General features: G+C 59.3%; 53 protein-coding genes (2 of these 53 running past the window's edge). 22 read left to right on the top strand and 31 right to left on the bottom strand.

All coding sequences use genetic code 11. The annotated features are described in order from the left end of the window. The 4 genes in view from lpdA to H8F23_RS02050 are tightly spaced (at most 7 nt apart) and all read right to left on the bottom strand, a layout consistent with a single transcriptional unit that may run on beyond the window. Positions 1-20 carry the 5' portion of a dihydrolipoyl dehydrogenase gene (gene lpdA, locus H8F23_RS02065; RefSeq protein ID WP_194933244.1) on the bottom strand. Its footprint begins 1354 nt before the window's first position, so 20 of the gene's 1374 nt are visible here — the first part of the coding sequence; its start codon is at positions 18-20; its stop codon lies off the left edge, out of view. Between the two features lie 7 nt (positions 21-27). After that, complete coding sequence (locus H8F23_RS02060) at positions 28-1296, bottom strand: dihydrolipoamide acetyltransferase family protein (RefSeq protein ID WP_194933243.1); 1269 nt, start codon at positions 1294-1296, stop codon at positions 28-30. After that, complete coding sequence (locus tag H8F23_RS02055) at positions 1297-2355, bottom strand: alpha-ketoacid dehydrogenase subunit beta (RefSeq protein WP_003224000.1); 1059 nt, start codon at positions 2353-2355, stop codon at positions 1297-1299. Position 2356: 1 nt separating this feature from the next. Further along, on the bottom strand, positions 2357-3592 hold the full coding sequence (locus H8F23_RS02050) for a 3-methyl-2-oxobutanoate dehydrogenase (2-methylpropanoyl-transferring) subunit alpha (RefSeq protein WP_077573470.1): 1236 nt from the start codon (positions 3590-3592) through the stop codon (positions 2357-2359). Positions 3593-3777: 185 nt separating this feature from the next. Between H8F23_RS02050 and bkdR the strand changes: the two genes are divergently transcribed. Further along, on the top strand, positions 3778-4266 hold the full coding sequence (bkdR, locus tag H8F23_RS02045) for a Bkd operon transcriptional regulator BkdR (RefSeq protein WP_008059350.1): 489 nt from the start codon (positions 3778-3780) through the stop codon (positions 4264-4266). An 87-nt stretch (positions 4267-4353) separates the two neighbouring features. Here the strand turns inward: bkdR and H8F23_RS02040 are convergent, their stop codons facing one another. After that, positions 4354-5217 carry an MBL fold metallo-hydrolase gene (locus H8F23_RS02040; RefSeq protein WP_194933242.1) on the bottom strand — a complete coding sequence of 288 codons (864 nt, stop codon included), beginning with the start codon at positions 5215-5217 and terminating at the stop codon, positions 4354-4356. A gap of 91 nt (positions 5218-5308) precedes the next feature. On the opposite strand from H8F23_RS02040, the gene H8F23_RS02035 reads away from it, so the two are divergent. From H8F23_RS02035 to H8F23_RS02025, 3 genes are all read left to right on the top strand, one after another. After that, positions 5309-5650: an ArsR/SmtB family transcription factor gene (locus H8F23_RS02035; RefSeq protein WP_007915092.1), complete on the top strand. Its 342-nt coding sequence runs from the start codon at positions 5309-5311 to the stop codon at positions 5648-5650. Positions 5651-5819: 169 nt separating this feature from the next. Next, positions 5820-7064, top strand: coding sequence for an NAD(P)/FAD-dependent oxidoreductase (locus H8F23_RS02030; protein WP_194933241.1), 1245 nt, complete (start codon positions 5820-5822; stop codon positions 7062-7064). A 9-nt stretch (positions 7065-7073) separates the two neighbouring features. Beyond that, positions 7074-7874 (top strand): sulfite exporter TauE/SafE family protein, encoded by an 801-nt coding sequence (locus tag H8F23_RS02025; RefSeq protein WP_194933240.1) that lies wholly within the window; start codon positions 7074-7076, stop codon positions 7872-7874. Between the two features lie 42 nt (positions 7875-7916). Here the strand turns inward: H8F23_RS02025 and H8F23_RS02020 are convergent, their stop codons facing one another. The 6 genes from H8F23_RS02020 to H8F23_RS01995 all read right to left on the bottom strand — a co-directional run bounded on the left by H8F23_RS02020 (position 7917) and on the right by H8F23_RS01995 (position 14153). Then, complete coding sequence (locus H8F23_RS02020) at positions 7917-9197, bottom strand: TRAP transporter large permease (protein ID WP_099756578.1); 1281 nt, start codon at positions 9195-9197, stop codon at positions 7917-7919. Then, a complete protein-coding gene (locus H8F23_RS02015; protein ID WP_038365548.1) occupies positions 9197-9724 on the bottom strand; it encodes a TRAP transporter small permease in 528 nt (175 codons plus the stop codon). Before H8F23_RS02015 ends, H8F23_RS02020 begins: the two co-directional genes overlap by 1 nt. A gap of 76 nt (positions 9725-9800) precedes the next feature. Continuing rightward, positions 9801-10772, bottom strand: a complete 972-nt coding sequence (locus H8F23_RS02010; protein ID WP_194933239.1) for a TRAP transporter substrate-binding protein — start codon at positions 10770-10772, stop codon at positions 9801-9803. Positions 10773-10832: 60 nt separating this feature from the next. After that, positions 10833-11726 carry an SMP-30/gluconolactonase/LRE family protein gene (locus H8F23_RS02005; RefSeq protein ID WP_194933238.1) on the bottom strand — a complete coding sequence of 298 codons (894 nt, stop codon included), beginning with the start codon at positions 11724-11726 and terminating at the stop codon, positions 10833-10835. A gap of 30 nt (positions 11727-11756) precedes the next feature. Continuing rightward, positions 11757-12581 (bottom strand): NAD-dependent epimerase/dehydratase family protein, encoded by an 825-nt coding sequence (locus tag H8F23_RS02000; RefSeq protein ID WP_194933237.1) that lies wholly within the window; start codon positions 12579-12581, stop codon positions 11757-11759. 276 nt (positions 12582-12857) lie between these two features. After that, on the bottom strand, positions 12858-14153 hold the full coding sequence (locus H8F23_RS01995) for an OprD family porin (protein ID WP_194933236.1): 1296 nt from the start codon (positions 14151-14153) through the stop codon (positions 12858-12860). Between the two features lie 308 nt (positions 14154-14461). On the opposite strand from H8F23_RS01995, the gene H8F23_RS01990 reads away from it, so the two are divergent. Then, the gene (locus H8F23_RS01990; RefSeq protein ID WP_194933235.1) at positions 14462-16117 is read left to right on the top strand and encodes an MFS transporter; all 1656 of its coding nucleotides are present in this window, start codon (positions 14462-14464) and stop codon (positions 16115-16117) included. Then, a complete protein-coding gene (locus tag H8F23_RS01985; protein ID WP_194933234.1) occupies positions 16114-17256 on the top strand; it encodes an HlyD family secretion protein in 1143 nt (380 codons plus the stop codon). Before H8F23_RS01990 ends, H8F23_RS01985 begins: the two co-directional genes overlap by 4 nt. 120 nt (positions 17257-17376) lie before the next feature. Here H8F23_RS01985 and copD read toward each other — a convergent pair whose 3' ends face one another. Together copD and copC are read right to left on the bottom strand one after the other, a co-directional pair. Next, positions 17377-18234, bottom strand: a complete 858-nt coding sequence (copD, locus tag H8F23_RS01980) for a copper homeostasis membrane protein CopD (RefSeq protein ID WP_194933233.1) — start codon at positions 18232-18234, stop codon at positions 17377-17379. A gap of 3 nt (positions 18235-18237) precedes the next feature. Beyond that, positions 18238-18600: a copper homeostasis periplasmic binding protein CopC gene (gene copC / locus H8F23_RS01975; RefSeq protein ID WP_194933232.1), complete on the bottom strand. Its 363-nt coding sequence runs from the start codon at positions 18598-18600 to the stop codon at positions 18238-18240. Between the two features lie 139 nt (positions 18601-18739). Between copC and H8F23_RS01970 the strand changes: the two genes are divergently transcribed. Then, on the top strand, positions 18740-19360 hold the full coding sequence (locus tag H8F23_RS01970; protein ID WP_007919317.1) for a TetR/AcrR family transcriptional regulator: 621 nt from the start codon (positions 18740-18742) through the stop codon (positions 19358-19360). 236 nt (positions 19361-19596) lie between these two features. Here H8F23_RS01970 and preA read toward each other — a convergent pair whose 3' ends face one another. The 3 genes from preA to hydA all read right to left on the bottom strand — a co-directional run bounded on the left by preA (position 19597) and on the right by hydA (position 23836). Beyond that, entirely contained in the window at positions 19597-20871 is a 1275-nt protein-coding gene (preA, locus tag H8F23_RS01965; protein ID WP_093440896.1) for an NAD-dependent dihydropyrimidine dehydrogenase subunit PreA, read from the bottom strand. Beyond that, a complete protein-coding gene (locus H8F23_RS01960; protein ID WP_194933231.1) occupies positions 20872-22239 on the bottom strand; it encodes an NAD(P)-dependent oxidoreductase in 1368 nt (455 codons plus the stop codon). Positions 22240-22396: 157 nt separating this feature from the next. Continuing rightward, the gene (hydA, locus tag H8F23_RS01955; protein ID WP_194933230.1) at positions 22397-23836 is read right to left on the bottom strand and encodes a dihydropyrimidinase; all 1440 of its coding nucleotides are present in this window, start codon (positions 23834-23836) and stop codon (positions 22397-22399) included. A 625-nt stretch (positions 23837-24461) separates the two neighbouring features. On the opposite strand from hydA, the gene H8F23_RS01950 reads away from it, so the two are divergent. Further along, complete coding sequence (locus H8F23_RS01950; protein ID WP_194933229.1) at positions 24462-25946, top strand: NCS1 family nucleobase:cation symporter-1; 1485 nt, start codon at positions 24462-24464, stop codon at positions 25944-25946. Positions 25947-26090: 144 nt separating this feature from the next. Continuing rightward, positions 26091-27374: a Zn-dependent hydrolase gene (locus H8F23_RS01945; protein WP_194933228.1), complete on the top strand. Its 1284-nt coding sequence runs from the start codon at positions 26091-26093 to the stop codon at positions 27372-27374. Positions 27375-27548: 174 nt separating this feature from the next. Here the strand turns inward: H8F23_RS01945 and H8F23_RS01940 are convergent, their stop codons facing one another. Both H8F23_RS01940 and H8F23_RS01935 read right to left on the bottom strand, forming a co-directional pair. Then, positions 27549-28415: a CAP domain-containing protein gene (locus tag H8F23_RS01940; RefSeq protein ID WP_194933227.1), complete on the bottom strand. Its 867-nt coding sequence runs from the start codon at positions 28413-28415 to the stop codon at positions 27549-27551. A 273-nt stretch (positions 28416-28688) separates the two neighbouring features. Beyond that, on the bottom strand, positions 28689-29459 hold the full coding sequence (locus tag H8F23_RS01935; RefSeq protein ID WP_194933226.1) for an alpha/beta hydrolase: 771 nt from the start codon (positions 29457-29459) through the stop codon (positions 28689-28691). A 116-nt stretch (positions 29460-29575) separates the two neighbouring features. Between H8F23_RS01935 and H8F23_RS01930 the strand changes: the two genes are divergently transcribed. Further along, positions 29576-30523, top strand: coding sequence for an aldo/keto reductase (locus tag H8F23_RS01930; protein WP_194933225.1), 948 nt, complete (start codon positions 29576-29578; stop codon positions 30521-30523). Between the two features lie 19 nt (positions 30524-30542). Here H8F23_RS01930 and H8F23_RS01925 read toward each other — a convergent pair whose 3' ends face one another. After that, the gene (locus H8F23_RS01925) at positions 30543-31436 is read right to left on the bottom strand and encodes a LysR family transcriptional regulator (protein ID WP_194933224.1); all 894 of its coding nucleotides are present in this window, start codon (positions 31434-31436) and stop codon (positions 30543-30545) included. A gap of 97 nt (positions 31437-31533) precedes the next feature. Between H8F23_RS01925 and H8F23_RS01920 the strand changes: the two genes are divergently transcribed. Next, a complete protein-coding gene (locus H8F23_RS01920; protein ID WP_194933223.1) occupies positions 31534-32010 on the top strand; it encodes a (R)-mandelonitrile lyase in 477 nt (158 codons plus the stop codon). 199 nt (positions 32011-32209) lie between these two features. Here the strand turns inward: H8F23_RS01920 and paoC are convergent, their stop codons facing one another. The 4 genes from paoC to H8F23_RS01900 form a co-directional block, all read right to left on the bottom strand. Then, positions 32210-34408: an aldehyde oxidoreductase molybdenum-binding subunit PaoC gene (gene paoC / locus H8F23_RS01915; RefSeq protein ID WP_194933222.1), complete on the bottom strand. Its 2199-nt coding sequence runs from the start codon at positions 34406-34408 to the stop codon at positions 32210-32212. After that, positions 34405-35361 carry an FAD binding domain-containing protein gene (locus H8F23_RS01910; protein ID WP_194933221.1) on the bottom strand — a complete coding sequence of 319 codons (957 nt, stop codon included), beginning with the start codon at positions 35359-35361 and terminating at the stop codon, positions 34405-34407. The genes paoC and H8F23_RS01910 overlap by 4 nt, the downstream gene beginning before the upstream one ends. Continuing rightward, the gene (paoA, locus tag H8F23_RS01905) at positions 35358-35981 is read right to left on the bottom strand and encodes an aldehyde dehydrogenase iron-sulfur subunit PaoA (RefSeq protein ID WP_194933220.1); all 624 of its coding nucleotides are present in this window, start codon (positions 35979-35981) and stop codon (positions 35358-35360) included. The genes H8F23_RS01910 and paoA overlap by 4 nt, the downstream gene beginning before the upstream one ends. A gap of 422 nt (positions 35982-36403) precedes the next feature. Then, positions 36404-38158, bottom strand: a complete 1755-nt coding sequence (locus H8F23_RS01900) for an L-lactate permease (RefSeq protein ID WP_194933219.1) — start codon at positions 38156-38158, stop codon at positions 36404-36406. Positions 38159-38401: 243 nt separating this feature from the next. Here H8F23_RS01900 and H8F23_RS01895 point away from each other — a divergent pair, with 243 nt between their 5' ends. Both H8F23_RS01895 and H8F23_RS01890 read left to right on the top strand, forming a co-directional pair. Beyond that, positions 38402-38605 (top strand): hypothetical protein, encoded by a 204-nt coding sequence (locus tag H8F23_RS01895; protein ID WP_007918829.1) that lies wholly within the window; start codon positions 38402-38404, stop codon positions 38603-38605. Between the two features lie 115 nt (positions 38606-38720). Further along, positions 38721-39785 (top strand): hypothetical protein, encoded by a 1065-nt coding sequence (locus tag H8F23_RS01890; protein ID WP_228759056.1) that lies wholly within the window; start codon positions 38721-38723, stop codon positions 39783-39785. A 71-nt stretch (positions 39786-39856) separates the two neighbouring features. Here H8F23_RS01890 and H8F23_RS01885 read toward each other — a convergent pair whose 3' ends face one another. Then, positions 39857-40132 carry a hypothetical protein gene (locus H8F23_RS01885; RefSeq protein WP_150750841.1) on the bottom strand — a complete coding sequence of 92 codons (276 nt, stop codon included), beginning with the start codon at positions 40130-40132 and terminating at the stop codon, positions 39857-39859. A gap of 288 nt (positions 40133-40420) precedes the next feature. Between H8F23_RS01885 and H8F23_RS01880 the strand changes: the two genes are divergently transcribed. Together H8F23_RS01880 and H8F23_RS01875 are read left to right on the top strand one after the other, a co-directional pair. After that, positions 40421-41503, top strand: a complete 1083-nt coding sequence (locus H8F23_RS01880) for a hypothetical protein (protein WP_194933217.1) — start codon at positions 40421-40423, stop codon at positions 41501-41503. Between the two features lie 2 nt (positions 41504-41505). Then, positions 41506-41859 (top strand): DUF1428 domain-containing protein, encoded by a 354-nt coding sequence (locus H8F23_RS01875; RefSeq protein WP_194933216.1) that lies wholly within the window; start codon positions 41506-41508, stop codon positions 41857-41859. Positions 41860-41975: 116 nt separating this feature from the next. Here H8F23_RS01875 and H8F23_RS01870 read toward each other — a convergent pair whose 3' ends face one another. Next, positions 41976-42167 carry a hypothetical protein gene (locus H8F23_RS01870; RefSeq protein ID WP_116254946.1) on the bottom strand — a complete coding sequence of 64 codons (192 nt, stop codon included), beginning with the start codon at positions 42165-42167 and terminating at the stop codon, positions 41976-41978. Between the two features lie 107 nt (positions 42168-42274). Here H8F23_RS01870 and thpR point away from each other — a divergent pair, with 107 nt between their 5' ends. After that, a complete protein-coding gene (gene thpR, locus H8F23_RS01865; RefSeq protein WP_186624601.1) occupies positions 42275-42796 on the top strand; it encodes an RNA 2',3'-cyclic phosphodiesterase in 522 nt (173 codons plus the stop codon). A 251-nt stretch (positions 42797-43047) separates the two neighbouring features. On the opposite strand, the gene H8F23_RS01860 is transcribed toward thpR, so the two are convergent. The 5 genes from H8F23_RS01860 to H8F23_RS01840 form a co-directional block, all read right to left on the bottom strand. Next, a complete protein-coding gene (locus H8F23_RS01860) occupies positions 43048-44145 on the bottom strand; it encodes a polyamine ABC transporter substrate-binding protein (RefSeq protein WP_093440814.1) in 1098 nt (365 codons plus the stop codon). 155 nt (positions 44146-44300) lie between these two features. After that, entirely contained in the window at positions 44301-45176 is an 876-nt protein-coding gene (locus H8F23_RS01855) for an ABC transporter permease subunit (RefSeq protein WP_034155531.1), read from the bottom strand. Continuing rightward, positions 45173-46054: an ABC transporter permease subunit gene (locus H8F23_RS01850; protein WP_194933255.1), complete on the bottom strand. Its 882-nt coding sequence runs from the start codon at positions 46052-46054 to the stop codon at positions 45173-45175. The genes H8F23_RS01855 and H8F23_RS01850 overlap by 4 nt, the downstream gene beginning before the upstream one ends. A 29-nt stretch (positions 46055-46083) precedes the next feature. Then, complete coding sequence (locus H8F23_RS01845) at positions 46084-47226, bottom strand: ABC transporter ATP-binding protein (RefSeq protein WP_064120849.1); 1143 nt, start codon at positions 47224-47226, stop codon at positions 46084-46086. Positions 47227-47591: 365 nt separating this feature from the next. Then, a complete protein-coding gene (locus tag H8F23_RS01840; RefSeq protein ID WP_194933215.1) occupies positions 47592-48353 on the bottom strand; it encodes a gamma-glutamyl-gamma-aminobutyrate hydrolase family protein in 762 nt (253 codons plus the stop codon). A 282-nt stretch (positions 48354-48635) separates the two neighbouring features. On the opposite strand from H8F23_RS01840, the gene H8F23_RS01835 reads away from it, so the two are divergent. The 6 genes from H8F23_RS01835 to H8F23_RS01810 all read left to right on the top strand — a co-directional run bounded on the left by H8F23_RS01835 (position 48636) and on the right by H8F23_RS01810 (position 56269). Further along, positions 48636-50012 (top strand): glutamine synthetase family protein, encoded by a 1377-nt coding sequence (locus H8F23_RS01835; RefSeq protein WP_064120847.1) that lies wholly within the window; start codon positions 48636-48638, stop codon positions 50010-50012. A gap of 268 nt (positions 50013-50280) precedes the next feature. Further along, on the top strand, positions 50281-51771 hold the full coding sequence (locus H8F23_RS01830; protein WP_194933214.1) for an aldehyde dehydrogenase: 1491 nt from the start codon (positions 50281-50283) through the stop codon (positions 51769-51771). 49 nt (positions 51772-51820) lie between these two features. Beyond that, on the top strand, positions 51821-53104 hold the full coding sequence (locus H8F23_RS01825; RefSeq protein ID WP_194933213.1) for an NAD(P)/FAD-dependent oxidoreductase: 1284 nt from the start codon (positions 51821-51823) through the stop codon (positions 53102-53104). A 492-nt stretch (positions 53105-53596) separates the two neighbouring features. Continuing rightward, positions 53597-54145 carry a cupin domain-containing protein gene (locus H8F23_RS01820; protein WP_194933212.1) on the top strand — a complete coding sequence of 183 codons (549 nt, stop codon included), beginning with the start codon at positions 53597-53599 and terminating at the stop codon, positions 54143-54145. 238 nt (positions 54146-54383) lie between these two features. Then, a complete protein-coding gene (locus tag H8F23_RS01815) occupies positions 54384-55388 on the top strand; it encodes a nucleoside triphosphate pyrophosphohydrolase family protein (protein ID WP_194933211.1) in 1005 nt (334 codons plus the stop codon). Between the two features lie 215 nt (positions 55389-55603). Next, complete coding sequence (locus H8F23_RS01810; protein ID WP_194933210.1) at positions 55604-56269, top strand: hypothetical protein; 666 nt, start codon at positions 55604-55606, stop codon at positions 56267-56269. A gap of 216 nt (positions 56270-56485) precedes the next feature. Here H8F23_RS01810 and H8F23_RS01805 read toward each other — a convergent pair whose 3' ends face one another. Then, positions 56486-56755 carry the 3' portion of a fructose-bisphosphate aldolase gene (locus tag H8F23_RS01805; RefSeq protein ID WP_228759054.1) on the bottom strand. The gene runs 12 nt beyond the window's last position, so 270 of the gene's 282 nt are visible here — the last part of the coding sequence; its start codon lies beyond the right edge, outside the window; it ends in the stop codon at positions 56486-56488.

The following is a 56755-nucleotide window of genomic DNA, read 5'->3' as shown; positions in this document are numbered from 1 at the left end:
GTAGTGTTCAGAGATTGCATGCGCGCCTTACTCCACAAACAAAGTGGCGGGTTGTTCGATCAAGCCACGAATGGCCTGGATGAAGAGTGCCGCATCCATGCCGTCGACCACGCGGTGATCGAAGGAGCTGGAGAGGTTCATCATCTTGCGGATCACCACCTGGCCTTTGACGACCATCGGCCGTTCGACGATTTTGTTCACGCCGACGATCGCCACTTCCGGCAGATTCAGCACCGGCGTGCTGACGATGCCGCCCAGCGCACCGAGGCTGGTCAGGGTGATGGTCGAGCCGGACAGTTCATCACGGCTGGCCTTGCCATTGCGCGCGGCGTTGGCCAAACGCGAGATTTCTGTAGCGCTGTCCCACAGGCTGCGCGCCTCGGCGTGACGCACCACCGGCACCATCAGGCCGACATCGCTTTGCGTGGCGACGCCGACATGCACCGCACCGAGGCGGGTGATGACCTGGGCTTCGTCGTCGTAACGGGCGTTCATCTGCGGGAAGTCGCGCAGGGCCACAACCAGAGCGCGGACGAGGAACGGCAGCAAGGTCAACTTGCCACGGCTGGCGCCGTGTTTTTCATTGAGATGCGCGCGCAGTTCTTCAATCGCGGTGACGTCGATTTCCTCGACATAACTGAAGTGCGCTGCACGCTGCGTGGCGTCCTGCATGCGCTGGGCGATCTTGCGGCGCATGCCGATGACTTGAATCTGTTCTTCGTCGTTGCGCTGGGCGTACGCGGCAGCAACCGGTGCTGAAGCGTTCGACTGACCTTGTGCGAGATAAGCCTCAAGGTCTTCGTGCAGCACACGACCGGCCGGGCCGGAACCGCGCACCAGGCGCAATTGAATGCCCAGATCCAGCGCATGTTTGCGCACGGCCGGCGAGGCCAGCGGACGCTCGTCTGCTTCGCGCGCAACCATCGGGCCCTGGCAAACTGCAGCAGGACGAGGTGCAGCAGCAGGTTTGCTTTCCACCATGGTTTCAACCTTCGGTGCAGCAGGCGCTTCTTTGACGGGAGCAGGCGCGGCCGATTCTTTCAGATTGCCGGCACCTTCAACCTCGATGCTGATCAGCACACTGCCAACTGCCATCACTTCACCCGGCTGACCGCCGAGCGCAATCACTTTCCCGTGTACCGGCGATGGAATATCGACCATCGCCTTATCAGTCATCACATCCGCCAGCACCTGATCTTCAACCACCAGATCGCCAACCTTGACGTGCCACTGCGACAGTTCTACTTCTGCGATGCCTTCGCCGATGTCCGGCATCTTGATAACGTGCGTGCCCATTCAGACCTCCATAACCCGTTTCAACGCCGCGCCCACTCGGGACGGCCCTGGGAAATACGCCCACTCCTGCGCGTGCGGGTAGGGGGTGTCCCAACCGGTGACGCGTTCGATCGGCGCTTCCAGGTGATGGAAGCAATGCTCTTGCACCAGCGACACCAGTTCGGCGCCGAAACCGCAGGTGCGGGTGGCTTCGTGAACCACCACGCAACGGCCGGTCTTCTTCACCGACTTGACGATGGTTTCCAGGTCCAGCGGCCACAGGCTGCGCAGGTCGATGACTTCTGCATCCACGCCGGATTCTTCGGCAGCGACTTGCGACACGTAAACGGTGGTGCCGTAAGTCAGCACGGTCACGTCCTTGCCCGGACGGGTGATCGCGGCGACGTCCAGCGGCACGGTGTAGTAACCGTCCGGCACCTGGGCTTGCGGGTGTTTCGACCACGGCGTTACCGGGCGATCGTGGTGGCCATCGAACGGGCCGTTGTACAGGCGTTTCGGCTCAAGGAAGATCACCGGGTCATCGTTTTCGATGGAGGCGATCAGCAAGCCCTTGGCGTCATACGGGTTGGATGGCATGACCGTGCGCAGACCGCAAACCTGAGTGAACATCGCCTCGATGCTCTGGCTGTGGGTCTGGCCGCCGTAGATACCGCCGCCGCAGGGCATGCGCAGGGTCATCGGCGCGGTGAACTCGCCGGCCGAGCGATAACGCAGGCGCGCGGCTTCGGAAATGATCTGGTCGGAGGCTGGGTAGACGTAGTCGGCGAACTGAATTTCGGCAACCGGGCGCAAACCATAAGCACCCATGCCGACAGCCACGCCGACGATGCCGCTTTCCGAGATCGGTGCGTCGAATACGCGGGAGGTGCCGTACTTGGTCTGCAGGCCTTCGGTGCAGCGGAACACGCCGCCGAAGTAGCCGACGTCCTGACCGAACACCACGACATTGTCGTCACGCTCAAGCATCACATCCATGGCCGAGCGCAGGGCCTGGATCATGGTCATGGTGGTTGTGGTCATGGCGGTTTCCAACTGAATATTGTTGTTGTGATCGTTCATGTCAGATCCCCAACTGCTGACGCTGGCGCTTCAAGTGCTCCGGCATCTCTTTGTAGACGTCTTCGAACATGGTCGCGGCGCTTGGAATCTGGCCGCCGGCGAGGGTGCCGTACTGTTCGGCCTGTTTCTGCGCGGCAATCACTTCGGCTTCGAGCTCGGCGCTGACGGCGGTGTGCTCTTCTTCCGACCAGTGGCCGACCTTGATCAGGTGCTGTTTCAGGCGGGCGATCGGGTCGCCGAGCGGGAAGTGGCTCCAGTCATCGGCCGGACGGTATTTCGAAGGATCGTCGGAGGTCGAGTGCGGGCCGGCGCGGTAGGTGACCCATTCGATCATGGTCGGGCCGAGGTTGCGGCGGGCGCGTTCGGCAGCCCAGGCAGAGGCGGCGTAGACCGCGTAGAAGTCGTTGCCATCCACGCGCAGCGAAGCGATGCCGCAACCCACACCGCGTCCGGCGAAGGTGGTGGCTTCACCACCGGCGATGGCCTGGAAGGTCGAGATCGCCCACTGGTTATTCACCACGTTGAGGATCACTGGCGCGCGATAAACGTGGGCGAAGGTGAGGGCGGTGTGGAAGTCCGATTCGGCGGTAGCGCCGTCGCCGATCCACGCCGAAGCGATTTTCGTGTCGCCCTTGATCGCTGAAGCCATGCCCCAGCCGACCGCCTGAATGAACTGGGTCGCGAGGTTGCCGGAGATGGTGAAGAAACCGGCGTCTTTGACCGAGTACATGATCGGCAACTGGCGGCCTTTGAGCGGATCGCGCTCGTTGGACAGCAGTTGGCAGATCAGGTCGACCAGCGGCACTTCGCGGGCCATCAGGATGCTTTGCTGGCGGTAGGTCGGAAAGCACATGTCGTCGATGTTCAAGGCCAGGGCCTGAGCACTGCCGATGGCTTCTTCGCCAAGGCTTTGCATGTAGAACGACATTTTTTTCTGACGCTGGGCGACCACCATGCGGTTGTCGTAGATCCGCGTCTTGAGCATGGCGCGCATGCCCTTGCGAAGGATCTCGACCGGGACGTTTTCAGCCCAAGGGCCGAGGGCGTTGCCCTGATCGTCGAGCACGCGAATCAGCCCACGCGCCAGGTCGGCGGTGTCGGCAGGTTCGACATCAATGGAAGGTTTGCGCACCGTACCGGCATCGGTCAGATGCAGGTAGGAAAAATCGGTTTTGCAGCCTGGACGGCCCGAGGGTTCAGGGACGTGCAGACGCAGCGGTTCATACGCTTGGGTCATGGCTTCTACGCTCGATCTTGTGAGTTTCTTGTAGTGAGCTGGCAGTCATTCTTCGGTAGAAGAAATCTTGTCCTACAACAATCATAGGCCCGGGCCAGAAGAATATTTATCTCTGTTTCGTTGCGCTGGAGATGATTTGCAGATAGAAATTCTGCATAAACATAAAAAACAGGTGGTTTTGTCTCATGCGCAAACTGGACCGTACCGACATCGGCATTCTCAACAGCCTTCAGGAGAATGCGCGCATCACCAACGCCGACCTCGCACGCTCGGTGAATCTGTCGCCGACGCCGTGTTTCAATCGGGTGAAAGCGATGGAGGAATTAGGGCTGATTCGCGAGCAAGTGACGTTGCTCGATGCCGACCTGCTGGGGCTGCATGTGAACGTGTTCATCCATGTCAGCCTGGAGAAACAGGTCGAGGAGGCGTTGCAGCATTTCGAGGAAGCGATTTCAGATCGCCCGGAAGTGATGGAGTGCTACCTGATGGCCGGAGACCCGGATTACCTCATCCGGGTCCTGGTGCCGACCATTCAGTCGCTCGAACGCTTCATGATGGACTTCCTGACCAAAGTGCCGGGGGTGGCGAACATTCGCTCAAGCTTTGCGCTGAAGCAAGTGAGATACAAAACTGCATTGCCGCTGCCGGCGAACGGTTTGACGTTGGGGACGTGAAGATCAAAAGATCGCAGCCTGCGGCAGCTACTACAGGGAAAACGCGTTCCAACTGTAGGAGCTGCCGCAGGCTGCGATCTTGTGCTGTTAAAGCTTATTGAGCGGAATCTTCAGGTAAACCACACCGTTGTCTTCCGCCGCTGGCAGATTCCCCGCCCGCACATTGACCTGAATCGCCGGCAGCAACAGCGTCGGCATGCCCAGCCCGGCATCACGCTGGGTGCGCATTTCGACAAACGCCGCCTCATCAATCCCGTCATGCACATGAATATTGCTTTTGCGCTGCTCCCCGACGGTGGTCTGGCACTGCGCGGCGCGGCCCTCGGGCGGGTAATCGTGACAGACGTAGAGTTTCACGCTGGCCGGGAAGGCCAGCAGTTTTTGAATCGAGTTGAACAACTGATGGGCGTTGCCGCCGGGAAAGTCGCAGCGCGCGGTGCCGACGTCGGGCATGAACAGCGTGTCGCCCACCAGAATCTGTTCGCCGTCGATCAAGTAGGCCATGTCCGCCGGGGTATGCCCAGGTACATGCAGGGCAGTGGCTTTGAGATTGCCGATCCTGAATGACTCGTTCGGCGCAAACAGATGATCGAACTGCGAGCCATCGACGCAGAATTCCGGCTCCAGATTGAACAGCGCCTTGAACACGTTCTGCACTTTGCTGATCGATTCGCCAATGGCGATTTTTCCACCCAGCTCCCGGCGCAGATACGGCGCGGCGGACAAGTGATCGGCGTGGGCATGGGTTTCCAGCAGCCACTGCACTTGCAAGTTGTGGGCGCGAACGAAGGCGATGATTTTGTCGGCCTGGGCGGTGCAGGTACGCCCGGCGGCGCCGTCGTAATCGAGCACCGGATCGACGATCGCACATTGCCCGCCGTCGGTTTCATAGACCACGTAGCTGTAGGTCGAAGAGGCGGGGTCGAGGAAAGCTTCAATCTGCGCGGGCATGGACACCAACCTGAACAAGGAAAATGGGTTGCAACACTTTATCTAAAAACATAATGTTCGCAGCTTAAGTGACCTTGAAGGCCTCGTGCAAATGCAATCCAGTCTGACCGAATGTGAAGTCGCCCAACTGCGCGCCTCGGCCTCCAAGGCCTGCGCGTTGCTCAAGGCCATGGCCAATGAGGATCGCCTGTTGATCCTCTGCCAACTGACCCAGGGCGAACGCAACGTTGGCGAACTGGAAAAGATGACCGGCGTACGCCAGCCGACACTGTCCCAGCAACTGGGCATCCTGCGGGATGAAGGCCTGGTCGCGACCCGTCGTGAAGGCAAGTACATTTTTTACGGCCTTGCCAGTCCGGAAGTCATTCAGGTGATGAAAACGCTCTCCGGGTTGTATTGCGGCGCCGTGCTGAAAAGTCTGGGCCATCAATAAATGCCAGCCATGACACTGGTTCAATGTGGGAGCGAGCCTGCTCGCGAAAGCGCTAGGTCAGGCAATACTTGCATCGACTGATACGCCGCCTTCGCGAGCAGTCTCGCTCCCACATGGGGACTTGTGTGCTGGCTAGAAAAATCCTTGCGTGCAGCAAAAGGAACAAGCAATGAACGATCAACACTGGGGCCCATCCATCAGTGCAGACATCGTGGTCATCGGCGGCGGTACGGCCGGTATCGGTTTTGTCGCCAGCCTGCTCAAGCGTGACCCGGCGCTGAAAATTACCGTGATCGAACCGAGCGCCCAGCATTACTACCAACCGGCGTGGACGCTGGTCGGCGGTGGCGCCTACGACGTCAAAGACACCGCAAGACCGATGAACAAGGTCATGCCCAAGCAAGCGAACTGGTTGCAAGCGGCGGTCACCGCAATCGACCCGGACCAACGCAAACTCACCCTCAGCGATCAACGCACGGTCAGCTATCAGAACCTGATCGTCTGCCCCGGTCTGCGCCTGGCCTGGGAGAAGATCGAAGGCTTGCAAGAGAGCCTCGGCCAACACGGCGTCACCTCCAATTACAGCTATCAGCACGCGCAGTACACCTGGGATCAGGTGCAGAAACTGCGCGGCGGCAAGGCGCTGTTCACCCAACCGGCGATGCCGATCAAATGCGCCGGAGCGCCGCAAAAAGCGCTGTACCTGTCCTGCGATCACTGGCGTAAAAACGGTGCGCTGAACAATATCAATGTCGAATTCAACCTGGCCGGTGCCGCACTGTTTGGCGTGGCGACGTTCGTGCCGCCGTTGATGAAGTACATCGAGAAATACAACGCGCAGTTGGCGTTCAATTCAAATCTGGTCAAGGTCGACGGCCCGGCGAAAACCGCGTGGTTCGAGATTAAGGATGGCGATGGCAATGTCATCCGCGAGGCGAAAACCTTCGATCTGCTGCACGTTGTGCCGCCGCAGGTGTCGCCGGATTTCATCGCGCAAAGCGCATTGGCCGATGCGGCCGGCTGGTGCGAAGTCAATCCGCACAGCCTGCAGCATCCGCGTTATCCCGAGGTGTTCGCGCTGGGTGATATCTGCGGCACCAGCAATGCGAAAACCGCCGCAGCCGTGCGCAAACAAGTGGTGGTGGTCGCGGAAAACCTGCTCGCCCAGCGCAAGCAGCAACCGCTGCCGCTGAAGTACGACGGTTACGGTTCCTGCCCGCTGACGGTGGAGAAGGGCAAGGTGATTCTTGCCGAGTTCGGTTATGCCGGTAAGTTGCTGCCGACCTTCCCGATGGACCCGACCGTGGCGCGGCGCTCGGCGTGGTTGCTCAAGGCGACGCTGCTGCCGTGGTTCTACTGGAACGGCATGCTCAAAGGGCGCGAGTGGCTGACCGGCCTGTCCAAAGTCGACTGAGAACATCCTATGTTGCTGGCAAGCCTGTTTGGTGTGGTGATGGGGTTGGTGCTCGGTTTGACCGGGGCCGGCGGTGGGATTCTCGCGGTGCCGGCGCTGGTCCTCGGCCTCGGCTGGACGATGACTCAGGCAGCGCCGGTGGCGTTGTTTGCGGTGGGCAGTGCGGCGGCGGTCGGGGCTATCGACGGTTTGCGTCATGGCCTGGTGCGCTATCGCGCGGCGTTGTTGATTGCCGCGCTCGGCGCGGTGTTTTCGCCATTGGGGATCTACTTCGCGCACCAGTTGCCGGAGAAAATCCTGATGACCCTGTTCAGTCTGCTGATGGTCATGGTGGCCTGGCGCATGCTGCGCCGCGAGCGTCAACAGGAAGGGCCGAGTGATCACGGGCACGCCAGTTGGGGTCAGAAGAATTGCATGCTCAACGAAGAAACCGGGCGCTTCGACTGGACCGCCAAATGCACCGCAACGCTGGCTGCACTGGGCGCGATTACCGGGGTGGTGTCCGGTTTGCTCGGCGTCGGTGGCGGCTTCTTGATCGTGCCGGCGTTCAAGCAACTGACTGACGTGCAGATGCGCGGAATTGTCGCGACGTCGTTGATGGTGATCAGTCTGATTTCGGCAATCGGGGTGATCGGCTCGTTTCACGCAGGCGTGCGGATTGATGCGCAGGGTGCGGCGTTTATCGTCGCCAGCATTGTCGGCATGATCATCGGGCGCAAGCTCTGTGCGCGGGTGCCGGCGCGGGCGTTGCAGGTGGGATTTGCCAGTGTCTGTCTGGTGGTGGCGGGGTATATGTTGTTGCGGGCGTAAAGCAAAAATCGCAGCCCGTGAGGGCTGCGATCCATTAACCGCTTACAACACCAGATGCGGCAACCACAGCGAAATCGCCGGAATGTAGGTCACCAGCATCAACACCAGGAACAGCACCGCGTAAAACGGCAGCAGCGCTTTCACAGTGCTCTCGATACTGACCTTGCCCACCGCCGAACCGACAAACAACACCGCGCCCACCGGTGGTGTTATCAGCCCGATCCCGAGGTTGACCAGCATGATCATGCCGAACTGCACCGGATCCACACCGATGCCGAGAATCACCGGCATCAGGATCGGCGTCAGGATCAGGATCAGCGGCGCCATGTCCATCACCGTGCCGAGCAACAGCAGCATGACGTTGATGCACATCAGGATCACGTAGCGGTTGTCCGACAGGGTCAGGAACAGCGTGGTGATCTTCGCCGGGATCTGCATCAGGGTCATGATGTAGCCGAAGCTCGCGGCGAAACCGATCAGGATCATCACGATCGAAATCGTCCGCACGGTGCGGTGCATCAGTTTCGGCAGTTCGCTCCACTTGTAGTCGCGGTAGATGAACATGGTCACGAAGAATGACCACAGCACGGCAATCGCCGCCGACTCGGTTGCGGTGAAGATCCCCGAAAGGATACCGCCGAGGATGATCACCATCGCCATCATGCCCCAGAGGGCCTCGCCGACGATTTTCAACGCCTGGCGCATCGGGATGACTTCACCTTTGGGGTAGTTGCGCTTTTTCGCGAAGATCAGGCACAGCACCATCAGGCAGGCGCTCATCATCAGGCCCGGCACGATGCCGGCCATGAACAGCGAGGCAATCGAAACCGTACCACCGGCGGCCAGGGAGTAGAGCACCGAGTTATGGCTTGGCGGAGTCAACAGTGCTTGCACTGAGCCGCTGACGGTCACGGCGGTGGAGAAATCCCGTGGATAGCCCTTGCGTTCCATTTCCGGAATCAGCACTGAACCCACCGACGCGGTGTCGGCCACCGAAGAACCGGAGATCGCGCCGAAGAAAGTCGAGGCGACAATGTTGACCAATGACAGACCGCCGCGGACAAACCCCACCAGCACCCCGGCACACGCCACCAAGCGACGGGACATGCCGCCCTCGGCCATGATCGCCCCGGCCAGGACGAAGAACGGAATGGCCAGCAGCGAGAATTTGTTCACCCCCGACGCGACCTGAATCATCACCGCCTGGAACGGAATGTCGATCCACCATGCACCGATCAGGGCGGCCGCGCCGAGCGCGTAGGCGACGGGCATGCCGATCAGGATCAATACGATAAAACTGCCCAGCAGAATCAGAGCGTCCATTAAGCGGCACCTTCACTTTCTTCAACCAGATCGAACTGCACGACCCGCCGTTTGCTCTGGTCACCGAGCAAGAGTTTTTCCAGCACGAAAATCAGCGTCAGCAAACCGCCCACAGGAATCGGCAGATAGGTCACGCCTACCCGCAGATCGGGCAGGGCTGCCATGAACTGGTTCCAGGTGGACATGCACAGTTTGGCGCCCCAGATCGTCATGAAGATGCAGATCGCCGCCATGAGCAGTTGCGAGAATATCGCCGCCGCAGATCTCAGCTGTGGAGGCATGCGGTCGGTGAGCATGGCCACGGCCATGTGCGCACCGGCGCGGTAACTGGCGGCAGCGCCGATGAAGGTAAACACCATCATCAGCAGGATCGCTGTGGGCTCGGGCCAGCTCGAACCGGTGCCCAGCACGTAACGGGCGAACACGCCCCAGGGAATCATCAGGGAAATCGCCAGGACGGAAAGGCCGGCGACCCAGATGCACGTCATGTAGATCTTGTCGTTGATACGCAGCAGTAGATTCTTCATCGGGTTCCACCGTAACCGGGCGCGCCGCAGTCATCGGGCGCACCGGGCCTTGTTCATGAGGACGGAGCGGGAGACGTTACTGAACGGCTTCGATTTTCTTGATCAGGTCGGCATACTTCGCGCCGTACTTTTCCCGCACCGGTGCGGTGGCGTCGTAGAAGGGTTTCTTGTCGACCTCGATGAACTCGACGCCGGCCGCCTTGAGTTTTTCTTCACTGGCAGCGGACTTCTTGTCCCACAGCACGCGCTCTTCGGCCTGGGCAGCCTTGGCGGCTGTCTTGACCAGCGCCTGTTGATCCGGGGTCAGTTTTTCCCAGGTGATTTTCGACATCACGATCGGCTCTGGCAGGATCAGGTGACCGGTCAGGCTGTAGAACTTGGCGTTCTGGAAGTGGTTGTGTTCGAGCAGGGTCGGCGGGTTGTTTTCCGCGCCGTCGATCACGCCGGTCTGCAGGGCACTGAAGATCTCGCCGGTGTCCATGGCGATCCCGTTACCGCCCATGGCGTTCATCATGTCGATGAACATCGGGTTGCCTTGCACGCGGATTTTCATGCCCTTGAGGTCTTCGAGCTTGCGTACCGGTTTCTTGGTGTAAATGTTGCGCGTGCCGCCGTCCATCCAGGCCAGGGCCACCAGGCCGAATTCCGAGTTGGTGATTTTGTCGAGGATTTCGTCGCCCACCGGGCCGTCGATGACGTTACGCATGTGTTGATGGTCGCGGAAGATGAACGGCATGTTGAACACGTTCACGTCCGGTACCACCGGGCCGACGATACCGAGGCTGACGCGAGACAGCTGTACTGCGCCGACCTGCATCTGCTCGATGACTTCCTTTTCGGAGCCCAGTACGCCGCCCGGGAAGTATTGGAAGGTCAGCTCGCCGTTGGTTTCCTTGGTCAGGGACTTGCCCATGGTTTCTTCGGCTTCCACGGTTGGATAGCCTTTGGGGTGGATGTCGGCGAATTTGAGTTGCAGTGCCTGAGCGGCGCCAGTGAAGGTAAACATCAGCGGGAGTGCAGCGGCCAGCAAGGTGCGTTTGAAGTTCATGGGGGTGAGTCTCCAGTCTTGTTATTGTTGTGTTCAAGGCGCAGCGGTGCAGCAGAGGGTTTAAAGCGAATCGTTGAGCAAGGGTTCCGCAAGGCCTTTGACGTTGGGGTTCAGGGCGAATACGCCACCGGCCAGTGAGTGCGGATCGTGGTCGTCGCCGGGACGAATCGAGGTGACGAACAAGGTGTCCATGCGGCTGCCGCCGAAGGCACACATCGTCGGTTTTTTCACCGGCACCTCCAGTGAGAAATCAAGACGACCGTCCGGCGCGAAGCGGTGAATCAGGCCGGCGTCGTTGGCGCAGATCCAGTAAAAACCTTCAGCATCCACGGCAGCGCCATCTGGCCGCCCGGGAAAGTGATTCATGTCGACGAAGACGCGGCGGTTCGACGGTGTGCCGGTGTCAGTGTCGTAATCGAACGCCCAGATCAGTTGCACGTCGGGGTGCGAGTCGGACAGGTACATCGTTTTGCCGTCTGGGCTGAAACCGAGGCCGTTGGGCACGATGAAGCCGTCGAGCTGCGCTGCGATCACGCCAGATTGCCCGGCGCCGTATCGGTAGAGCCGGCCTTCGGGTGCACCCAGGCCCATGTTCAGCACCATGCTGCCGGCCCAGAAACGGCCCTGTCGGTCGCAGCGACCATCGTTGAGGCGCATGTCTGCGCGACTGTGCGCGACGGTGGCGAGCAACTCGCTGTCGAGGCTGCCGTCGCTGTGTGGGTGCAGATGAAAAAAGCCGCTCTCCATGCCGGCGACCCAGCCGCCATTGCTGTGACGGGCGATGCAGGCGAGCATTTCCGGGGTTTTCCAGGCATGCACGTGGCCGGTGTCGGCGCTCCAGCGCTGCAGCCCGCCGTTGGCAATATCCACCCAATACAGCGCGTTTTCCTGCGACACCCAGACCGGGCTTTCGCCCACGGCGTTGCGGGCATCGACGATCAATTCGGCTTGCATACTCATTCCTTCGCGTCGTTGTCAGGGTGATCAGTCGCCGAACGGACCTGCGGCAACAAACGCGCCGCCCTGATAGATCCGTGCCGGGTCATCGGCTGCCGGCATGGGCTGCGCCTCGACTTTTTCACGGAACACTTCGGAGCTGTCCTTCGCCTCGAAGCCGAGGTGGCTGGCGAATTTGTTGTCCCACCAGACGTCCTTGTTGGCGGACATGCCGTAGACCACGGTGTGGCCAACGTTCGGTGTGTACAGCGCGCGTTCGAGCAATTGCGTGAGGTCGTCGAAACTCAGCCAGGTGTGCATCATTCGGCGGTTTTGCGGCTCGGGAAACGAGGAGCCGATGCGGATGCTGACGGTCTCGATGCCATAGCGATCGAAGTAGAAACTGGCCATGTCTTCGCCGTAGGACTTGGACAGTCCGTAGTAGCCATCGGGACGGCGCGCGGAGCTGGCGTCGAGCGGCTCGTCCTGTTTGTAGAAGCCGATAACGTGGTTGGAACTGGCGAAGATCACCCGCTTCACGCCATGCCGGCGCGCCGCTTCGTAGATGTGAAACACGCCGCAGATGTTGGCGCCGAGGATTTCTTCGAAGGGCCGCTCGACGGAGACGCCGCCGAAATGCAGGATCGCATCGACGCCTTCGACCAGTTGATGCACGGCGTGTTTATCGGCGAGGTCGCAGACCACGATTTCTTCGCGGTCATCGACGGCCGGGGCGAGGGCGGCGATGTCCGATAGGCGCAGGACATTGGCATAAGGGCGCATCCGTTCGCGCAGAACTTTGCCCAGACCACCGGCGGCGCCGGTCAGCAGCAGACGGTTGAACGGGGCGCGGGGAGTGGAGGTAGATGTCATGGCAATCCCTTACACGTTGTTATTAGGTTTGTTGTAGGTTGTCGTATGACTGCGTGGAAGTATCGATAGGGTTTCCGGAACTTGTCAACGCGACTTTTGGTGTAAATGACGGAAGGCCTGGTTCCATTGCCTTCAGCACAATTCCCTCCTTGCAATGCAATCCCCTGTAGGAGTGAGCCTGCTCGCGATAGCGGTGTGTCAGTTGAGGAAGAGGCGGCTGACACACCGCTATCGCGAGCAGGCTCACTCCTACAGGGGTTTTGCGGCGCCTGGTGGTTACAACAACGAAATCGGATAACTGATAAAGATCCGGTTCTCGTCAAACTCGTTGGTGCTGAAGTCCCGGCGTATCGTCGCGTTGCGCCATTTCACGTTGAGGTTTTTCAACGGGCCGCTCTGCACCGTGTAGGCTAGTTCCGACTCGCGGCCCCATTCCTTGCCGTCATTGGTGGTGGCGGTGTGCACGTTGTCGCCGCTGATGTAGCGGTTCATCAGGGTCAGGCCCGGAACACCGAGGGCGACGAAGTTGTAGTCGTGGCGCAACTGCCAGGAGCGCTCTTTGGCGTTGTCGTAACTGGCGTTGTAACTGTCGTTGGCGAGGGTGCCGCCGCTGGTGCCGTTGACCCGCATCCACGCGTCGTCGCCACTGAGTTTTTGCAGACCGACATAGAAAGTGTTGCCGCCGTAGCGGGCCGAAAGCAGGGCGAACGCAGTCTTGTTGTCGAGGTCGCCGGCCTGGGCGCTGCCGTCCTCCTTACCGGTGAAGAAACCGAGGTTGGCGCCCAGCGTCCAGTCGCCCAACGGCTGGCTGTGGCTGAGATTGAAATACTGCTGCTGGTAGATGTCGCTGAGTTCGGCGTACCACACGCCGACCAGGGTGCGCTTGTCGTTGAAGGTGTATTCGCCGCCGCCGAAGTTGAAGCGATCGGAAGTGAACGCGCCACGGCCGTTCATTGACATGTCTTCCATGCTCGCATCGTTGCGCGGGCTGTTGCCGCGAAACTGGCCACCGTAGACGGTCAGGCCGTTGATCTCGGTGGAGGTGATCTGCCCGCCGCGAAAGGTTTGCGGCAGCGAGCGGCCATCGTCAGAGCGCAGGATCGGCAGCACCGGCATCCATTCGCCGACCTTCAATTCGGTCTTCGAGACTTTGGCCTTCAACGCCACGCCGAGCCGTCCGAAATTGTCGGCCGGACGCCCGTCATCGTGGATCGGCAACAGTTGCGTACCGCCCGTACCTTTGCCGCCATCGAGCTTCTGCGAATACATCCCCAGCACATCGAGGCCGAAGCCGACGGTGCCCTGAGTGAAGCCGGATTTGGCATCGAGGATGAAGTTCTGCGTCCATTCCTCAGCCTTGCCTTGTGGGTAGGCGGGGTTGACGAAGTTGCGGTTGAAGTAGGCGTTGCGCAGATTCAGCGTGGCTTTGCTGTCTTCAAGAAAGCCTTCGGCATTGGCGCTTATCGGCAAGGCCAGAGCCAGGCTGCTACAGCTGATCAGGCCAAGGGTGGTACACGGGCGAAGCGTGGTAAAGCGGGAAGGGCGGGCGGAACTGCAGACGAGTGTGCTCACTGTGACGCTCCCTGTTTCGTTTGTTGTTTTTATTATTTGTCATACGTCGTCGTACAACATGGTTGCGGATATTTCCTAGGTTTTCCGGGAATGTCAACTCAAAGTTATACGATGACTTTTTGGTTCACCCGGATCTCCTGTAGGAGTGAGCCTGCTCGCGATAGCGGTCTATCTACGATGAAAATGTTGACTGACACTCCGCGATCGCGAGCAGGCTCACTCCTACAAGGGATTTGTGTTGTCCATGGGATGTGTGTTGCCGGTGAATTTGCGGCAAACTTCACCCACCTTCCGCACAAGGCCATGCCATGGATCAATACGCCCCGCGCAACTGGCAGCCCCACGAAAAGCCCAGTCTGCCCGGTTCCCCCTCGACGCCCTTGCACTCCAACCCCAAGCGCCTGGCCTATGCGCTGGTCGGTTTACTGGTGGCGGTGACCGGTGGCTTGGGCAACTCGCTGGTGGTGGCCAACCTGCCTTATCTGCAAGGCGCACTCGGTGCGACCACGGCGGAAATGGCCTGGCTGCCGGCGGCGTATGTGATGACCAACGTGTCGATGAACCTATTGCTGGTGAAGTTTCGTCAGCAGTTCGGTTTGCGTGCATTCACCGAAGTGTTTCTGGTGTTGTATGCGCTGGTGACTTTCGGCCATCTGTTCGTCAACGATCTGAATTCGGCGGTGGCGGTGCGCGCGGCCCACGGCATGGTGGGTGCGGCGCTGAGTTCGCTGGGCCTGTATTACATGGTCCAGGCGTTCCCGGCGAAGTGGCGGTTGAAGGCGCTGGTGCTCGGTCTCGGCACCTCGCAACTGGCCTTGCCATTGGCGCGTTTGTTTTCCGAAGACTTGCTGCAGATCGCCGAATGGCGCGGCTTGTATCTGTTCGAACTGGGCATGGCACTGCTGTCTCTGGGCTGTGTATTGATGCTCAAGTTGCCGCCGGGCGACCGCTTCAAAACCTTCGAAAAACTCGACTTTCTCACCTTCGCCATTCTCGCCACTGGCGTGGCGCTACTGTGTGCGGTGTTGTCGCTGGGGCGGATTGACTGGTGGCTCGAGGCCAACTGGATCGGCTACGCGTTGGCTGCCTCGATTGCTTTGATCCTCGCCGGTCTGGCCATCGAACATAACCGCAGCAACCCGCTGCTGATGACCCGCTGGCTTGGCAGCGGGACGATGATCCGCTTGGCGCTGGCGGTGACCCTGATTCGCATGGTCACCTCGGAGCAGTCCACCGGTGCGGTCGGTTTCATGCAGAACCTGAACATGGGCTATGAGCAGTTGCACAGCCTCTACGTGGTAATGCTGATCGGCAGTGTCGCGGGGCTGTTGACCAGTGCGCTGACCATCGACCCGAAACACCTGCTGATGCCGTTGATCATCTCGCTGGGGCTGATGGCCACCGGGTCGGTGATGGACAGTTTTTCCAACAACCTGACCCGTCCGGAAAACCTCTACTTCAGCCAGTTTCTGCTGGCGTTCGGCAGCACGTTTTTCCTCGGCCCGACCATGGTTTTCGGTACGCGCAACGTGCTGACCAATCCGCGCAATCTGGTGAGTTTTTCCGTGTTGTTCGGGATCTGCAACAACCTCGGCGGCCTGCTCGGTGCGGCGCTGCTGGGCACCTTCCAGATCGTCCGGGAAAAATTTCATTCCAGTCACATCGTTGAGCACCTGACGCTGTCTGACCCCTTGGTGGCCGCGCGCGTGCAGAGCGGCGGTTCGGCGTATGGCTCGTTGCTGGCCGACCCGAGTCTGCGCAACCTGGCGGGGATTCGCAGCCTGTCCAACGCCGCGACCCGAGAGGCCAACGTCCTGGCCTATAACGATGTGTTCATGCTGATCGCCGTGATTGCTGTGCTGACCATGATCTGGCTGTCCATTCGTGCGCTGTGGCTGATGAGCACCACCAAAGCCGTCGCCACTGCGCCTTCCACACCTTCGAGCGGTGCCACTTCTTCATGACCGAACCGACCACCACAACCACCAATGCCATTGCCGCCACGCCCGAAGGTGTGGCGCCGCCGTCATCGCCGAATACCGAGCCGCGCTCGCTGCGGGTGCGGATCATTTCTTCGCTGGGCTTTGCCGCGATTGCCATCGTTGGCGTGTTGATCGTGCTGTATGCCTGGCAATTGCCGCCGTTCAGCAGTGCGGTCGAAACCACCGAAAACGCCCTGATTCGTGGGCAAGTGACGATCATCGGCCCGCAGCTCGCCGGTTATGTTTACGAGGTGCCGGTGCAGGATTTCCAGTACGTGAAAGCCGGGGATTTGCTGGTGCGTCTGGACGACCGCATCTATCAGCAGCGACTCGACCAGTCACTGGCGCAACTGGCGGTGCAGAAAGCCGCGTTGGCCAATGTGGTGCAGCAACGCAACAGCGCCGAGGCGACGATCAAATTGCGTCAGGCGGTGCAGGCCGACAGCGAAGCGCAGTTGCGCAAAAGCGAGGCAGATCTGCGCCGCAATCAGGAATTGGTGCGCGACGGTTCGGTGTCAAAGCGCGAGATGGACGTCGCGCTGGCGGCGAATGCGCAAAGCATTGCGGCGGTCGCGCAAGCCAAGGCCAATCTGGAGATCGCCCGTCAGGATCTGCAAACGGTGATCGTCAATCGAGGCTCGCTGGAGGCGGCCGTGGCCAGCGCCGAAGCGGCGGTGCAACTGGCGCGGATTGATCTGTCGAACACACGTATCGTTGCGCCGCGTGACGGCCAGCTCGGGCAGATCGGCGTGCGCCTCGGTGCTTACGTCAACTCCGGAGCGCAGTTGATGGCGTTGGTGCCAAACCAGAAATGGGTGATCGCCAACATGAAAGAAACCCAGATGGACAACGTGCGCGTCGGGCAACCGGTGCGCTTCACCGTCGATGCGCTGAATCACCGCCGATTCACCGGGCATGTGCAGCATATTTCGCCGGGGACGGGCTCGGAATTTGCCCTGTTGCAGGCGGACAACGCCACCGGCAATTTCGTCAAAATTGCCCAGCGGGTGCCGGTGCGGATCACCATCGATCCGGATCAGCAGGAAGAGCAGCGGTTGCGGCCGGGGATGTCGGTGGTGGTCAGCATCGACACCGCAGCGGGCGATACCCAGCCCCACTGATTCACACAATTCCCCTGTAGGAGTGAGCCTGCTCGCGATAGCGGTGTGTCAGTTAGGGATATTTGACTGACACACCGCTATCGCGAGCAGGCTCACTCCTACATTGGATCTCCATGATCTTTAGATTGTGATCATCGGGGGCAGGGTGCCCAGCAGCGAGACGGCCGCCACCGCGCCAATGCCGAGCAACCACTCCAGCATCACACTGCGCCTGAGCGCGCCCATCCGCTGTTCACAATCTTCAATGCGCAAGCGATTGAACAGCGCCAATCCGAGCATGGCCAACACCAGCATTGCCTTGATCAACAGAATCAACGCAAACCCGCTGAACAACGGCGTCGGCCACCACTGGCCGGTCAGCACGCGGACATTGATCAATCCCGTCAGCAGCAGCCCCGCAACCAGCGCATAACCGACCCCGCTGAAACGCCGCAAAATCGCCGGCATCGGCTCCGTCGGCTGACGCAGGATCAGCACCAGCACCAACAACCCGCCGAGCCACGCCGCCACGCAGGTCAGATGCACGATCTGGTTGAGAATCAGCAATTGCCCACTCAACCCGTCGAGCATGGCGCCGTGTCCGACCGGGGCCAGGGTCGCGAGCAACAATGCGCTCAAGCCCAGTCGCAACGGCATGCTTGAGCGCCAAGGCGTGAACAATAACGCCAGCAGTGCAGCATTGATCAGCAGATGCCAACGCCACACCTGACCAAAAAACGTATTGCCCAGCACCAGCGCAACCGTGTCCGGGTCAACCGCCGCCGCTGCCGAACCGGCCATGCTCGCGGTGATCAACAGCGCCCAGGCAATCCCGCTGAGCAGTGCCACAGTCGCCAGCCAACGCGCCAGTCGCGCCAGGTGCCGATCCACTTGTGGCGCTTCATCCTTGAGCAGCAACGGCCTGAACAGCCAGGCCCCGAACAGCATCAACACCACGATGAAATGCACAAAGCGGCACAGCACCAGCGCTTCACTCATGAATTACTGACTCACCTTGAACTGGTAGGCGCCTTCGCTTTTGTGCGTGTCGACAGACACTGCGTGCCATTCGACTTTGTACTCGCCAGCGCTCAAAGGAGCTGCGGGGGTAACGATCAGGGTTTTCTTGTCGCCCTCGGTGGTCAGCGCTTTGACCGCGACCGGTGCGCCATCGCGGGTCAGGGTGACTTTGGTGAAACTGGCCTCGACACCTTCGGAAAAGGTCAGGCGCAAATCGGCGGGAGCGGCGACGGTGCTGTCGGCGGCCGGGGTCTGGCTTTTCAGGTGGGCATGGGCAAACACGGAAGATGCGGCGAACAGCGAAGCGAGCAGGGCAGTGGTGGTCAGGACGTTCTTGAACAGCATCGCGGATACCTCTGAGGCAGGATCGAAGAAGCGTCAGTTTAGCTATCCGCTCACGCCAGTACGAAGTTTTGTTTGCAGCGGTCGCCCGCGCACCAGAGCGGATGCTAGTCTTGGGCAACGCTGTTGTCAGGGAGCCCTCATGGGCAATCACAAGATCGAGATTCGTCGCAACAACGTCGAGAAAATTCTCCTCGCGGCGGAAAAAGTCTTCGCCGAAAAAGGCTTCGGCGGCACGGCCATGGCCGACATCGCGGCGGAAGTGCAACTGCCGCGTTCCAATCTGCATTATTACTTCAGCACCAAGAGCGAACTGTACAGCGCGGTGCTGTTCGATCTGCTGGAAGTATGGAAACAGGATGCGCTGTGTTTCGAGATGTTCGACGATCCGCGCGTGGTGCTGAGCAGCTACATCCGCGCCAAGATGAACCATTCGCGCAGCCGTCCGTATGGCTCGAAAGTCTGGGCCAACGAGATCATCCACGGCGCGCCAACGTTGGGCGAGGCGCTGGATGTCAGTCTGTATGACTGGGCGAAGATGAAGGAAGCGAAGATTCGTCAGTGGGTCGAGGACAAGCGGATTTTGCCGGTGGAACCGTCGAGTTTGCTGTACATGATCTGGGCGTCGACCCAGCACTATGCCGACTTTGATCATCAGGTGAATATTCTGAATGAGCATCAGCCGTTGTCGGACATGCAGTTTGAGCGGGCGGTGCAGACGGTGACGAGTGTGATATTGCGCGGGATCGGGCTGGAGCCTTGAAGAGCAAGATCAAAGGCTGACCCTCACCCCAGCCCTCTCCCAGAGGGAGAGGGGGCCGACCGAGGTGTCTCGCGGGTTACATCGACCTGAAAAATCCAGTCGAATATGGATTCAAAGCAGTTCGTGCTTGTGCATGCATCGATTATGGATTCAAAGCAAATCGTTCACGTCGGTGGATTTCTGAAGCATCCCCCAATCAGTCCCCTCTCCCTTTGGGAGAGGGTTAGGGTGAGGGGCTAGACCGCAACGTGATACGGATTGCGCGGATCATGATTCCAGTCCAGAAACGGCTTGCCCGTCTCCATCGGCACCATCTCGATGCAATCGGCCACCGGGCAAGTGATCTGGCACAAGTTACAACCCACACACTCCTCATCGATTACTTCATATTTATGCGTCCCGTCCGCCTGTTTGAGACTGCTGATCGCCTGGTGTGAAGTGTCCTCGCAAGCAATGTGGCAGCGCCCGCACCCAATGCACGCGTCCTGATCAATCTTCGCGATCACCTGATAGTTGATGTCGAGGTACTTCCAGTCCGTGGTGTTGCCCACCGCGCGCCCGGAAAACTCGGCGATGCTGGCGTAACCCTGACTGTCCATCCATCGCGACAAACCGTCCTTCATCTCCTCGACAATGCGGAAGCCATGCAACATCGCCGCCGTGCACACCTGCACCGCGCCGCTGCCCAGCGCCATGAATTCCGCTGCATCACGCCAACTGCCAATGCCGCCAATCCCGCAGATCGGCAAGCCCTGGGTCTGCGGATCGCGGGCGATTTCGGCGACCATGTTCAGCGCAATCGGCTTCACCGCCGAACCGCAATAACCGCCATGGGTGCTTTTGCTGCCGACGGTGGGCAGGGCAACCATGTGTTCCAGGTCGACGCTGGTGATCGAGTTGATCGTATTGATCAGCGACACCGCGTCCGCACCACCGCGATGCGCTGCGCGGGCGGCGACGCGGATGTCGGTGATGTTCGGCGTCAGCTTGACGATCACCGGCAGCGAGCAATAGGTCTTGCACCAGCGCGTGACTTGCTCGACATATTCCGGCACCTGACCGACCGCCGCACCCATACCGCGTTCAGGCATGCCGTGCGGGCAGCCGAAATTCAGCTCGATACCGTCAGCGCCGGTGGCTTCCACCAGCGGCAGGATGTGTTTCCACGATTCCTCCACGCACGGCACCATCAGCGAAACGATCAGCGCGCGGTCCGGCCAGTCCTTCTTCACCTGAGTGATTTCGCGCAGGTTGATCTCCAGCGAACGGTCGGTGATCAACTCGATATTGTTAATGCCCAGCACTTCACGGTTGTTGCCGTAATGCGCGGAGTAACGCGACGACACGTTGACCGCCGCCGGATCCTCACCGAGGGTTTTCCAGACCACGCCACCCCAGCCCGCTTCGAAGGCGCGGACCACGTTGTAGGCTTTGTCGGTCGGTGGCGCAGAGGCCAGCCAGAACGGATTCGGCGCTTTGATGCCAGCGAAGACAATCGACAGATCGGCCATTTACGCAGCCTCCACGTTAAGCATCAGTTGAGCATTGATCGCCTCGGCGGCGCGTTTGCCGTGCTGCACGGCTTGCACGGTGAGGTCCTGATCGAGGCTGGTGCAGTCGCCGCCGGCATACACGCCGGGGATGCTGGTGCGCAGGTTCTCATCGACGTAGATGCGTTCGCCCTGACGCTTGAGTTCACGGGCCAACGGGTCGGCGAGGGCGCCGCCGTCGAAGGCCTGACCTATGGCTTTGAAGATCGCGTCAGCGGCCAGCTCGAAGGTCTCGCCGGTGGTTTGCAGGCGACCGTCGACCAGATCGGTGCGGGCGAAACGCATGCCGCGCACCTGGCCCTGAGCGTCGAGCAGCACCTCTTCCGGTTGTGCCCAGGTCAGCAGGCGCACCTGATTGGCTTTGGCGATGTCTTGCTCATGGCCGGTGGCGCCCATGTCGGCAGCGCCCCGGCGATACACCAGATTGACGTCGCGAGCCCCGAGGCGAGCCATTTGCACGGCCATGTCGATCGCGGTGTTACCGGCGCCAAGGACGATGCAGCGTTCGGCCAATGGCAATTGCGTGAGGTCATCGGCCTGGCGCAATTCGCGAATGTAGTCGGTGGCAGCGAGCAGGCCCGGAGCATCTTCGTGAGGCAGGCCGAGTTGCTTGCTGGCGCTGAGGCCGAGGCCGAGGAACACCGCGTCGAACTGCTGATGCAGTTCACTCAGCGTCAGATTCTCGCCGAGTTTCTGCCCGTGACGAATCTCGATGCCGCCGATCTGCAGAAGGAAATCCAGTTCCTTCTGCGCGTAGTCGTCGACCAGTTTGTACTTGGCGATTCCGTATTCATTGAGGCCGCCAGCCTTCTCCCGCGCTTCGAAAATCACCACGTCATGACCGTGCATGGCGCTGCGATGCGCACAGGACAAACCGGCCGGCCCGGCACCGACCACGGCGATGCGTTTGCCGGTCGCTGCGGCGCGCTGGAACGGATGTTCGCTGAAGTGCGCATTGTCCACGGCGTAGCGTTGCAGCAGGCCGATCAGTACCGGCGCGCATTCCTGAGCGTTGTTGCGCACGCAGGCTTGTTGGCAAAGGATCTCGGTTGGACAGACCCGCGCGCAACTGCCGCCGAGGATGTTCGCTGAGAGGATTTTCTGCGCCGCACCGGGCACGTTGTCCTGATGAATGTTGCGGATGAACGACGGGATGTCGATCTCGCTGGGGCACGCATTGACGCACGGCGCGTCGTAGCAATACAGGCAGCGCGAGGCTTCCAGATGCGCCTGCCGGTCATTGAGCGGCGGCGCCAGATCGGTGAAATGCCCGGCGAGGGCGGCCGCGCTTTCGTGCGGGTGGGGGAGATGGTTCAGGGTCTCGATCACGGTTTTGTGCCTCACGGTTATTGAGGTTCTCTGCCTCTGATGGGCAGTGGTTTTTGTGGCGTTCGGGATGGCCTCTTCGCGAGCAAGCTCGCTCCCACATTTGGAATGCATTCCCCTGTGGGAGCGAGCTTGCTCGCGAAGGCCGAAGGCCTGGATTTCAGCGTTTCACAGCGACTGGCTTACGTTGCTCAGCCCGCTTGCTCAGCAAATCAAACACCGCCGGGTACGCCGGCCGTTCGATGTACCGCCCGGCGCCACGCTCCGCACGCAGGTCGCCGTCGGCCCAGACCACCCGGCCCTGGCTGACGGTATGGCTCGGCACGCCGCGCACGGTCTTGCCTTCGAAGATGTTGAAGTCCACCTGCTGATGGTGGGTCTTGGCGGAAATGGTGCGGGTGCCTTGCGGATCCCACAGCACCAGATCGGCATCGGCGCCGACGCGAATCGCACCTTTGCGCGGATAGAGATTGAAGATCTTCGCGGTGTTGGTGGAGGTGAGGGCAACGAAATCCTGCATCGACAAACGACCACTGTTGACACCCTCGTCCCACAACACCGCCATGCGATCTTCGATACCGGCGGTGCCGTTGGGGATCTTGCTGAAATCATCGCGGCCGGCGGCTTTCTGTTCGGCGCAGAAGCAGCAATGGTCAGTCGCGGTGGTGTGCAGATTGCCGTTTTGCAGTCCGTGCCAAAGCGCCTCCTGATGGCCGCGCGGACGGAACGGCGGGCTCATCACGTAACCGGCAGCGGTCTGCCAGTCCGGGTGTTGATAGACGCTGTCGTCGAGCAGCAAATGCCCGGCGAGGACTTCGCCATACACCGGTTGGCCCTTGCTGCGCGCATAGGTGATTTCGTCGAGGGCTTCCTTGGTCGAAACGTGCACCAGATACAACGGCGTGCCGATGGTTTCAGCAATACGAATCGCCCGACTCGCCGCTTCACCTTCAACCTGCGACGGCCGCGACAGTGGATGCGCCTCCGGCCCGGTGATGCCCTGGGCCATCAACTTGCGTTGCAAGTGATAAACCAGCTCACCGTTTTCCGCGTGCACAGTCGGCACCGCGCCGAGTTCCAGGCAGCGCTCGAAACTCGCCACCAGCGTATCGTCGGCGGCCATGATTGCGTTCTTGTAAGCCATGAAATGCTTGAAGCTGTTGATCCCGTGATGGCTGACCAGCTCGGCCATTTCCTCACGCACCTGCTCGCTCCACCAAGTGATCGCAACGTGGAAGCCATAGTCGGAAGCCGATTTTTCCGCCCAGCCGCGCCACTGATGAAAGGCTTCCATCAGCGACTGCTGCGGATTGGGAATCACAAAGTCGATGATCGATGTGGTGCCGCCGGCCAGACCTGCCGCCGTGCCGCTATAGAAATCCTCACTGGCCACAGTGCCCATGAAGGGGAGTTGCATGTGCGTGTGCGGATCGATGCCGCCAGGCATCAAGTATTGGCCGCTGCCGTCGAGGACTTCGGCGCCGGCGGGAACATCAAGGTTTTCACCGATGGCTTTGATCACGCCGTCGGCGCAATAGACGTCGGCGCGATAACTTTCATCATGGGTAACAACGGTGGCGCCACGGATCAACAGAGACATTCCGAGTTCCTCGCAGGCATGACCGACTTGTGTCGGTTCTAGATGTTTTATTGATGTACGGCGATGAAGGACGTATTCCTGTCAGCGCTGTCAGGAATAGAAACTAGTCGCAGATTTGCAATAGATCAAGATTATTTTTTATAAGCTAATGACTGCTTTAAGTGTATGAAAAATAACGATAAAAAATGTAGATCACCAAAATGGTGAGGCTGTTCACCATTTTGACGCACTTGACAGGATGGAAATATGAGCAAGATTTCCTATGTGAAATCAGCCGCTTGAAGTTGAGCTGCGGTTGCTCGCTCACGATGAAAATAAATGCAGTGCACCAGATTGAGTCCTGTCTGTTCGGACAACTTGCCAGGTGTTTAGCCTGAGCACCCAGACAAGTTTCCGCGAACTCCTTCGGTGAATAATTAAAACTGATGAATATCAGAAAGTTGCAAAGCGTTTGAAACACCGCCCGATGCGTAAGCGGGGCACCCGGCACGTTTATTGATGCCGCCGCTGACACCATGGCCGGTGCACGAAAGTTGTCAGTTCCTCCGGCCATCGTCCGGCTCGCGCACTCGTGTGCAAGCCGCCTGATGAGCAAAAAAATAATCAGAAGAACAGTGGAGCGGCCATGCAACAGATCAGATCGCAAGTGACCGAGCGCGACGGCTTGTACGAGCTTGAAGCCGGCAGCGACGTCCTCGACAGTCCCCGTTACAACCACGACATGGCACCGACCAAGGTGCGCGAACGTACCTGGAACAAATGGCACATCACCGCGCTGTGGGTCGGCATGTCGATCTGTGTGCCGACTTATACCCTCGGTGGCGTGCTCACGGCGTACTTCGGCTTGAGCGTCGGTGAAGCGCTGCTGGCGATTCTGTTCGCCAACATCATCGTGCTGATTCCGCTGACACTTAACGCTTTCCCCGGCACCAAGTACGGCATCCCGTTTCCGGTGTTGCTGCGCTCATCGTTCGGCATTCTCGGCTCCAACGTGCCGTGTCTGATCCGCGCGCTGGTGGCGTGTGGCTGGTTCGGCATTCAGACGATGTTTGGCGGGTTGGCGATTCACCTGTTTCTCGGCTCAGTGTTCGAGGGCTGGAAATCCCTCGGCGGCACGGGCGAGGTGATCGGTTTCATGATCTTCTGGGCGCTGAATCTGTGGGTGGTGATTCGTGGTGCCGAGTCGATCAAGTGGCTGGAAACGTTGTCGGCGCCGTTGCTGGTGGCGGTCGGTATCGGTCTGCTGGTGTGGGCGATGCCTAATGTGTCGATGAGCGAATTGATGGCGATCCCGGCCAAACGCCCGGAAGGCGCGAGCGTGTACGGTTATTTTGCCGCCGGGTTGACGGCGATGGTCGGCTTCTGGGCGACTTTATCGCTGAACATTCCTGATTTCAGTCGATACGCCAAGAGCCAAAAGGATCAGATCCTCGGGCAGATCATCGGCCTGCCGTTGACCATGTTCCTGTTCGCCGCGCTGGGTGTGGTGATGACTGCCGCGTCGGTGAAACTGGTCGGTGTGACTGTCTCTGATCCGGTCACGCTGATCGGCCATATCCAAAGCCCGGTGTGGGTCGCGGTGGCGATGGCACTGATCATCATCGCCACGCTATCGACCAACACTGCCGCGAACATCGTTTCGCCAACCAACGACTTTCAGAACATCGCGCCGAAGGTGATCAACCGCACCAAAGCGGTGTTGCTGACCGGGTTGGTCGGGCTGTTGCTGATGGGTCATGAACTGCTGAAAAAACTTGGCTGGATCGTTTCCGAGGTCAGTCTGGAAAGTGTCTATTCCAATTGGCTGCTCGGTTATTCAAGCCTGCTCGGACCGATCGCCGGGATCATGGTGGTGGACTATTTTCTGATCAAGAAACAGCAACTGGACCTCGCCGGGCTGTACCGCGACGACGTCTATCCGGCGTGGAACTGGGCCGGTTTTGTTGCCTTTGGCGTACCGGTGGTGTTGACCGTGATGTCGCTGGGCAGCGATGCGTTCAGCTGGTTCTACAGCTATGGCTGGTTCACCGGCTCGGCGCTGGGCGGGATTATTTATTACGGGTTGTGCGTGATGCGCGCTAGTCCGTCAGTAGTGAAATCTGCGGTGTGAATGCAGGCCTCTTCGCGAGCAAGCTCGCTCCCACATGTGTACGCATTCCAAATGTGGGAGCGAGCTTGCTCGCGAAGGCGGCCTCACTTACGGCAGAGATGTATTTGAAGAAATCCATAAGAACAGCAGCCTGAGGAGATCCCCATGAACGCAGCCGTAGACGTTCTGCAATCGACCCATCAGCACATCAACCGCGACCGCCTGTGGGCGTCGCTCATGGAACTGGCCAAACTCGGCGCGACGGTCAAGGGCGGGGTCTGTCGCCTGGCCCTCACTGACCTCGACCGCCAGGCCCGCGACCTCTTCGTGCAATGGTGCAAGGACGCCGGGTGCAGCGTCACCATCGATGCCGTCGGCAACATTTTTGCCCGGCGCCCCGGGCGCAATCCCGATTTGCCACCGGTGATGACCGGCAGCCACATTGACACCCAACCCACCGGCGGCAAGTTCGACGGCTGCTTCGGCGTGCTCGCCGGCGTCGAAGTTCTGCGCACCCTCAACGACCTCAAAGTGGAAACCGAAGCGCCGCTGGAAGTGGTGGTCTGGACCAACGAAGAAGGCTCGCGCTTCGCTCCGTGCATGATGGGCTCGGGCGTGTTCGCCGAGAAATTCACCCTCGAAGAAACCCTCGCCAAAGTCGATGCCGACGGCGTCACCGTCGGTGAAGCGCTGAACGCCATTGGCTATGCCGGTCCGCGTAAAGTCAGCGGGCATAAAGTCGGTGCCTATTTCGAGGCGCACATCGAACAAGGCCCGATCCTTGAAGACGAACAGAAAACCATCGGCGTCGTGTTGGGCGCGTTGGGGCAGAAGTGGTTCGACCTCAAGCTGCGCGGCGTCGAGGCCCACGCCGGTCCAACGCCGATGCACCTGCGTAAAGACGCGCTGGTCGGCGCCTCGGTGATCGTCGGTGCGGTCAACCGCGCCGCCCTCGGTCATCAACCCCACGCCTGCGGCACCGTCGGTTGTTTGCAGGCCTACCCCGGTTCGCGCAACGTCATTCCCGGCGAAGTGCGCATGACCCTCGACTTCCGTCATCTGGAACCGGCGCGTCTGGACTCGATGATCGCTGAAGTAAAGCAAGTCATCGACGCCACCTGCGAAGAACACGGTCTGACTTATGAACTGACGCCGACAGCGGACTTCCCGCCGCTGTACTTCGAAAAAGGTTGTGTGGAAGCCGTGCGCGGCGCGGCGAAAGGGCTGGGCCTGTCGCACATGGACATCGTCAGCGGCGCCGGGCATGACGCGATTTTCCTCGCCGAACTCGGCCCGGCCGGGATGATCTTCGTGCCGTGCGAAGGCGGCATCAGCCACAACGAAATCGAAAACGCCGCGCCGGATGATCTGGCGGCGGGGTGTGCGGTGTTGTTGCGGGCGATGCTGGCGGCTTCGGCGATGGTCGCGGGAGGGCAGCGCGCCGCTTGAAGATCAAAAGATCGCAGCCTTGTAGGCGCTGTCGAGTGAAACGAGGCTGCGATCTTTTCCTGTTACCCAAATGTCATAAACCTGCGCGATGTTGCCGGCCCATGAAAATCACCACGTTCGTGCGCCGTCAATGCTGCGCAAGGAACTGTTGAAATTGGCACTGGACGCTGGCAGTCACTGCGCACCAAACACCATCGTCCAGTAAACCCCTTCATCACTGCGCGCCTCACTGGCAAACCCGGCGCCGACCTGAGTAAACATCGGATTCATCAGATTGGCGCAATGTCCGGGGCTGGCCAGCCATCCGGCCATGGCTTTGCCCGGTGAACTCTGTCCGGCGGCAATGTTTTCACCGATTTGCCGACCGCGATAGCCGGCTGCGCGGGCGCGATCGGCAGGCAGGTCGCCGTCCGGATCACGGTGGGCGAAGTAATTGCCGTAAGCCATGGCTTTGCTGTGCCCCTGCGCGGCGGCGCCCAGTGCTGCGTTCCAGCTCAACGGCCGGGCGGCGGCGAAGCGCTGGCGTCCGCACATCCGTGGCTGGGCGCGCGCGGCGTTTACCTCCGCGAGCAAGGCCTTGCCGACGCTGCGGTTATCGCCGACACGGCTGTCGAGCACCGGTTGCGCCAACACCACTTGCCATTCATTACGCGACCGACTGACGCCGATGTCGGCGTAGCTCGCATCCAGCAGCGCGGCGCAGTGCTCGTCTTGCAGCAGGTCGAAAGCCTCTTCGGCGTCCTCGGCCCCGACCACACGAATACTGCGCACCGCGACGGCTGAATACCCGGACGACTTCAGCGCTTCACGCATGCCACCGGCATAGCGATAACCGATCGGCAAGGCCAGGTTCGACTTCAGTGCCAACGGCGCCAGACGCTGCGTCGGGCGCCGATCACAGCGCTGCGGATGGGCACGATAGTCGTTGATGGCAGCCACCAGTTGCCGCTCGGCACCGGCATGGGCGGTTTCCGCGAACAGCGGCGAAAGGATCAGCAGGCACAGCGAAACGAAGCGAGACGAACGAACGGCGTGGCGCATGAGACGGGCAGCTCTGAAAGAGGACAGCGCAAAAGTTGAGTGAACCGCAGAAAGCGGCGCGAGTAGGACTGGGCTTTTTGGACTTGGTTCAAGGGGCGGTGAAGGCTTTACGGCGAAGCGACGAACAGTGGAATCAAACAGAGCGCTATGTTGCGCCGGATGACGCTATCGCGAGCAGGCTCACTCCTACAGGGAACGCATTCCAAATGTAGGAGTGAGCCTGCTCGCGATGGCGTCACTGAAAACAATACAAAAGACACAGGCAGACCACTATCACCGATTCAACACATCCCCCATCCACTGCAAATACTGCGCACGATCCGAGATCGAGTTATGCCCCGAATCCGGCACCACCCGGAGCACCGCCACGCCTTGCGGGAAATTCTCCAGCAAACGCTGGGTGCTGGCGCGCGGAATCACCTCGTCATCACTGGCCGCGAGCAACAACGTCGGCACGCGGATATGCGCGGCGTACTTGCCGGATTCGAATCGGTCCTTGAGCAACCACTGCACCGGCACCCACGGATATTGCCGTGCCGCGATTTCTTCGAGGCTGTTGTAAGGCGTCACCAGAATCAGCTGTTGCACCGGCCGTTGACTGGCAAGACGCACGGCCACGCCGGAACCGAGGCTGCGCCCGACCACGGCCACCTGCGGATGACTGGCGTAGACCTGATCAAACAGCGCCAGCGCATCCTCGGCAATCGCTTCTTCTGAGGGTGAGCCACCGCTGCCACCGAAACCGCGGTAGTTGAGCAAATACACTGCGTAATCGGGAAACGCCTCGGCAAACTCCGGCAGATTGCGCGACACGTCCTCGGCATTGCCGCCGAAATAGATCAGCGCCCGTGGCCCGACGCGCTCGCGGGTGATCACTGAAACCCGCGCGTCCGGTATAGACAGGATCAGTTGTGAGTCGCTGCCGCCGACGGTATTGGGCTGCGGAAAATAGATCAGCGAGCGCTGAAAAAAGAACAGTGCCGCACACAGCACCAGGTACACGGCAACGATCAATGCGACGAGTGACATCAGGGTTCGGGACATTCGGCTACTTTTAACGGTGTGTGAAGGACTGCTGTCGCAGTGTAGTTCAGCCCTGCCACCGGGCCGCTCGCACACACACACAACATGCAGCAGATCCACGCAGCAGGGGAACCAGCATGAGCCACACTGAGGGTTACTCCCGTCGCCGATTGCTCACGCTGGCTGCCGGGGTTTCGGCGGTCTTCACCTTTGATCGGGCGTTGGCCACAACCACCACGTCCGCGACCACCGGAAGCCACGCCATGCAGACCCGTGTCATCCCATCCAGCACCGAGTCGCTGCCCATCGTTGGCCTTGGTACTTATCGCGGTTTCGACGTCGGCCCCGGCGACCCGGCCTACCGGCAATTGCCGGCGGTGCTCGATGAGCTGTTCAAAAAGGGCGGCACGCTGATTGACAGTTCACCGATGTATGGCCGCGCCGAACAGACCACCGGCGAACTGCTATCGATCCACGAACCGCGTTCGCCGGCGTTTCTGGCGACCAAGGTGTGGACGCGCGGGCGCAAGGAAGGCATCGCGCAGATGGAGCAGTCGTTCAGCCTGCTGCGCACCGAACGCATCGACCTGATGCAGATCCACAACCTGCTCGACTGGCAAACCCACCTGCCGACCCTGCGTGAATGGAAAGCCCAGGGGCGCATCCGTTACATCGGCATCACCCATTACACACCCTCGGCCTACGAAGAAGTCGAAGCGGTGCTGAAGGCCGAGCCCCTGGATTTTCTGCAAATCAATTACGCCCTCGATGACCGAGGCGTGGAGAAACGTATTTTGCCTTTGTGCCGCGAACGCGGCGTCGCGGTGATCTGTAATCGGCCGTTCGGTGGCGGCGGTCTGCTCGCGCGTCTCAAAGGCAAACCGTTGCCGGGGTGGGTGTCGGATGTGCAGGTCAACAGCTGGGCACAATTGGCGTTGAAGTTTCTGCTCTCGCATTCGGCGGTGACTTGCGTGATCCCGGGCACGGGCAATCCGCGCTATATGGCCGATAACGCCAAGGCCGGGTTCGGGCCGATGCTCACCGATGCGCAACGGCATCAGTTGATTGCGTTAGCAGCGGGATAATCGATCTCGTAGACGGCGCTTAACCGCGATAGCGCAACGCCTCCAGCAACAATGCAAACGCCGGCGCCGCCTGGCGTCGGCTCGGGTAGTAGAGGTGGTAACCGGCAAACGTCGGGCACCAGTCTTCCAGCACTTGCAGTAAACGGCCGTCGGCCAGATACGGCGCGACGATGTTTTCCGGGATGTAGCTCAGGCCAAAACCGTCCAGCGCCGCGTCAAGCAACGGGTAGACGCCGTTCAGGATGACCTGTCCGGAGACCCGCACTTTCAGGCTTTCGCCATCCTTCTCGAATTCCCAACTGTACAGCCCGCCGTTGGTGGGCAGGCGCAGGTTGTTGCAGGCGTGCTCGGTCAGATCGCGTGGTGTTTGCGGCGGGGTGCGTTTGGCGAAATAGGCGGGTGAGCCGACCACCGCCATGCGCATGTCGGGGCCGATGCGGGTGGCGATCATGCCTTGCGCGACGTCCTCGCCCAAGCGCACGCCAGCGTCGAAACCCTGGCCGGCGATGTCGACGAAACCATAGTCACAGCTCACCTCGACGCTGATGTCCGGGTACTTGGGCAGAAATTCCTTGAGCACCGGGCGCAGCAGCCAGTCCAGCGAATGGTCGGTGGCGTTGAGACGGATCTTGCCTGCCGGGGTGTCGCGCAGGTTGCTCAGCGCCGCCAGTTCCAGTTCGATTTCTTCGAAGCGTGGGCCGATGGTTTGCAACAAGTGTTCGCCGGCTTCGGTGGGTGAGACGCTGCGCGTGGTGCGGGTCAGCAGGCGCAGGCCCAAACGCGCTTCAAGTGCGCGAATCGTGTGACTCAGCGCCGATTGCGAAACGCCGAGCTTGGCCGCTGCCTTGGTAAAACTGCGCTCACGGGCTACGGCGAGGAAGGCGAGCAGGTCGGTGGCGTTTTCCCGAAGCATTGATGAGTGTCCTGCATAAGTTTTTTCGAATTCTAGTCGATTATCTGAAGAGTTGACGTCGGTAAAGTGGTGGCATTGTTTATCTGGAGGAACCGCTATGAACCCGATTGCCGCTTCTGCCTTGACCCTTTCCCTGTTGGCGGGTGAGGTGCAGGCCAATGACATTCCCCGCGTGACCGTGACACCCAATGGCTCACAAGCTTCGGCCAGAGGTCCGGTGGATTGGTTCACTGGCATTGTGCGCGTCGATGGGCCGTTCAAAGGCACCGAAGCGGCGCGGGTCAGTGGTGCGACGGTGACGTTTGAGCCGGGCGCGCGTACCGCTTGGCATACACATCCGTTGGGACAGACCTTGATCGTCACCGCCGGTTCCGGTTTTGTGCAGGAGTGGGGGCAGCCGGTTCGTAGGATTCGTCCCGGGGATACCGTGTGGATTGCGCCGGGGGCCAAGCATTGGCATGGGGCGGCTGCGACCACGGCGATGACCCATATCGCTATTGCTGAAGTGCTGGATGGCAAGGTGGTGGATTGGATGGAGCAGGTGAGTGATGAGCAGTATCCGCGTTCCGAGTGAAGCGCTTCCCTCACCCCAGCCCTCTCCCGGAGGGAGAGGGGGCTGACCGAGGTGCCTTGCGTCATCCATCGACCTGAAAGTGCTGTGTCGACTATGGATTCACAGCAGGACGTTCAAGTCGGTGCAGCTTCTGAATATCCCCGGATCGGTCCCCTCTCCCTCTGGGAGAGGGCTAGGGTGAGGGGCTCTTTTCAGGCGTTCAGATCATCTCCGGCAGTGAAGAAAGGATTTTATCGAGGGTAACCGGATACTCCCGCACCCGCGCCCCCGTGGCGTTGTAAATCGCATTCGCCACCGCCGCACTAACCCCGCAAATCCCCAGTTCACCAACACCCTTGGCCTTCATCGGCGAGGAAACCGGATCAGTCTCATCAAGGAAAATCACCTCCTGATGCGGTATGTCGGCATGCACCGGCACCTCATACCCGGCCAGATCATGATTGACGAAAAACCCCAGCGTCTTGTCCACCGCCAACTCCTCCATCAACGCCGCACCGACGCCCATGGTCATCGCGCCGATCACCTGACTGCGCGCGGCTGTCGGGTTGAGAATCCGCCCGGCCGCGCACACCGCCAACATGCGGCGCACACGCACTTCCCCGGTCGCCGCATCCACCGCGACCTCAACGAAATGCGCACCAAAGGTCGACTGCTGATACTTCTCGGCCAGGTCGGCAAATTCGATGCTGTCCTCAGCCACCACAACGCCGTCCTGCGCAGCGTTGCGCATCGGCACGCTCTTGTCGCCGAGCCGCACCTGACCGTCGACAAACTCCGCCTGATCCGCCGCCATGCCCAGTTTGCCAGCCACCGCCTCACGCAGTTTCATGCACGCGGCATACACCCCGGCGGTCGAGCAGTTGGCGCCGAATTGCCCGCCGGAACCTGCCGACACCGGGAAGCTCGAATCGCCCAGATGCACAGTGACATCCTTCAACCCGACGCCCATCATCTCGGCCGCCGTCTGCGCAATGATCGTGTAGCTGCCGGTGCCGATATCGGTCATGTCGGTTTCCACCGTGACCTTGCCATCGCGCTCCAGCCGCACCCGCGCGCCCGACTTGACCAGCAGGTTGTTGCGGATCGCGGCGGCCACACCCATGCCGATCAGCCAGCGACCTTCGCGACGTGTACCCGGCTGCGCATTGCGCTGGTTCCAGCCGAATTTCTCGGCGCCGGTCTGCAGGCATTCGATCAGGCGCCGCTGCGAAAACGGTCGTTCGGTTTTTACTGGATCGACCTGAGTGTCATTGATAATGCGGAACTGCACCGGATCAAGCTTGAGCTGTTCGGCCATTTCGTCCATGGCGATTTCCAGCACCATCAGCCCCGGGGTTTCACCGGGCGCACGCATCGCGTTGCCTTCGGGCAGATCCAGCGGCGCGAGACGCATGCTCACCCGTCGATTTTCAGCGGCGTATAACAACTGACTCGGCTGCGCAGCGACTTCGACTTTGCCTTCCGCCAGATTGCCCGACCAGCCTTCGTGAGCGATCGCGGTGAGTTTGCCGTCCGCCGTCGCGCCCATACGAATGCGCTGAATCGTCGCCGGGCGGTGGGTGGTGTTGTTAGCGATCTGCGGGCGGGCGAGGGCGACTTTTACCGGTCTGCCGGCCATCCGTGCACCGAGGGCGGCAAGAATTGCATCGGCGCGCACAAACAGTTTGCCGCCGAAACCGCCGCCAATGTAGGGCGACATCAGCCGGACTTTTTCTTTCGGCAAACCGAGGGTAGTGGCGATGTCGCCGACGCTCCAGGCAATCATCTGGTTCGACGTCCACAGGGTCAGTTGATCGCCTTTCCAAGCTGCTAATGTGGCGTGCGGTTCCATCATCGCGTGGGACTGATCCGGCGAGGTGTAGGTCTGGTCGAATTGCACCGGCGCAGCGGCGAACGCCTTGGCGAAATCACCGTGGCTGACGTCGGGCAACTCCTCTTTTGGCTCGACGCCTTTATCGCGCACGCTGGCCAGATCGAACTCGCCTTTGGTAGCGACGTAATCGACTTTGACCATTTGCGCAGCCGCGCGGGCCTGCTCGAACGTCTCGGCCACCACCAGCGCGACAGCCTGGTGGTAGTGCTGAATCTCCGGCCCGGCCAACAAATGGGCAGCGTTGTATTTGCCCTTGCCGAGTTTGCCGGCGTTGGCGGCGGTGACGATGGCCAGTACACCAGGCGCGGCTTTCGCTGCTTCGAGGTCGATATTGTTGATGCGGCCCTTGGCGATGGCCGAGCCGACCATAAAGCCGTAAGCCTGATTGGCCACCGCCTCATGCTGCTCATAGGCGTATGGCGCCTGGCCGCTGGTTTTCAACGGGCCTTCGATGCGCTCGGTGGGTTGGCCGATGACCTTCAACTGGTCGATCGGGTTGGTGGTGGCGGGCGTGTCGAATTTCATGCTTCATCCCTCGCTTGCGCCAACACCGAGCCGAGCGTGCGCTCGACCAGGGTCAGTTTGAACTGGTTGTCGTGAGTCGGCGTGGCGCCGTCGAGCAGGCGTTCGCTGACGGCTTTGGCGCCTTTTGGCAGCAGCGCTTCGGCCTCTTCAATTCGCCATGGTTTCGGCGCGATACCGCCGACCGCCACGCGGCCGCTGCCGTCCTGTTGCAGAATCAGACCGACCGATACCAACGCAAATGCGTAAGAGGAGCGATCACGCACCTTGTGATAGATGTGGGTGCCGCCGAGCGGTGCGGGCAGTGTCACCGAGGTGATGAACTCGCCGGGCATCAGGCTGGTTTCGATGTTCGGCGTGGTACCGGGTAACTGGTGAAAGTCGGCCATGGCGATGCTGCGGGTGCTGCCGTCGGGTTTCACCGTTTCAATCTGCGCATCGAGAGCACGCATGGCAATCGCCATGTCACTCGGGTGCGTAGCGATGCAGGCGTCGCTGACGCCGATGATGCCCAGTTGCCGACTGACCCCGCCAATCGCCGCGCAGCCGCTGCCGGGATTGCGTTTGTTGCAAGCCTGATGGGTGTCGTAGAAATACGGGCAGCGCGTGCGTTGCAGCAGGTTGCCGGCAGTGGTCGCCATGTTTCGTAACTGCCCGGACGCCCCGGCGAGCAAGGCGCGCGAGAGCAGGGCGTAGTCTTTCCGCACGCGCATATCGGCCGCCAGATCGGTGTTGCGCACCAGCGCGCCGATGCGCAAGCCGCCCTCGGGTGTGGCTTCGATCTGATCCAGGCCGAGGTGGTTGACGTCGATCAGGTGCAGCGGGGTTTCGATGTCGAGTTTCATCAAGTCCAGCAGGTTGGTGCCGCCAGCGATGAAGCGTGCGCCTTCGACCTGTGCGGCTTGCGCAGCGGCAGCGGCGGGGGAGTCGGCGCGGCTGTAATTGAACGGTCTCATGCCGGTACCTCCGCGACTTCGGTGATGGCTTCGATGATGTTCGAGTACGCACCGCAGCGGCAGATATTGCCGCTCATGCGTTCCTGAAACTCTCTGGCGATCAACTGCGGCGCCTCGGTGAGGCTCTCACTGACGTGGCTGGGAATGCCGTCGCAGATTTCCTTGATCACTGACACCGCCGAGCAGATCTGCCCCGGTGTGCAATAGCCGCACTGATAGCCGTCGTGCTTGATGAATGCGGCCTGCATCGGGTGCAGATTGTCGGGCATGCCGAGGCCTTCGATGGTGGTGATCTCGCTGCCTTCGTGCATCACCGCCAGGGTCAGGCAAGCGTTGATGCGTCGACCATCGGCGATCACCGTGCAGGCGCCGCACTGGCCGTGGTCGCAGCCTTTTTTGGTGCCGCTCAGGTGCAAGTGCTCGCGCAAGGCATCGAGCAGGGTGGTGCGGGTGTCGACATCAAGCGCACGCGGCTTGCCGTTGACATTGATCGTCACTTTGCTCATGGCCGGTTGCTCCAGATTGGCCGCGTAGGCCTTGAGGCTGATAAACGGCGGCATCGCGAACGCGGTGGCGGTCACGGCGCCGAGGATCAGAAATCCGCGTCGGGAAATCGTCATGGTTCGATTCCTTTTCTCTCTTCATCAGGGCAGCAGGATCGTAGATGGCCCAAGCGGGCAGCCAGCGTCATCGCCGGTCTCGTAAAGCAGTGACTGCCGGAAAGAGGAAAAGGTTTTTGCGGATTTGCGCTATAGAGTTATGCGTGTGGCTCATCAATCGCTTGGCCAACACAGATCCACTGTAGGAGTGAGCCTGCTCGCGATAGCGATAGACCAGTGAGCAATGTGGCGACTGACACACCGCTATCGCGAGCAGGCTCACTCCTACAGGGATCTGTGTGGTAACCACCATTTCATTCACAACGTGAAACCTGTGGGAGCGAGCTTGCTCGCGAAGAGGCCTGCACATTCCACCTCTTCACTGACTGAACGGACGCCTTCGCGAGCAAGCTCGCTCCCACAGGGGAATGGGGTGTACCTGGCTAATGCGAGCCAACCACCATATGCGTAAACGGCGCCACATACGCCTGCAACGTCACCAGCCCGCCGACAAGAATTGCCAGCACAATCGAGTGGAAGAACACGTAGCGCAGAATCTCGCCCTCATGCCCGTACCAGCGGGTCGCGGTAGAGGCGACCACGATCGATTGCGCATCGACCATTTTGCCCATCACCCCGCCGGAGCTGTTCGCCGCCGCCATCAGGATCGGACTGATCCCGAGCTGTTCCGACGTCACCCGCTGCAAGCCGCCAAACAGTACGTTCGATGCGGTATCAGAACCGGTCAGCGCGACGCCCAGCCAACCGAGCAACGTGCCGAACATCGGATAGAAAATCCCCGTCGCGGCAAACGCCAGGCCCATGGTCGCGTCGAGTCCCGAGTAGCGTGTGAGAAACCCTAGCGCCAGCATCGCCGCAATGGTGATCAACGAAAACCGCACCACCCACAACGTGCGCAGGTATTGCTTGATCAGTTGCGGGATCGAATAGCCCATCAGCAAACCACCGACAATCGCCGCCAGCAGAATCCCGCTGCCGGTGGCGGTCAGCCAAGTGAATTTGTACACCGCTTCTTCCGCTTTCGGTGCCGCGACCACCGGCGGCACTTTTTCGATTTGCAGGTGCAAAGTGGTAAAAGTCACGGCCGGGGCGAAGACCGGGTTGGCTTCGCGCAGCGGCTTGCCCTGCGGGTCGAGCTTGGCCGAGTGGGTTACCGGATCAATGGCGGGGCGGGTGTCGAACATATTCTTGAAGCCCTGAGTGCCCCAGGCAAACACGAATACGGTGAGGATGATCCACGGCATCCACGCGCGCATCACCGCCGGGCGCGCCTGATCGCTGAACGCGGCGCTGGCAGTGACTTTTTCTTCCTCGACTTTGGAATTGTCGACCCGTCCTGACAGCGCTGCCGAAGTGTGAATGGTCGCCGGTTTCCATACCTTCAAAAACAGCGTCAGACAGGCCATGGAAATCAGCGCGGCGATCACGTCCACCAACATTGGGCCGTGGTAGTTCGACACGAGAAATTGCGGGATCGCGAAGCTGACGCCGGCCACCAGAATCGCCGGCCAGATCTCCAGCATCTTGCGCCACCCGGCGAAGGCCCAGATCAACCAGAACGGCACCAGCACCGAGAAAAACGGCAACTGCCGACCGACCATCATCGACAGCTCCATTTCATCCAGGCCGGTGACTTTGGCCAGCGTGATGATCGGCGTACCGAGTGCGCCGAATGCCACCGGCGCGGTATTGGCGATCAGCGCCAGACCCGACGCGGCCAACGGCGAAAACCCCAGCCCGATCAGGATCGCCCCGGTCACCGCTACCGGCGTGCCGAAACCCGCCGCACCTTCAAAAAACGCACCGAAACAGAACGCGATCAGCAGCAACTGCAAACGGCGGTCATCGGTGATCCGCGCGAGGGAATCCTGCAGTACTTTGAACGAGCCGTTCTCGGTGGTCAGACGGTGCAGAAAGATGATGTTGAGGACGATCCAGCCGATTGGCAGCAAGCCATTCGCCGCACCGAACAACGCCGCAGAACCGGCCATGCTCGCCGGCATGCCGAAGGCAAAAATAGATATCAGCAGGGCGGAAGCCAATGCCAATAACGCCGCGAGATGCGCCTTGACGTGGAAAAACGCCAGCGCCGCGAGCATCACCACCACCGGTACGGCGGCCATGAGCGTGGAGATCACCGGGTTGCCGAACGGGTCGTAAATTTGCTGCCAGACCATGGTCCACCTCTGCTTGTTGTTATTGAGGGCGCAGATCCATTGCGTGGGGCTTGGTTGCAAGGAGTATAGGTGGCATTTCGCCGCCGTTCGGGCGGCGCGGGCGGGGCGACAAACGGTCGCTAGTGGCCACTGAATCAACGGCGGTTTACCCGGTCGTATCTGCGGCTGCGCGCACCGCGTTCTGAAGGCGCGGACAGCGTCGCCGATTCCGTCGTCAAGACCTTGGTTTTAGGGAAATGTTGAATGAAGCGCGCAACAACGATGCTGCTGACCGTGACCGCCGCCGTATTGCTCGGCGGCTGTGTCGCGGATTTTGATGATGACCACCGCCATGGCCGGCATTACGACCGCGATCATGGCCGCAATTACGACCACGACCGGCGCTGGGATGACCGCGATGATCGCCGCGATGGTCGCCGTTACTACCGTGATCGGGATGATGATTGATTGAGTTCTGCGCGCTCGATCAGGACAACAGTCGCGCAGACGTAAGGGGATGGACGCAATGATGGCAATTCAGTAGCATCGCCATTTTTTTTGCCCCCTCTCCCCAAGGATGATCATGTCTGTCGCTTTGCTGTTGCGCCGTTCACCCGTTGTTATCGGTGCTGTTCTGTCGGGCCTCCTGCTGTCGGGCTGCACCCAGATGGGCACCTATCAGGATTCGGCCGAACCTGATGCCGCCAAGCTGCGCTTTGTCGCCAGCACCGATAACGCCTCGGTGGATTACTACGATGCAGAGCATTGCGATGGCCAGACCACCGGCTTGCTTAACAACCTGTTTATCGTCGACAGCACGCGCCGGGTCGGCATGAGTGTGGCGCCCCCGGAAAAGGCCAAGAGCTACCTGGAAATCAAACTGCCGCCCGACAAGGAAATGTACCTGAAGGTCAACACCCAGACTGGTTATGCCGTGTGCGGGGCGGGTTTCAGCTTCAAACCTCAGCGCGATACAGAATATGAGCTGACCTTCGACCTCAAGGGCCGCCAGTGTTCGACGCTGATGCAGCGCGTGCAGCGCATCGATGGCAAGGACGTACGCACGCCGCTCCCGATGAAACGCGAGGGGCTGGCGGCCTGTGCCGGGCGCAACCCGATCTTTCCCAAGCCGCCAGTGCTGCTGCCGGATACGCCGGAGCGGACGGTCATGATCGACCGCATCGTCAATGGCAGCCTCTTCGTGGTGTTGAAGTCCGACGCGAAGACGCGCGCCGCGACGACGTTTACGCCGGAAAAACTCGATTCGCTGGTCAGCGAGCGCAAGGCGAAAATGGGCTTTGAACTGCCAGACGATTACTGGACTCTGTACCGTCAGAATCTAGACGCGTTCAACATTGAGGGTTCCGCGATTTCCAGCGAGGCGATCACCCGGTCCAGCGACGAGTATCGCAAACGTCTGCGCAGCATCGACGACAAGCGCTTGAAAGAATGGTCTGCCGTCGATGGTACTTCCGGCAAGCGTGGCAATGCGGTGCAGGCCGACATGGAAACCGGCATGATCGCGTACTACTTCCAGTCGTCCAAGGAGGTCATGGGCGAAACCGTCATGCGCCATCTCGACCGTATGGCCAAAATGGATGCGCAGTACAACGTCTGCTCGCGTTACGCCGAGTGCTGGAAGCGCTGATCGGCGCAATTCTGATGTGAAAAAGCCCACTGCGCCGATACGGCCAGTGGGCTTTTTTGTGCGTGTTGCAATTAAAAGTGAGCGCTCGCCCGGACGCTGGATCGCGCAGGCACGGAGGCCTCGATGTCCAGCAAATGGGTGGCGAGAATGTCGCTCAGAAAACGGAACTGATCGTTGATGCCGACCACTTCATTACTGAAATGATTGGTGGCGGCGGGCATCAGCAGATCTTCGAAATCTTCGTTGAACACCAGTGCCTGCGCCTTGTGCGACACGGCGTGCTGGTCGTAATAGTTGCTGCCGAACACCGGGAAACTCACGGAGAGGGTGACGTGGGTGTGAATCATGTTGTGAACTCCTCGTTGCGTTTCGGATGGCTTAATCGTGCCTTTGACGGGCGGCGGGCGGAAGGCAATCGTGGCGATGGTGAATATCGATGGCAGTGATGGTTAGAGTTTTTGGGGTGTTGCTGATGGCCTTATCGCGAGCAGGCTCACTCCTGTATTTGAAATGCATTCCCCTGTAGGCGTGAGCCTGCTCGCGATGGCGCCAGACCAGCCAAAACCGGACAAACGGCCCTGCGCTCGCACCTATACTCAAAACTGCATCCCATTCATCTCAAGGACACCGCCACCGTGAACCCGCGTGCGCTGCTCGTCGCCGCACTGTTGTTGCTGGCCGGCTGCGCCACTTCGGCGCAGGCGCCGGTGTCAGCGCCGCAAGCCGTGTTTGTCTCGCCGCAGACCTGGCAGCAGATCGACCGCGAAATCGTCAGCGCTTCGCAGCAAGCCACCGAGCAAGTCAAAGTCTTTGCCCGTGGCTCGATGGAACATTGGCGCACTCGCGTCTATCAGCAAACTGAAGAAAATTTCATTCCGTGGTTCAGCAGCTACTGGACCCAGGAATGGCTGTCGATGAAGGTCAGTTGGTACACGATCAATGCCGGCGGTGAGCAAGATGCGTCAGCCAAGCGGCTGGCGGCGTATCTGCTTGAGCAATATCAGGAAAGAGTGCTGGCGCCGGTTGCGGTGGAGATCGATCCGGATGCGATTCTCGGCCAGGCGACGGCGTTCTATGCGCAGTTGATGGCGCAGCAGATGCCGCTCATCGCCCAGCGTCATGGTGTGCCTGTCGCTCAGCTCAACGGGCGTTTGCAGAAAGTCCCCGCCATTGCACTGGGCCCGCCGCCTGCGCGCGATGCTTCGTTGTTTCAAGTGATCAGCACGGAACCGTTGAACACCTTGCCGGCCTATGCCGCGTTGATCGACAAGATCCACACTGACGGCGGCGCCAAGGGCATTGCCTCGACCGATGCCGGCATGGCCCCGGTGGCCAAGCGCGCCAGTCAGCGGATGGAAGCGGAAATGGCCCCGCGCGGGGCCGCCAGTGCTGTAGCGGCCGCGGCGGGGAAACTGGCTGGAGGGCTGATCTCGGTCGGTGTCGCCGGCATTCGCGCCATCCTCCAGGCCAATGACCGACCCGACAGCGAAGCGCTGATTCGCAGTAGTCTGGGCAGCACCTTCGACAAGGCCTGGCTGAAACTGCTGCAGAACCCGACGACTGGGGTTATGGCCGGCACGTTGCACGTGTCCGGGCAGGTCGAGCGCAATCTGGGTGGGGGTGATGAACCGTCGGTCGACTTGGGCGTGAATTCTGTCGAATGGCAGCCGCCGCAATCGACTAACCAGCAGATCGAACCCAACGTGCAAGGAGAGTGATCATGGCTTACATCGATATTTTTGTAGCGCCTGTGCCGAACGCCAATCGTGAACAGTACAAAAAGCACTGTGAGATTGCCGCCAGGTTGTTCAAGGAATACGGCGCACAGGACGTGGTTCAGTGCTGGGGCGATGACGTGCCGGAGGGCAAAGTCACCTCATTCCCGATGGCGGTCAAACTCAAGGAGGGCGAGACGGTTTCGGCTGGCTGGTTGATCTGGCCCGACAACGCCACTCGCGACGCCGGCATGGGCAAAATGATGGAAGACCCGCGCATGCAACCGGACGTCAACCCGATGGGGTTTGATGGCCAGCGCATGATTTTTGGTGGTTTCAAGAACATTCTCGAACCCTGAAGCCAGCGTAAATCTCCTGTAGGAGTGAGCCTGCTCGCGATCGCGGTGGGTCTGTCAATGAAGCATTGAATGTGCAAGTGCCATCGCGCGCAGGCTCACTCCTACAGGTATTGTGTTCACTCCGAGGGGGTGATGCGGCAGCTTTTGCGGTTGCGGATCTGCTCATCGGTGGGGCGCTCGCGGACGAATTCGAAACGCGGCTCACCTTCGCTGTAATGCACCAGCCAGCCCCATTCCAGTTCCTTCTCATCCTGACCGGGATGCGGTGGCCGGGCCCACCACGGTTCTTTGCTGAGGATCGCGCGCATGGCGGCCTCCGGTTGATGGCAATCCTTGAACTATAGCTTCCTGTCACGAGTCGTCAGATCAGGCTGTGTAGAATCCGGCGGATCACCATGAACAGGGGAGCAGGGCTATGACCGAAGAAGCGAAGCGACTGTTTTTCGCCCTCGATTGCCCGGCGGTGCAACGCAAGGCAATTGCTCAGTGGCGCGGGGAGTTGGGTTTGCGAACCGGTAAGCCGGTGCCGGCGGACAATTTCCACCTGACGCTGCTGTTTCTCGGCGCCGTGCCCTTGGCGCAGATCAACGAAGTCTGCGAGGCCGCCGGACAAGTGCGTACGCCGGGAGAGGCCTTGAGAATTCCGCTTGATCGACTGCAGGTCTGGCATCGCCCCGGGGTGTTGTCGCTCGCGCCCGAGCAGGCACCGCCGGCGTTGCTGCGCCTGGTCTACGCGCTGGAACAGGCGATGTTGCCGTTCGGTTTTGAAGAGACGCCCCGCGAGTTTCGTCCGCATCTGACCCTGGCCAGAGACTACCGTGCGCCAGAGCCGGAATCTGCTACGCCGCCAGAGTTTTTCCTGCGCGCTGAACGTTTTGCCTTGTTCGAATCGCACAAAGGGCGCTACCGGATCCTGCAGGACTGGTCGCTGATCTGAGGCACAAAAAAAGGCGCCCGAGGGCGCCTGAAATTCACCTTGACCGAGGAAGCCAGGTGAGGCCGTTCATTGCAGGGCGCAGCGGTGGTAAGGCGCTGCGTGAACGGGAAATCATTAATTCTTTCTGTCCCAACACCGAACCACTGTAGGCGTGAGCCTGCTCGCGATGAGGTCGGTAAATTCAGCATCTCTGCTGCCTGACACACCGCCATCGCGAGCAGGCTGGCTCCCACATTTGGATTTTCGCTGGCTTATTTACCGAGCTTCACCCGGGTCCAGCCACGGGTCATGATTCGCTGTGTGGCAATCGGCTGATCCGGCACCGCATACAGCGTCGCCATCACCGCTTGCGATGGATACGAACCCGGGTCGTTGCGGATCGCTTCATCCACCAATGGCGTCGCCGCCGCGTTGGCGTTGCTGTAGCCGTTGCTGTTGGTGATCTCGGCGATGATCTCCGGGCGCATCAGGAAGTCCATGAACAGGTAGGCGTTCTCGACGTTCGCCGCATCGCGCGGGATCGCGACCATGTCGTAGAAGCTGCCGGCGCCTTCCTTGGGAATGCTGTAGTCGATCACCACGTTGTTGCCCGATTCCACTGCGCGGGCCTTGGCCTGCAGCACGTCGCCCGAGTAACCGACCGCCACGCAGATGTTGCCGTTGGCCAGATCGGAGATGTATTTCGAGGAATGGAAATAGGCCACGTTCGGGCGGATCTTCATGAACAGCGCCTCGGCTTCCTTGATGTGCGCGGTGTCCTTATCGTTCACCGGGTAGCCCAGGTAGTGCAGGGCGGCCGGGATCATTTCGGTTGGCGAGTCGAGGAAACTGATGCCGCAGGCTTTCAGTTTTTCAGCGTTTTCCGGTTTGAACAGCAAGTCCCAGGAGTTGGTCGGGGCGTTGGCGCCGAGCACTTCCTTGACCTTGGCCGGATTGAAGCCGATGCCGATCGAGCCCCACATGTACGGGAACGCGTGGGCGTTGTCCGGATCACTGGCGGCGGCGTTTTTCAGCAGCACCGGGTTGAGATTCTTCCAGTTCGGCAGCTTCGATTTATCCAGCGTCTGATAGACGCCGGCCTTGATCTGCTTGGCCAGGAAACTGTTTGACGGCACGACCAGGTCGTAACCGGATTTGCCCGCCAGCAAACGCGCCTCAAGGGTTTCGTTGCTGTCGAAGACGTCGTAGGTCACGCGGATGCCGGTCTCGTCTTCGAACTTCTTGACGGTGTCCGGCGCGATGTAATCGGACCAGTTGTAAACACGCAGCACCTTGTCGTTGGCCTGGGCGCCCATGACCATCGCGCCCATTAAGGACAGTGTCAGCAGAGTCCTGCCAAACATTTTCATCGGTACAACTCCATTCTTCTTATTCAAAAACACAAAGCCAAAACTCGGTTAACAGCGCCTGCATGTGTAGGCGCTGTCGAGTGAAACGAGGCTGCGATCTTTTGATATTTCACATCAAGATCAGAAGATCGCAGCGTGCCGCAGCGCCTACAGGGTTATGCGGTGGCGGCTTGTTGCGGTTGCTGCCACGACTCGTTTGCGGTCTGATCCATCGCTTCCTGAATCGCTCGTTTGCGATTGGCTTCTGCCTTGCGGCCGAAGTACCAGACCAGGAAGGTCACCAGCGACACCGCCAGCAGAATCAGGCTGGCCACGGCGTTGATCTCGGGCTTGACGCCCAGACGAACCGCCGAGAACACTTCCATCGGCAGGGTCGTCGAACCCGGCCCGGAAACGAAGCTCGCCAACACCAGGTCATCCAGCGACAGAGCGAACGACATCATCCCGCCCGCCGCCAGCGACGGCGCGATCATTGGAATGGTGATCAGGAAAAACACCTTGAACGGCTTCGCGCCGAGATCCATCGCCGCTTCTTCGATCGACAGATCCAGCTCGCGGAGGCGGGCGGAGACTACCACCGCGACATAAGCGGCACAAAACGTGGTGTGGGCGATCCAGATCGTGACGATACCACGCTCCTGTGGCCAGCCGATCAACTGCGCCATGGCCACGAACAGCAGCAACAGCGACAGGCCTGTGATCACTTCGGGCATCACCAACGGCGCGGTGACCAGACCACCGAACAGCGTGCGACCCTTGAAGCGCGTGACGCGGGTCAGCACGAAAGCGGCGAGGGTGCCCAGCGCCACGGCAGCAATCGCCGTGTAGCAGGCGATTTCCAGCGAGCGCACCACCGAGCCCATCAGTTGCGTGTTGTCGAGCAAACCGACGTACCACTTCACCGACCAGCCGCCCCACACCGTCACCAGTTTCGAGGCGTTGAACGAGTAGATCACCAGAATCAGCATCGGCAGATAAATGAACATCAGGCCGAAGATCAACATGAACTTGGAAAAACCGAAGCGTTTCATCCCCGTGCCTCCATCTCTTTGGCCTGGCTGCGGTTGAACAGCAGAATCGGCACAATCAGGATCAACAGCATCACCACCGCCAGCGCAGACGCCACCGGCCAGTCGCGGTTATTGAAGAACTCTTGCCACAGCACGCGACCGATCATCAGGGTCTCCGGCCCACCCAGCAGTTCTGGTATCACGAACTCACCGACCACCGGAATGAACACCAGCATGCAGCCGGCAATAATGCCGTTCTTGGCCAGCGGTACGGTGATTTTCCAGAAGTTGTTGAAGTTGCTCGAACCCAGGTCCTGCGCGGCTTCCAGCAAGCTGCCATCGTGCTTGACGAGGTTGGCGTAGAGCGGCAACACCATGAACGGCAAATACGCGTACACGACCCCTATATAGACGGCAGTGTTGGTGTTGAGGATCTCGATCGGGTGATCGGTCAGCCCCGTCCACATCAGAAACGCGTTAAGCAGACCGTTGTTGCTGAGGATGCCCATCCACGCGTAAACGCGGATCAGGATCGCGGTCCAGGTCGGCATCATGATCAACAGCAGCAGGACGTTTTGCGTTTCCTTGCCGGTCTTGGTGATCGCGTAGGCCATCGGGAAACCGATCAGCAGGCACATCAGCGTGCTCAGCGCCGCGACTTTCAGCGAACCGAGGTAGGCCGACAGGTACAGCTCGTCTTCGCCGAGCATGGTGTAGTTGCCGATGTTCAGCAGCAGTTGGAATTTCTGTTCGGCGTAGGTGTAGATCTCCGAGTATGGCGGGATCGACAGCGCGGCTTCCGAGAAGCTGATCTTCATCACCAGGAAAAACGGCAGCATGAAGAACAGGAACAGCCAGATGAACGGAATGCCGATCACCAGTTTTCGCCCGCTGGGCACCAGGCGCAGGAATTGCTGATTGAAGGTTCTCATGAGCGCAGTACCACGCCGCTGTCGTCTTCCCACCAGACGTAGACCTTGTCGTCCCAGGTCGGCCGCGCGCCACGGCGTTCGGCGTTGGCCATGAACGACTGGACGATTTTGCCGCCGGGCAATTCGACGTAGAACACCGAGTGACCGCCGAGGTAGGCGATGTCATGCACCTTGCCTTCGGACCAGTTGTAGCGAAACTCCGGCTTGGTCGTGCTGACGAGCATTTTTTCCGGACGGATCGCGTAGGTGACCGACTTGTCCTGCACCGAAGTGCTGACGCCGTGACCGACGTAGATCTTCTGTTCCAGGTCCGGGCTGTGGATGATCGCGTGACCTTCAAGGTCTTCCACCACGGTGCCGTCGAAGGCGTTCACGTTACCGATGAACTCGCAGACCATGCGGCTGACCGGTGCTTCATAAATGTCGACCGGGCTGCCGATCTGAGCGATCCAACCGAGGTGCATGATCGCGATGCGCTCGGCCATGGTCATGGCCTCTTCCTGATCGTGGGTCACCATCACGCAGGTCACGCCGACGCGTTCGATGATCTGCACCAGTTCCAGTTGCATCTGCGAACGCAGCTTTTTATCCAGCGCGCCCATCGGCTCGTCGAGCAGCAACAACTTCGGACGCTTGGCCAGCGAACGGGCGAGGGCGACGCGCTGACGCTGGCCGCCGGACAACTGGTGCGGGCGGCGTTTGGCGTATTGGGTCATGTGCACCAGGCGCAGCATTTCATCGACACGGGCGTCGATTTCGCTGGCCGGCAAACGGTCCTGCTTGAGGCCGAAGGCGATGTTCTGCGCGACGGTCATGTGTGGGAACAGCGCGTAGGATTGGAACATCATGTTGATCGGCCGCTCGTACGGCGGCATGTCAGTGATGTCCACGCCGTCGAGCAGAATCCGCCCTTCGGTCGGACGCTCGAAACCGGCGAGCATGCGCAGCAGGGTCGATTTGCCCGAACCGGAGCCGCCGAGCAGGGCGAAGATTTCGCCCTGATGGATCTCCAGGGACACATCGTCCACTGCCACGGTTTCGTCGAACTTCTTGGTGACACGATCGACTTTCACCAGCACCTTTTTCGGTTGCTGATGACCTTCAAGTGCCTTCCGGTAAGTGCTGGAGGCGTTTGCCATGTGAAACTCCCAACAGGTTTCGTTCGCCTGGCCAATGTGGCCGGGCTTAAGTGGATTGCAAGCCTGTAAGCGCAATTTCAGTCATTACATCTCCCCTGTAGGAGCGAGCCTGCTCGCGATGAGGCCATGTCAGTCGACATCTCTGCTGACGGGTCTATTGCTATCGCGAGCAGGCTCACTCCTACAGGGGAATTGCGCATGCCTGACTGACCTTGCACTGCCGAGGGCTTGGTCGGCGCCGCCGTCCTGGCTGCCTGGGTCGTACTTGTTGTTATTACGGGTGTTGTTGTTCACGAATGACGGATGCGCGCAGGCACACCCGACGTCCGAGGGGGCAGTAAATCGTTACGGATTCTTGGGTTGAGTCAGCGCTGGTTGCGTCGCGCCGCCCGTTGCCGGCAAGCCGCGCCGAAGGCCTGGAAAATCTTCAGGTAGTTCGGGTTGTCCAGCACTTGCCATTCCGGGTGCCATTGCACGCCGAGGGCGAAGGTCGGGCTGTGTTCGACCGAGATCGCCTCGATCAAACCGTCCGGCGCCACGGCCTCGGCACGCAGGCCGGGGGCGAGGCGGTCGATGCCCTGGCTATGAATCGAGTTGACCTGGAACTCGCCCGGCAGCTCCAGTGCTTCGAACACACCGCCACCAAGCACGGTCACCGCATGGGCCGGTGCGTATTGCACGGCCACATCAGGGCTGTCGGCTTCGCGGTGATCGAGCATGCCCGGCAGCTCATGCACCTTTTGATGCAGGCTGCCGCCGAATGCCACGTTCATTTCCTGGAAACCCCGGCAAATGCCGAGCACCGGAACGCCCGCCGCAATGGCTGCACGCAATAAAGGAAGGGTGGTGGCATCCCGCGCCGGATCGTGATCCGTGCCGGGAGCGCTGGCGGGGCCTTGATAGTGGAAAGGTTCCACATTCGAAGGCGAGCCGGTCAGCAGCAGACCGTCGAGTTGACCGAGCAGGTCTTCGATTTCAGTCAGGTTGCCAAGGGAAGGAATGATCACTGGCAACCCGTTAGCGCCAACGCTGACAGCACGTACGTACTTGTCGCCGCTGATGTGATAGGGGTGCAGGCCAATCTGTTTGACGCACGCAGTAACGCCGATCAATGGCTTGAATGCCATTTTTATTCACCTCGAAGTTTGACACTTGAACGAGCTTTTCCGGAGCTTAGCCTCGTTGATTTTAATTAACAACTGCCATGTAAAAAATTCTAAACGCCGTTCATCCTATCTTCATGAATCTCGGGGCTCTGGCGCCTGTATTGGCACGCAAGTGTTAAAAAAAGCCCGAAAAATAAACCCTGAGCGGCCATCTGTTCGCTATTGACTTCACTTTGCCGTTCGGGTTGACTGGCTCGGCGAAACAGCAGTGAACATAATAATTAACAGCTAAATAGGTGCATCATGTCGGTCCCTCTGCGTACCGTTCAACTCAACGAAGCAAACGCATTCCTTAAGAAATATCCTGAGGTTTTGTACGTCGACCTTCTGATTGCGGATATGAACGGTGTGGTGCGCGGCAAGCGCATCGAACGCACCAGTCTTCATAAGGTTTACGAGAAAGGCATCAACCTGCCGGCCTCGCTTTTCGCGCTCGACATCAATGGCTCCACGGTGGAAAGCACCGGCCTGGGTCTGGACATCGGCGACGCTGACCGCATCTGCTACCCGATCCCCGGCACCCTGAGCATCGAGCCGTGGCAGAAGCGCCCAACTGCACAACTCTTGATGACCATGCACGAGATCGAAGGCCAGCCGTTCTTCGCTGACCCGCGTGAAGTGCTGGCCAACGTCGTACGCAAATTCGACGACCTCGGCCTGACCATCTGCGCGGCATTCGAACTCGAGTTTTATCTGATCGACCAGGACAACGTGAACGGTCGTCCGCAATCGCCACGTTCGCCGGTGTCCGGCAAGCGTCCGGTGTCGACTCAGGTGTACCTGATCGACGACCTGGACGAATACGTCGATTGCCTGCAAGACATCCTCGAAGGCGCGAAAGAGCAGGGCATCCCGGCTGACGCGATCGTCAAGGAAAGCGCCCCGGCGCAGTTCGAAGTCAACCTGCATCACGTCTCCGACCCGATCAAGGCGTGCGACTACGCCGTCCTGCTCAAGCGTCTGGTGAAGAACATCGCCTACGACCATGAGATGGACACCACCTTCATGGCCAAGCCGTATCCGGGTCAGGCGGGCAACGGTCTGCACGTGCACATTTCGATCCTGGACAAAGAAGGCAACAACATCTTTGCCAGCGAGGATCCCGAGCAGAACGCCGCACTGCGTCACGCGATCGGCGGTGTGCTGGAGACCCTGCCTGCGCAAATGGCGTTCCTCTGCCCGAACGTCAACTCGTACCGCCGCTTCGGCGCGCAGTTCTACGTACCGAACTCGCCGAGCTGGGGCATCGACAACCGCACCGTTGCGGTCCGTGTGCCAACCGGTTCGCCGGACGCCGTGCGCATCGAGCACCGTGTCGCTGGTGCCGACGCCAACCCGTATCTGTTGATGGCTTCGGTGCTGGCCGGTATTCACCACGGTCTGACCAATCAGATCGAACCGGGCGCCCCGGTGGAGGGGAACAGCTACGAGCAGAACGAACAGAGCCTGCCGAACAACCTGCGCGACGCACTGCGCGAGCTGGACGACAGCGAAGTCATGGCCCGCTACATCGACCCGATGTACATCGACGTGTTTGTCGCGTGTAAAGAAAGCGAGCTGGCCGAGTTCGAGAACTCGATTTCTGACCTTGAGTACAACTGGTATCTGCATACGGTGTGATTGGCTGAGGCCCTCAAAAGCCAAAAGCCCCTCACCCTAACCCTCTCCCGGAGGGAGAGGGGACTGACCGGGTTGTATCGAGATATCCGGCGACCTGAACGATCCAGTCGATTATGGATTCGGCAAAGATTTTTTCAGGTCGGCGGAGATTCTGAGCATCCCCCAATCGGTCCCCTCTACCCCCGGGAGAGGGCTAGGGTGAGGGCCGCCATCTCAAACCAGACCCAACACGCCGACACCCCCAATTCCCCCTTGTCGAGCCACAACAATGACAACGACCCGCAACGACTGGGAACAACGCTTCCAGTCCCTGACCATCGAAGCCCGCGCGTTCATCAACGGTGAATACCGCCCGGCCATCAGTGGCGACACCTTCGAATGCCTGAGCCCCGTCGACGGCCGTTTCCTCGCCTCCGTGGCCAGCACCGATGAAGCCGACGCCAACCTCGCCGTTGAAGTCGCGCGCCAGTCTTTTGAATCCGGCATCTGGGCGAAAAAAGCCCCGGCCGAGCGCAAGCGCATTCTGATCCGCTTCGCCGATCTGATCCTGCAACACCAGGAAGAACTGGCGCTGCTGGAAACCCTCGACATGGGCAAGCCGATCAGCGATTCAATGAACATCGACATCCCGGCGACCGCCAACGCGATCCGCTGGAGTGCCGAAGCCATCGACAAGATTTACGACGAAGTCGCCGCAACCCCGCACGATCAACTTGGCCTCGTGACTCGCGAGCCATCGGGCGTCGTTGCAGCCATCGTGCCGTGGAACTTCCCGCTGATCATGGCCAGCTGGAAATTCGCTCCAGCGCTGGCAGCAGGCAACTCGTTCATTCTCAAGCCTTCGGAAAAGTCGCCACTGACCGCGATCCGCATCGCCCAGCTCGCGCTGGACGCCGGCATTCCTAAGGGCGTATTCAACGTTCTGCCAGGCTTCGGCCACACCGTCGGTAAGGCGCTGGCATTGCACATGGACGTCGACGTGCTGGCCTTCACCGGCTCCACAGCGATTGCCAAACAGCTGATGATTTATGCCGGCCAAAGCAACATGAAACGCGTCTGGCTCGAAGCTGGGGGCAAGAGCCCGAACGTGGTGTTTGCCGACGCACCTGACTTGCGTGCGGCAGCACAAGCAGCGGCCGGCGCCATTGCCTTCAACCAGGGCGAAGTCTGCACCGCTGGTTCGCGTTTGCTGGTCGAGCGTTCGATTCGCGAGCAGTTCATTCCGCTGTTGGTGGAAGCGCTGCAAGCGTGGAAGCCGGGTCATTCACTCGATCCGGCGACCACCGTCGGTGCCGTGGTCGATCAGCGTCAACTCGACAATGTGCTGCGCTACATCAGCATCGGTCGCGAGCAGGGCGCCGAGCTGATTGCCGGCGGCCAACGCACCCTCGAAGAAACCGGCGGCCTCTATGTGCAACCGGCGCTCTTCGACGGCGTGACCAACGCGATGACCATCGCCCAGGAAGAAATCTTCGGCCCGGTGCTGTCGCTGATCACCTTCGATACCGCCGAAGAAGCGCTGCAGATCGCCAACGACAGCATCTTCGGCCTCGCCGCTGGCGTGTGGACCAGCAACCTCAGCAAGGCGCACATCTTCGCCCGTGGCTTGCGTGCCGGCAGTGTCTGGATCAACCAGTACGACGGCGGCGACATGACCGCACCGTTCGGTGGTTTCAAGCAGTCGGGCAACGGTCGCGATAAATCGCTGCACGCGTTCGACAAGTACACCGAGCTGAAAGCGACCTGGATCAAGCTCTGACTCTATTACAGCGGTGGTCGCCTTCTATTGGCGGCCCTCGGAGAAACGTATGAAACAGCAACACGTAAACAGCTACTACGCCGCCACTCGCAACGAAGTCATCGACTTTCCGGTTCTGGAAGAGTCGGTCGAGTGCGATGTCTGCATTATCGGTGCCGGCTACACCGGCCTGTCCTCGGCGCTGTTCCTGACCGAAGCCGGCTACAAAGTGACGGTGCTGGAAGCGGCGAAAGTCGGCTACGGCGCCAGTGGTCGCAACGGCGGTCAACTGGTCAACTCCTACAGCCGCGACGTCGACGTGATCGAAGAACGCTACGGCGACAAGACTGCAGAAATTCTCGGCAGCATGATCTTCGAAGGCGCCGACATCATCCGTTCGCGCATCAAGGAATACGACATCAAATGCGACTACCGCCCGGGCGGCATCTTCGCAGCGATGAACAAAAAGCAACTAAACGGTCTGGCTGAGCAGAAGCGCGGCTGGGAGCGTTATGGCAACCACAATCTGAAGATGCTCGACGCGGCTGAAATTCGTCGTGAAGTCGGCTCCGATGCATACGTCGGCGGCCTGCTCGACATGCAGGGCGGCCACGTTCACCCGCTGAACCTGGCGCTCGGTGAAGCGGCGGCGATCACGCGTTTGGGCGGCAAGATTTACGAGCAATCAGCGGCTGTAGAAATCAAATACGGCGAGCCGAACGTCGTGCGCACCGCCAAAGGCCAGGTCCGCGCCAAGTACCTGCTGATCGCCGGCAACGCCTACCTGCCGCAAGGTCTGGATAACCGCGTCACCGCGAAAAGCATGCCGTGCGGCTCGCAGATCGTCGTCACCGAACCGCTGACCGAGAAACAGGCGCGCAGCCTGATCACCAACAACTACTGCGTCGAAGACTGCAATTACTTGCTGGATTACTACCGCCTGACTGCCGACAACCGTCTGCTGTACGGCGGCGGCGTGGTCTACGGCGCGCGTGAACCGGACGACATCGAACAACTGATCCGCCCGAAGATCCTCAAGACCTTCCCGCAGCTCAAAGACGTCAAGATCGACTACCGCTGGACCGGCAACTTCCTGCTGACCATGTCACGCATGCCGCAATTCGGCCGCATCGAGAAAAACGCCTACTACATGCAAGGCTACAGCGGCCACGGCGTCACCTGCTCGCACCTGGCCGGCAAACTGATCTCGGAAATGATCCGCGGCGACGCCGAACGCTTCGACGCCTTCGCATCGCTGCCGCACATGCCAATGATCGGCGGCCGCACCTTCTCGGCGCCACTGACCGCCCTCGGCGCCGTCTACTACTCACTGCGCGACCGCTTCGGCATTTAAGTTACCTCCCCGGCGGCGGCCCCAAGACCCCGCCGGTTTTTCTTATCGCAACACTCCCTGATATCCAAATGTGGGAGCTGGCTTGCCAGCGATTAGGCCAGCAAACACAACATCAATCCGACTGAAACACCAAAGATCAAATTGTAGGCCTTCGCCTGCTCGCGATGAGGCCAGCCCAGCCACTATCCCTCCCACAGAAACACCACAAACCCTGTGGGAGCGAGCTTGCTCGCGAAGGCGGTCATCCAGTCAAAAATAATGGTGAATGTGACACCCAATCGCGAGCAGGCTCACTCCTACAGGTCCGTATTACCAAGGCAGGAAGGACTTTTACCCCACCGTCCATCGAACCTGCTGAGCAACACCGACAAACGTGATTTAATAGCCGCCTTTCACGGTTCCGGGACACGGGAGCAACGTGATCCGCGCCCATCGGCGCGTCACCCGCCACCCACCCCCATCGCCCTTAAGTCGTTCTTACATAAGGCTGTCATGGATACGGGTTCTCGACTCAAACTAGTACGCGAAAGCTACAAACTCTCCCAGCGTGAGCTGGCCCGGCGTAGCGGCGTGACCAATGCCACCATCTCCCTGATCGAACAGAATCGCGTCAGTCCCTCCGTCAGCTCCCTGAAAAAGCTGCTCGAAGGCATACCGATGTCCCTGGCCGACTTCTTCACCTTCGACCAACCCCCGCGCGAACACCAATACGTCTTCCGCGCCAACGAACAACCCGACCTCGGCCGCCACGGCCTGCGCCTGCTGCTGATCGGCGCCTCCGTGCCCAGCCGCCAGATGCGCCTGCTGCGCGAGCAATACGCACCGGGCGCGAGTTCGGGGGAAGAACCGATTGTGCATGCGGAAGGTGAGGAGTGTGGGCTGGTGACGCGTGGCACGGTTGAGTTGACCGTGGATGGGTCGGTGAGTGTGTTGAATGCGGGGGATGGGTATTACTTTCCGACGACATTGCCGCATAAGTTTCGGAATATCGGGGCGAATGAGGCGGAGATTATTAGTGCGAATACGCCGGCGAATTTTTGAGAGTGAACTCCAATAGAAGCTGATAAAATCTCTTCGCCAAAAAAACTCGTAAATGCGTAGGGCATTCAAAAATGCAAGGTTGTATTTTTTATAATGTTGGATGAATAATCAAAAAATAGAAGGATTGGTCAAATGGAGGTTGTCCGCTTTAATTGAGATGTTTCATCTCACGGTTTTTCTGCAGCTCTAATATTGATAAGATTTAAAGGTTGTATAATTTTATAAGGATATATAAGTAATGAGTCAGGATCTAAATTTTTCCTCATTTTCTACAATGATTTCAGATCTGTACGGCGTGAAAAACTCAGAAAAAGAGTTTGAGGAGATATATTCATATTTATGCAGGAATACGTCTTACCTATCAAGAGCGATCTTGCGTGGAGGGGACTCGAAGTCATTTTTTATAAAGTCATTTTCATGGCTTTTTGCGGCTGCTAATAAGCTTGATATAAATCTGGAGCATGCATATAGGAAAAAATTTCCCAATGTGTGCCCTTATTGTATAGTGTCTCCGTGCCAGTGTGCGGAAACTCATAGAGCTCCTGTAAAACACATTCCAATCGATGATGTTCGCGTAGAACTTAATGATAAGTACTACATGGATATAAATAGATATCCTCAAATTACACTGGATCAAGCGATTTCTAGAGTCTCGTTGATCTATCCTGCTAATAAATCTATTTGGAAAGCCTTCGGCAGTTTTTATCATTTTTCTAGAGTTTTCGAAGAGCTAGGAGAGGTTCATGAAGCTTATTCGTCCTATAAGAAGAATGGGAAAAAGGTTAATCTGGAAGAAGAGTTAGCCGACGTCACTGCATGGATGCTGTCCGCGTGGGCTATACATCAATATCCTTTGTCGCTATCTCATGCAGTTAAGGATTATTATGTAGATAATTGTCCTATATGCAAATCCTCTCCTTGTGCATGCGACAAATATTCTGATAGAGCTCAGATGCTCTCTGATGCCGAGAGTTTGAAGGAAGTGAAAGAAAGAGTGGCCGAGTTACTTGGTCTTGATTCAGCTTACAAAAAAGAAATTCAAGAAGTTTTATCTTCTTTTGATAGTGCCATATCTACGGCTTCCACCGTGGATGCAAAACAAGTCATCAATAGTACCAAGCAAGTTCTGAAGGATCTAGAAGATGAGCTCGCATCAAATATGAATGAGGGCTCGGAGGAAATAATGACTGCGATTCGGGATGTTTACTCTTCCATAGATACTAAAAAATATTTTTGGAGGTAGATCTTGGCCTATTGTGGTGACTAGCTGCTGTAGGTTGGTTGGTTTCTGTTGATGAAGCTCATTAAGTAGTGCTTTGTATCGTGCCGGCAGGCTGCTGTTTGAGCCTGTCGGTTTTTTGTAAGTATGTACAATCCCTGAGCTGCGCAGGTAGACGGCAAGAATTTGCTGAGTTTGAATGCAAGTTATTAAAATTTTAGAAAAATATAGGTGGTGACATGGACGTAGAAGGTTTTAATCAGTGCCTGATGTATGTGCAGGCTGCCGTTTCTAATAAGTCATTGGTTGAAAAATTTATTCCGGTCATTGGTACTATTGGCGGTGCTGTACTAGGTTTTCTATTGACTAATGCAGTTGCATTCTCGAAAGAGCGAAAGGTGCTAAAAAACCAGTTAATGTGTTGCAGTGAAGATGTTCATAGGGTTAAGTCGTCAGTGGATCATCTTACAAAAGAAATTTTTAAAATTATGATGTGCATATCCGTGAATTCATTGCCTAAAGGGCATGATTTACCAATGGGTTTAAGTGCGTTGTGTTTGAGTGAGTACTTTAAAGATGTGGCGCATAAGTTTAGTAAAAACCAACGTTACTTGATTCAGTCGACTTTAGAGGATGTAGCTGAAGTTAACTCGGTGGTGGAGGTTCTTCAGAAAAGTTCATCTCTGGAAGATAAATACAAGTATTCGCTGGGCTTGCTGAATGCCGTAGCTTTGGCGCTTCAGATATCTAGTAATTGTAAGCATATCATCGCTGACACGAGTGAGGTTGGCCTTGATCAGAAGAAGGAACTTCAAAGTGTCGGGGTTTCTTCGGCTGAAATTGAGGCTTTTTTGCTGCTGAAAAATAACGCCAGTAATCAAAATGGTATTCTAAAATTGAAATAGCTCTGATTCGGTTTGAAATTGAAGTGTGGGTGCTGTTTTTTCTTTCAAATAGAGCTGCTTGGCATTATTAAACAATACTGTGATTTTTTGTTCGACAAGCGGTAGAGCTTTTGCCGTTTGAGAAAGTCAGAAGAGACACAGAGGGGTATGTTTGAATAAATAGTAAAAATCCCGCATCAATGCGGGATTAATCAGCTTGAAAAAAGAACCACGCCCTCAGGTACCAAACCCCCGCTGCTCAATCACTCGGAACACATCATTGACGTCCTGCACCAGGATCCTTGCGATATTGGTTACGGTGTCGATGTCGTGTTCTGCATGGTCGGGGAGGCGGGTGCAGGCGATTAGGTCGAGGTATTTGAGAACGGCGTTGAGGCGTTCGGCGGCGCAGGCGTGTAGGTCGCGCAGTGGAGCGTTGGCGTCGATGAGGAGGACGGGGTGGTCGGTGGCGGGGTGTGACATTTTTGCGTAGTGGTGGAGCGGTTC

This window comes from Pseudomonas neuropathica, from assembly GCF_015461835.1.
Taxonomy (GTDB): Bacteria; Pseudomonadota; Gammaproteobacteria; order Pseudomonadales; family Pseudomonadaceae; genus Aquipseudomonas; species Aquipseudomonas neuropathica.
The sequence above is the reverse complement of the archived record's forward strand: the minus strand, read 5'-3'. Positions and strand labels throughout refer to the sequence as shown.

Excerpts from the sequence above, each read along its gene's own strand:
- H8F23_RS02040 (WP_194933242.1), bottom strand. The coding sequence starts at position 5,217 with ATGCCCGCGCAGATTGAAGCTTTCCTCGACCCCGCCTCTTCGACCTAC.
- copD (WP_194933233.1), bottom strand. The coding sequence starts at position 18,234 with ATGAGTGAAGCGCTGGTGCTGTGCCGCTTTGTGCATTTCATCGTGGTG.
- H8F23_RS01845 (WP_064120849.1), bottom strand. The coding sequence starts at position 47,226 with ATGGCAAACGCCTCCAGCACTTACCGGAAGGCACTTGAAGGTCATCAG.
- paoA (WP_194933220.1), bottom strand. The coding sequence starts at position 35,981 with ATGACGATTTCCCGACGCGGATTTCTGATCCTCGGCGCCGTGACCGCC.
- H8F23_RS02000 (WP_194933237.1), bottom strand. The coding sequence starts at position 12,581 with ATGACATCTACCTCCACTCCCCGCGCCCCGTTCAACCGTCTGCTGCTG.
- H8F23_RS02060 (WP_194933243.1), bottom strand. The coding sequence starts at position 1,296 with ATGGGCACGCACGTTATCAAGATGCCGGACATCGGCGAAGGCATCGCA.
- H8F23_RS01930 (WP_194933225.1), top strand. The coding sequence starts at position 29,576 with ATGAGCCACACTGAGGGTTACTCCCGTCGCCGATTGCTCACGCTGGCT.
- H8F23_RS01935 (WP_194933226.1), bottom strand. The coding sequence starts at position 29,459 with ATGTCCCGAACCCTGATGTCACTCGTCGCATTGATCGTTGCCGTGTAC.
- H8F23_RS02015 (WP_038365548.1), bottom strand. The coding sequence starts at position 9,724 with ATGAAGAATCTACTGCTGCGTATCAACGACAAGATCTACATGACGTGC.
- H8F23_RS02055 (WP_003224000.1), bottom strand. The coding sequence starts at position 2,355 with ATGAACGATCACAACAACAATATTCAGTTGGAAACCGCCATGACCACA.
- H8F23_RS01870 (WP_116254946.1), bottom strand. The coding sequence starts at position 42,167 with ATGCGCGCGATCCTCAGCAAAGAACCGTGGTGGGCCCGGCCACCGCAT.
- H8F23_RS01920 (WP_194933223.1), top strand. The coding sequence starts at position 31,534 with ATGAACCCGATTGCCGCTTCTGCCTTGACCCTTTCCCTGTTGGCGGGT.
- H8F23_RS02005 (WP_194933238.1), bottom strand. The coding sequence starts at position 11,726 with ATGCAAGCCGAATTGATCGTCGATGCCCGCAACGCCGTGGGCGAAAGC.
- H8F23_RS01985 (WP_194933234.1), top strand. The coding sequence starts at position 16,114 with ATGACCGAACCGACCACCACAACCACCAATGCCATTGCCGCCACGCCC.
- paoC (WP_194933222.1), bottom strand. The coding sequence starts at position 34,408 with ATGAAATTCGACACGCCCGCCACCACCAACCCGATCGACCAGTTGAAG.
- H8F23_RS01900 (WP_194933219.1), bottom strand. The coding sequence starts at position 38,158 with ATGGTCTGGCAGCAAATTTACGACCCGTTCGGCAACCCGGTGATCTCC.
- thpR (WP_186624601.1), top strand. The coding sequence starts at position 42,275 with ATGACCGAAGAAGCGAAGCGACTGTTTTTCGCCCTCGATTGCCCGGCG.
- H8F23_RS01815 (WP_194933211.1), top strand. The coding sequence starts at position 54,384 with ATGAGTCAGGATCTAAATTTTTCCTCATTTTCTACAATGATTTCAGAT.
- H8F23_RS01950 (WP_194933229.1), top strand. The coding sequence starts at position 24,462 with ATGCAACAGATCAGATCGCAAGTGACCGAGCGCGACGGCTTGTACGAG.
- H8F23_RS01820 (WP_194933212.1), top strand. The coding sequence starts at position 53,597 with ATGGATACGGGTTCTCGACTCAAACTAGTACGCGAAAGCTACAAACTC.
- H8F23_RS01910 (WP_194933221.1), bottom strand. The coding sequence starts at position 35,361 with ATGAGACCGTTCAATTACAGCCGCGCCGACTCCCCCGCCGCTGCCGCT.
- H8F23_RS01945 (WP_194933228.1), top strand. The coding sequence starts at position 26,091 with ATGAACGCAGCCGTAGACGTTCTGCAATCGACCCATCAGCACATCAAC.
- H8F23_RS01940 (WP_194933227.1), bottom strand. The coding sequence starts at position 28,415 with ATGCGCCACGCCGTTCGTTCGTCTCGCTTCGTTTCGCTGTGCCTGCTG.
- H8F23_RS01835 (WP_064120847.1), top strand. The coding sequence starts at position 48,636 with ATGTCGGTCCCTCTGCGTACCGTTCAACTCAACGAAGCAAACGCATTC.
- H8F23_RS01825 (WP_194933213.1), top strand. The coding sequence starts at position 51,821 with ATGAAACAGCAACACGTAAACAGCTACTACGCCGCCACTCGCAACGAA.
- copC (WP_194933232.1), bottom strand. The coding sequence starts at position 18,600 with ATGCTGTTCAAGAACGTCCTGACCACCACTGCCCTGCTCGCTTCGCTG.
- H8F23_RS01875 (WP_194933216.1), top strand. The coding sequence starts at position 41,506 with ATGGCTTACATCGATATTTTTGTAGCGCCTGTGCCGAACGCCAATCGT.
- H8F23_RS02035 (WP_007915092.1), top strand. The coding sequence starts at position 5,309 with ATGCAATCCAGTCTGACCGAATGTGAAGTCGCCCAACTGCGCGCCTCG.
- H8F23_RS01855 (WP_034155531.1), bottom strand. The coding sequence starts at position 45,176 with ATGAAACGCTTCGGTTTTTCCAAGTTCATGTTGATCTTCGGCCTGATG.
- H8F23_RS02050 (WP_077573470.1), bottom strand. The coding sequence starts at position 3,592 with ATGACCCAAGCGTATGAACCGCTGCGTCTGCACGTCCCTGAACCCTCG.
- H8F23_RS02025 (WP_194933240.1), top strand. The coding sequence starts at position 7,074 with ATGTTGCTGGCAAGCCTGTTTGGTGTGGTGATGGGGTTGGTGCTCGGT.
- H8F23_RS01990 (WP_194933235.1), top strand. The coding sequence starts at position 14,462 with ATGGATCAATACGCCCCGCGCAACTGGCAGCCCCACGAAAAGCCCAGT.
- H8F23_RS01810 (WP_194933210.1), top strand. The coding sequence starts at position 55,604 with ATGGACGTAGAAGGTTTTAATCAGTGCCTGATGTATGTGCAGGCTGCC.
- H8F23_RS01970 (WP_007919317.1), top strand. The coding sequence starts at position 18,740 with ATGGGCAATCACAAGATCGAGATTCGTCGCAACAACGTCGAGAAAATT.
- H8F23_RS01890 (WP_228759056.1), top strand. The coding sequence starts at position 38,721 with ATGTCTGTCGCTTTGCTGTTGCGCCGTTCACCCGTTGTTATCGGTGCT.
- H8F23_RS01840 (WP_194933215.1), bottom strand. The coding sequence starts at position 48,353 with ATGGCATTCAAGCCATTGATCGGCGTTACTGCGTGCGTCAAACAGATT.
- bkdR (WP_008059350.1), top strand. The coding sequence starts at position 3,778 with ATGCGCAAACTGGACCGTACCGACATCGGCATTCTCAACAGCCTTCAG.
- H8F23_RS01885 (WP_150750841.1), bottom strand. The coding sequence starts at position 40,132 with ATGATTCACACCCACGTCACCCTCTCCGTGAGTTTCCCGGTGTTCGGC.
- H8F23_RS01925 (WP_194933224.1), bottom strand. The coding sequence starts at position 31,436 with ATGCTTCGGGAAAACGCCACCGACCTGCTCGCCTTCCTCGCCGTAGCC.
- H8F23_RS02020 (WP_099756578.1), bottom strand. The coding sequence starts at position 9,197 with ATGGACGCTCTGATTCTGCTGGGCAGTTTTATCGTATTGATCCTGATC.
- H8F23_RS01830 (WP_194933214.1), top strand. The coding sequence starts at position 50,281 with ATGACAACGACCCGCAACGACTGGGAACAACGCTTCCAGTCCCTGACC.
- H8F23_RS02030 (WP_194933241.1), top strand. The coding sequence starts at position 5,820 with ATGAACGATCAACACTGGGGCCCATCCATCAGTGCAGACATCGTGGTC.
- H8F23_RS01860 (WP_093440814.1), bottom strand. The coding sequence starts at position 44,145 with ATGAAAATGTTTGGCAGGACTCTGCTGACACTGTCCTTAATGGGCGCG.
- hydA (WP_194933230.1), bottom strand. The coding sequence starts at position 23,836 with ATGTCTCTGTTGATCCGTGGCGCCACCGTTGTTACCCATGATGAAAGT.
- H8F23_RS01895 (WP_007918829.1), top strand. The coding sequence starts at position 38,402 with ATGAAGCGCGCAACAACGATGCTGCTGACCGTGACCGCCGCCGTATTG.
- preA (WP_093440896.1), bottom strand. The coding sequence starts at position 20,871 with ATGGCCGATCTGTCGATTGTCTTCGCTGGCATCAAAGCGCCGAATCCG.
- H8F23_RS02010 (WP_194933239.1), bottom strand. The coding sequence starts at position 10,772 with ATGAACTTCAAACGCACCTTGCTGGCCGCTGCACTCCCGCTGATGTTT.